The organism is Streptomyces sp. NPDC085937 (assembly GCF_044540535.1).
In the GTDB taxonomy this organism is placed as follows: domain Bacteria; phylum Actinomycetota; class Actinomycetes; order Streptomycetales; family Streptomycetaceae; genus Streptomyces.
In genome coordinates, this window is the sequence record NZ_JBITSH010000027.1 from 1 (window position 1) to 42,972 (window position 42,972).

Here is a 42,972-nt window from a genome sequence, read left to right on the forward strand (position 1 = left end):
CCGACTCTATCAGATCTTTCCGATCCGATTTCCTCGGTGCTTTCCAGGCCGGCGCTTTCGCGCTTTCCCTTTCCGGCGGTTCCGACTTTATCAGAGATTCTGAGTCGGTTTTTCCACCCCCACCGGGACTGGTTCCACCGCATGAAGCGGTCGGGTGCCCGATCGGGAGGAGCTGTAAACGTACTGGAGCGGGGCGCCCCGATGCAAATCGAGGTGCCCCGCTCCTGGTTCGCTCGTGCGTGGTGTCCGACGGACCGTCAGACCTCGACCACCACGGGCAGGATCATCGGCCGGCGCCGGTAGGTGTCGGAGACCCACTTGCCCAGCGTGCGGCGGACGAGCTGCTGCAGCTGGTGGGGTTCGACGACCCCGTCCTGGGCCGAGCGCTCCAGCGACTCCGTGATCCTCGGGAGCACGTCGCTGAAGGCCGAGTCCTCGATGCCGGAACCGCGCGCCTGGATGTGCGGCCCGCCCGTGATCTTGCCGGTGGACGAGTCCATGACGACGAAGACCGAGATGATGCCCTCGTCTCCGAGGATCCTGCGGTCCTTGAGCGCCGGTTCGCCGACGTCGCCGACGGAGAGGCCGTCGACGTAGACGTAGCCCGCCTGGACCTTGCCGGAAATTCTCGCCTTGCCCTCGACCAGGTCGACGACCACGCCGTCCTCGGCGATGACGATGCGGTCGTGCGGGACGCCGGTGAGGGCGCCCAGTTCGGCGTTGGCGCGCAGATGGCGCCATTCGCCGTGGACCGGCATGAGGTTCTTCGGGCGGCAGATGTTGTAGAAGTACAGCAGCTCACCGGCCGAGGCGTGTCCGGAGACGTGCACCTTGGCGTTGCCCTTGTGGACGACGTTGGCGCCCCACCGGGTCAGTCCGTTGATCACGCGGTAGACCGCGTTCTCGTTGCCGGGGATGAGCGACGACGCCAGGATCACGGTGTCGCCGTCGACGATCCGGATCTGGTGGTCGCGGTTGGCCATGCGGGACAGCGCGGCCATCGGCTCGCCCTGGGAGCCCGTGCAGACCAGGACCACCTCTCTGTCGGGGAGGTCGTCGAGCGTCTTGACGTCCACGACCAGGCCCGGCGGGACCTTGAGGTAGCCGAGGTCACGGGCGATGCCCATGTTGCGCACCATGGAGCGGCCGACGAAGGCGACCCTGCGGCCGTACTCGTGGGCGGCGTCCAGGATCTGCTGGATGCGGTGGACGTGGCTGGCGAAGCTGGCCACGATGATCCGCTTGCCGGCGCCCGCGAAGACCTGGCGCAGCACGCCCGAGATGTCGCGCTCGGGCGGGACGAAGCCGGGGACCTCGGCGTTCGTGGAGTCGGCGAGCAGGAGGTCGATGCCCTCCTCGCTGAGCCTGGCGAACGCGTGCAGGTCCGTGAGGCGGTTGTCCAGCGGGAGCTGGTCCATCTTGAAGTCGCCGGTGTGCACGGCCATGCCGGCGGGCGTGCGGATCGCCACGGCGAGCGCGTCGGGGATGGAGTGGTTGACCGCCACGAACTCGCAGTCGAAGGGACCGATGCGCTCGCGCTGCCCCTCCGCCACCTGGAGCGTGTACGGGCGGATGCGGTGCTCCTGGAGCTTGGCCTCGATGAGGGCGAGGGTGAGCTTGGAGCCGATCAGCGGGATGTCCGGCTTCTCCCGCAGGAGGAAGGGGACGCCGCCGATGTGGTCCTCGTGGCCGTGGGTGAGGACGATGCCCTCGATGTCGTCGAGGCGGTCCCTGATCGACGAGAAGTCGGGCAGGATCAGGTCGATTCCGGGCTGCTCCTCCTCGGGGAAGAGCACTCCGCAGTCGACGATCAGCAGGCGGCCTCCGTACTCGAAGACCGTCATGTTGCGGCCGATCTCGCCGAGGCCGCCGAGCGGGGTGACCCGTAGGCCGCCTTCGGGCAGCGGCGGGGGCGGGCCGAGTTCAGGATGCGGATGGCTCAAAAGACTCTCCTCAACCACACGCGCCACGTACCGGTGGGGCACGTGGCGCGCATGACGTTCGTGCAGAAGCAGTTGTCGTTCGGTGGTGCGGGCACCGGTGGCCCGCGTATTCAGTTGTGAGGTCTGGCTGCGCGCCCTGGGCGCGCGAAGTCTGATTACTGGAGTTGTACCCCGCCGGCGGCAAGATCGATCTTGAGCTGCTCGATCTCTTCGGGCGTGCACTCCACCATGGGGGCGCGCAGGGGGCCTGCGGGGAGGCCCTTGAGCGCGAGCGCCGCCTTAGTGGTCATCACGCCCTGGGTGCGGAACATGCCCGTGTAGACGGGGAGCAGCTGCTGGTGGATCTCGGTGGCCTTCTGCACGTCGCCGGAGGTGTACGCCTCGACCAGGGCGCGCAGCTCGGGGGTGACGACGTGGCCGACGACGGAGACGAAGCCGACCGCTCCGATGGACAGCAGGGGCAGGTTGAGCATGTCGTCGCCGGAGTACCAGGCGAGGCCGGTGCGGGCGATGGCCCAGCCGGCCCGGCCGAGGTCGCCCTTGGCATCCTTGTTGGCGACGATGCGCGGGTGCTCGGCGAGGCGGACGAGCGTCTCGGTGCTGATCGGGACGCCGCTGCGGCCGGGGATGTCGTAGAGCATGACGGGCAGCTCGGCGGCGTCGGCCACGGCCGTGAAGTGCCGGTACAGGCCCTCCTGCGGGGGCTTGTTGTAGTAGGGCGTGACGACCAGCAGGCCGTGGGCGCCGGCGCGCTCCGCGGCGCGGGCCAGTTCCATGCTGTGGTGGGTGTCGTTGGTGCCGACCCCGGCCACGACGTGGGCACGGTCGCCGACCGCCTCCACGATCGCCCGTACGAGATCCGCTTTCTCCGCGTCGCTGGTGGTGGGGGACTCGCCGGTGGTGCCGTTGATGATCAGGCCGTCGTTGCCTGCGTCCACCAGGTGGGTGGCGAGCCGCTGAGCGCCGTCGAGGTCGAGTGCGCCGTCCGCCGTGAAGGGCGTGACCATGGCGGTGAGGACCCGCCCGAAGGGGGTCTGCGGAGTGGAGGTCGGAGCCATGGGTTACACGCTACTCGTTGCTCAGGTCGGGGTCTTCCCTCGGGGGAGGCGACGGAGGGGGACGAGCGGGGAGCCCGGCACTGCCTGCTCGGGGGTTCAGGCAGTGCCGGGCCCGTTCGATCAGGCTAGATGAACTTCTCGAAATGCCGCAATACGGACACTTCGCGCGGCTGATCCGTACATCTGTACTTGACGGTCGTGCCGGGCCACGGCGGGGCGCCTACGGAGCGACGCGTCCGTTGGTGTTGAAGGCGGCGTAGGTCAGCGGCATCAGGCGGGCCCACTCGGCCTCCATCTTCTCGCCGACCATCTCGATCTCCCGCTGCGGGAAGGACGGGACCTTGGCCAGTTCGTGCTGCGTGCGCAGGCCGAGGAAGTGCATCAGCGAGCGGGCGTTGCAGGTGGCGTACATGGACGAGTACAGGCCGACAGGGAGCACCGAGCGGGCGACCTCACGGGCGACGCCGGCGGCCAGCATCTCCTGGTACGCCTCGTAGGCCTGACGGTAGGAGTCCTCCATCGCGCGGCCGGTCAGCTCCTGCTGGGCCGCGGTGCCCTCGACGAAGCGGTACTTGCCGGGGCGGCCCTCCTGGACCAGCTTGCGGGAGGCGTCCGGGACGTAGAAGACGGGCTGGAGCTCCCGGTAGCGGCCCGACTCCTCGTTGTACGACCAGCCCACCCGGTGCCGCATGAACTCGCGGAAGACGAAGATCGGGGCACTGATGAAGAAGGTCATCGAGTTGTGCTCGAAGGGGCTGCCGTGACGGTCCCGCATCAGGTAGTTGATCAGGCCCTTGGACCGCTCCGGGTCCTTGTTCAGCTCGTCCAGGGACTGCTCGCCGACCGTGGAGACGCGGGCGGCGAACAGCACGTCGGCGTCGGACGCGGTGTGCTTGACCAGCTCGACGGTCACGTCGCTGCGGAAGCTGGGCTTGAGGTCGTCGGCAGGGGTGTCGGTCACGGCGCAGGGGGTCCTTCCATCACTTCTCTCGGGCGGCGCCCACTCTACGGCGCGGCACCGACGAGAGGACCTTCGCTCCCGGGACGCGACATACGGAGGTGAACTGCGGCGTACTTCTGCGAATTCGGTGAAAGTGGGCACCTTTCCGGGCTGTCGCTCGTCTGTCCCGGTGACACTGATCCGTTCGATGCTTGGAGGGAGGGCCTCCCCGATGTCCGGTCCGCGTGAACCCGTACCGTTCGCCTTCGTCGCGGATGCCGAGAGGTTCCGCAGCAATGTCGCCCCGCCGCCCCGGGAGCGTGTCTCCGTCGGGCAGCTGGCCGGGCGCTGGCTGCTCGGGCTCACCCTGGTCGCCGGGCTGGTGGGCGCCCTGATCGTCGGGATGCCCTCCCTGTCCACCGGGCCCTCGGGAGCCGGGCAGCAGCAGTCGCAGGCCGGCCAGGGGCGCTGATCCACCGGCAGGGGGGCACCGGAGCCGTCCGGACCCCTGAGGGTGGTGACTGGTGACACAGATCGAATAGCCTCACCGGGCACTGCCCACGCATGGATCGAGTGAGGACCAGTCGTGCCCCTGCCCTTCCTGACGGCCGATCGCGCTTTCGACACGGCGGACGACGTCGCGTTGCCGTACGACGACCGGGACCGCTGGCGGCGTCCCTACCGTCCCGGTCCCTGGCGCGTGGGAGCCGCCGCGCTCCTGCTGCTGCTCGCCTCGTTCGTGCTGTTCGCCGCCGTGATCATCGCCGCGACAGCGACACCCGCGTCGGCCGCCACCGTGTTCGCCGTGGCGCTGGTCGGTGTGGCGGCGGCGCTGCGGCTGCTGCGCATGGGCGTGTGGGTCAGCGCCCGCGGGCTGCGTCACGTGGCCTTCGTCAGCACCCGGACGACGGCCTGGGACCAGGTCGTCGGGGTGCGAACGGTGCAGCAGCCGGTGCGCTGGCTGGGGCTGCCCCGGACCGTGCAGGGACAGGCGCTGGTGCTCGCCCGGCGCGGGCGCTCCGCGGAGGCCTTGCCGCCGCTGCTGACCTCGCACAACGCCGATTTCCTGGGGCGTGACCAGCTGGCCTTCGACCGGGCGGCCGACACCGTCGAGGCGTGGGCCGACGAGTACGGGCGCGCCTGACCCCTCCCGTCCCCCGCGCGCTCAGGAGGCGGTCTTGTGCAGGGCGATCGCCCGCTGCATCGCCTGGCGGGCGCGTGGGGTGTCCCGGGCGTCGTGGTAGGCCACGGCGAGCCGGAACCAGCTGCGCCAGTCGTCGGGGGCGTCCTCCGTCTCGGCCTTGCGGAGCGCGAAGACCTCGTCGGCCGACTCCCGGTCGATCCGGCCGCTGGGCAGCCGCCTCAGGTTGTCCACCGGAAGGCCGCCCTCGGCGTCCAGCTCGGCGGCGAGCCGGTTGGCGTCCCGGACGAACTGGGTGTTCTTCCAGAGGAACCACACCCCGATGACCGGCAGGATCAGCACGGCCACCCCGAAGGTGACCGTGAGGAGCGTGCCGGCCTTGATGAGCAGCACGCCGCGGCTGCCGACCAGGACGAAGTAGACGACCAGGACGGCGGCCGTGAGGGCGTAGGAGATCTTCGCGCGCATGGGGTGGGACCGGCTCAGTTCAGGTCGAGGAAGTGTTCCAGGCCGAAGGTCAGGCCGGGAGTGGTCACCACGCGGCGGACGCCGAGCAGGATGCCCGGCATGAAGCTGCTGTGGTGCAGGGAGTCGTGGCGGACGGTGAGGGTCTCGCCCTCGGCGCCGAGCAGGACCTCCTGGTGGGCGAGGAGGCCGCGCAGCCGGACGGCGTGCACCGGGACCCCGTCGACGTCGGCGCCGCGGGCGCCGTCGAGGGCGGTGGCCGTGGCGTCGGGGGCGGGGGCGCTGCCGGCCTGACGGCGGGCTTCGGCGATGAGCTGGGCGGTGCGCGTGGCGGTGCCGCTGGGGGCGTCCACCTTGTTGGGGTGGTGCAGCTCCACGACCTCGACGGACTCGAAGTACGGGGCGGCGATCTGGGCGAACTTCATGGTCAGCACGGCGCCGATGGAGAAGTTCGGGGCGATGAGCACGCCCGTCTCCGGGGACTGGCCGAGCCAGCCCCCCAGCTGCGCGAGGCGGTCGTCGGTCCAGCCGGTGGTGCCGACCACCGCGTGGATGCCGTGGCGCACGCAGAAGTCGAGGTTGCCCATGACCGAGGCGGGGGTGGTCAGCTCCACGGCGACCTGGGCGCCCGTCTCGGCGAGGGTCTCCAGCTTGTCGCCCCGGCCGAGGGCGGCGACCAGTTCCATGTCCTCGGCGGCCTCGACCGCCCGTACCGCCTCGGAGCCGATGCGGCCCTTGGCACCGAGGACCGCCACGCGCAGCTTGCTCATGTTCGTTGTTCCTTACCGGGTGTGTTCCGGGTGGGTCAGGCTACGGCGTCGTGCAGCCGGGCCGCCTGCTTGTCCTTCAGCGGGCCGATGACCGACAACGAGGGCCGCCGTCCCAGGATGTCCCGGGCGACCGAGCGGACGTCGTCCGGGGTGACCGAGGCTATCCGGGCCAGCATGTCGTCGACCGACATCTGCTCGCCCCAGCACAGCTCGCTCTTGCCGATACGGTTCATCAGCGCACCGGTGTCCTCGAGGCCGAGGACGGTCGAACCCCTGAGCTGGCCGATGGCGCGTTCGATCTCGTCGTCGGGCAGTCCGTGCTCGGCGACCTGGTCGAGCTCGTCGCGGCAGATCTTCAGCACGTCGTGCACCTGCGAGGGCCTGCAGCCCGCGTAGACGCCGAACAGGCCGCAGTCGGCGAAGCCGGAGGTGTACGAGTACACGCTGTAGGCCAGGCCACGCTTCTCGCGGACCTCCTGGAACAGCCGGGAGGACATGCCGCCGCCGAGGGCGGTGTTGAGCACGCCGAGCGCCCAGCGCCGCTCGTCGGTGCGGGCCAGGCCCGGCATGCCGAGGACGATGTGGGCCTGTTCCGTTTTGCGGCCGATGAGCTCGACGCGGCCGGCGGTGCGCAGCGCGCGCGAGCCGCCGCGCGGGGCGATCGGCTCGGCCGCGAGATCCTTGAAGGCACCGGCCTTCTCGAAGGCGGCGCGGACCTGGCGGACGACCTTGTCGTGGTCGACGTTCCCGGCGCAGGCGACCACGAGGTGCGTGGGGTCGTAGTGCTTGCGGTAGAAGCGGCGGATGCGGTCGGCGGTGAGGGCGTTGACGGTGTCGACCGTGCCGAGGACCGGGCGGCCGAGCGGGTTGTCGCCGAACATGGTGTGCGCGAACAGGTCGTGCACGCAGTCGCCCGGGTCGTCCTCGGTCATCGCGATCTCTTCGAGGATGGCGCCGCGTTCGACGTCGACGTCCTCCTCACGGATCACCGAGCCGGTCAGCATGTCGCACACCACGTCGATGGCGAGCGGCAGGTCGGTGTCGAGCACGCGCGCGTAGTAGCACGTGTACTCCTTGGCCGTGAACGCGTTCATCTCGCCGCCGACGGCGTCGACGGCGGAGGAGATGTCCAGCGCGGAGCGGGTGGCCGTGCCCTTGAAGAGCAGGTGCTCCAGGTAGTGGGTGGCGCCGTTGAGGGCGGGGGTCTCGTCGCGCGAGCCGACGTGCGCCCAGATGCCGAAGGTCGCCGAGCGGACCGAGGGCAGGGTCTCGGTGACGATGCGCAGGCCTCCGGGGAGGGTGGTCCTGCGGACCGTGCCGATGCCGTTCTCGCCCTTGATGAGGGTTTGGGTACGGGCGACGGCCCGCGCCTCCGAGGAGGTGCGGGCCGTCGCCTTGGAGCTCAGGGACGTCACTTGTCGGCGTCGTCCTTCTTGTCGTCGTCGGAGCCTTCTTCGCCCTCGATCACGGGGATCAGGGAGAGCTTGCCGCGGGAGTCGATCTCGGCGATCTCGACCTGGACCTTCTGGCCCACACCGAGGACGTCCTCGACGTTCTCCACGCGCTTGCCACCGGCCAGCTTGCGGATCTGCGAGATGTGCAGCAGACCGTCCTTGCCGGGCAGCAGGGAGACGAACGCGCCGAAGGTGGTCGTCTTGACGACCGTGCCCAGGTAGCGCTCGCCGACCTCGGGCATCGTCGGGTTGGCGATGCCGTTGATCGTGGCGCGGGCGGCCTCGGCGGCCGGGCCGTCGGCGGCACCGATGTAGATGGTGCCGTCGTCCTCGATCGTGATCTCGGCGCCGGTGTCCTCCTGGATCTGGTTGATCATCTTGCCCTTCGGGCCGATGACCTCACCGATCTTGTCGACCGGGATCTTCACGGTGATGATCCGCGGCGCGTTGGGGGACATCTCGTCCGGCGTGTCGATCGCTTCCATCATCACGTCGAGGATGTGGAGGCGGGCGTCACGGGCCTGCTTGAGGGCGGCGGCCAGGACGGAGGCCGGGATGCCGTCCAGCTTGGTGTCGAGCTGGAGGGCGGTCACGAAGTCCTTGGTGCCGGCGACCTTGAAGTCCATGTCGCCGAAGGCGTCCTCCGCACCGAGGATGTCGGTGAGGGCGACGTAGTGCGTCTCGCCGTTGATCTCCTGGGAGATCAGGCCCATGGCGATACCGGCGACGGGGGCCTTCAGCGGCACACCGGCGTTCAGCAGCGACATGGTGGAGGCGCAGACCGAGCCCATGGACGTCGAGCCGTTGGAGCCGAGGGCCTCGGACACCTGACGGATCGCGTAGGGGAACTCCTCGCGCGTCGGCAGCACCGGCACGATGGCGCGCTCGGCGAGGGCGCCGTGGCCGATCTCGCGGCGCTTGGGGGAGCCGACGCGGCCGGTCTCACCGACGGAGTAGGGCGGGAAGTTGTAGTTGTGCATGTAGCGCTTGCGGGTCACCGGGGAGAGGGTGTCCAGCTGCTGCTCCATGCGCAGCATGTTCAGCGTGGTGACGCCCAGGATCTGGGTCTCACCGCGCTCGAACAGCGCCGAGCCGTGCACGCGCGGGATGGCCTCGACCTCGGCGGCCAGGGTGCGGATGTCGGTGACACCGCGGCCGTCGATGCGCTTCTTCTCCTTGATGACGCGCTCGCGGACCAGGGACTTGGTCAGCGCGCGGTACGCGGCGGAGATCTCCTTCTCGCGGCCCTCGAACTCCGGCAGGAGCTTCTCGGCGGCGAGACCCTTGACGCGGTCCAGCTCGGCCTCGCGGTCCTGCTTGCCGGCGATGGTGAGCGCCTGGGCCAGCTCGGGCTTGACGGCGGCGGTCAGCGCCTCGAGGACGTCGTCCTGGTAGTCCAGGAAGATCGGGAACTCACCGGTCGGCTTGGCGGCCTTGGCGGCGAGGTCGGCCTGGGCCTTGCAGAGCACCTTGATGAAGGGCTTCGCGGCGTCCAGACCGGCGGCGACGACCTCCTCGGTGGGCGCCTCGGCGCCGCCCTCGACCAGCTTGATGGTCTTGTCGGTGGCCTCGGCCTCGACCATCATGATCGCGACGTCGCCGTCCTCCAGGACGCGGCCCGCGACGACCATGTCGAAGACGGCGTCCTCGAGCTCGGTGTGCGTCGGGAACGCGACCCACTGGCCGCGGATCAGCGCGACGCGGACGCCGCCGATCGGGCCGGAGAAGGGCAGGCCGGCCAGCTGCGTGGACGCGGAGGCGGCGTTGATCGCCACGACGTCGTACAGGTGGTCGGGGTTGAGCGCCATGATCGTGGCGACGACCTGGATCTCGTTGCGCAGGCCCTTCTTGAAGGACGGGCGCAGCGGGCGGTCGATCAGGCGGCAGGTGAGGATGGCGTCCTCGGAGGGACGGCCCTCACGGCGGAAGAAGGAGCCGGGGATCTTGCCGGCCGCGTACATCCGCTCCTCGACGTCCACCGTGAGGGGGAAGAAGTCGAGCTGGTCCTTGGGGTTCTTGGATGCGGTGGTGGCCGACAGCACCATGGTGTCGTCGTCCAGGTACGCCACGGCGGAGCCGGCGGCCTGCTTGGCCAGGCGGCCCGTCTCGAAGCGGATGGTGCGGGTGCCGAAGGAGCCGTTGTCGATGACGGCCTCGGCGTAGTGGGTCTCGTTCTCCACCAGCGTTTTCTCCGTTACTTGTCGTCTTTTGCCCCCTTCGCCCGTGTGGCGAGGGGACGGGGCGGAGAAGCGCTCCACTGGTGCGGGCCGGTCTTCGATCGAAGCACCCGGGGTTCACTCTCCCGGGGGCCACTACCGAGGACCGGCGGCGGCGAGGTGCGCTTCCCCTCGTACGGGGGACGTCGGGCGACGTCCCCGTGTGATGCCCGCTGATCGCCTACCCGATGCGACGCGGCTCATCACGCTGAGTCGTAGTTACTGCGTTGTGCTACCACACTACAAAGCCGTGGTGACAGTCCGCACGTACAGCAAAGGGAGCGGCCCCCTTGTCCCAGGGAACCGCTCCCTCCACGGCGTCTTACTTGGCGCCCGCCGCACCGCGGCGGATGCCGAGGCGCTCGACCAGCGCACGGAAGCGCTGGATGTCCTTCTTGGCGAGGTACTGCAGCAGCCGGCGGCGCTGACCGACGAGGATCAGCAGACCGCGGCGGGAGTGGTGGTCGTGCTTGTGGGTCTTCAGGTGCTCCGTCAGGTCGGAGATCCGACGGGACAGCAGAGCGACCTGGACCTCGGGGGAGCCGGTGTCACCCTCCTTGGTGCCGAACTCGGAGATGATCTGCTTCTTCACTGCGGCGTCGAGCGACACGCGTACTCCTCGTGATTCTGTGGTGGCCACCGAGTGCCCCCGGTCTGCGTCTCGGGGGGTCTTCCATGACTCGGAAGGCGGGGATCCGCTGGGCGCGGCCTCCAGAGCGCGAACGGCTCCGGGGGTGCGTACACAAACGGCCATCGCCCAGAGTAGCAGGTGGAGAGGGGCGTCTTTCCCCCGGTCCGGCGAACCCGCCAGGAGGGAAGAGGCAGGCCACTAGGGTGAGCGCTCGGATCGATCGTACGTCGGGAAGGGGTCGCTGGGGCATGGCGGAGACGGCTGAGGAGATCAAGGCACGCAAGGAGCGGGAGAAGGACGAGCTCTACGCCCTCGACATCTCCGGCGTCGAGTGGCACGGCGCTCCGGGCACGGAGGAGCACGAGGAGCGGGTGGAGATCGCGTACCTGCCCGGCGGCGCCGTGGCCATGCGGTCCTCCCTCGACCCCGGGACGGTGCTGCGGTACACGGAGGCAGAGTGGGAGGCGTTCGTGCTGGGCGCGCGGGACGGCGAGTTCGACCTGGAGCCCGCGGAGGGCGACGAGGGGACCGCTGCCGCCGCCGGGTAGTCGTGTCGGCCGGGTAGTCGTGTGGAGATATGGAAACGGGCGGTGCGCGTGCGTGCCGCCCGTTTGCCGTGTCTGCCGACGAGCTGAGTGAGTTTGCCCTGTACGTAGCGATTCCGTACGGCTGTTGACCGTGTCGCCGCGGGTGGGGCGCCCGCCGGGGCGGGGGGAACGGGGCTGACGGGGCGGGGTACCTGGTGATTAGGCTGGTGTCCGGTGCGACGTCAGAACCCGTTCAACGGGCCTGGGCGTCCTACGGGGAGGGCAGATGGTCGCCCCCAGCACGGCACGAGGGTGCTCGACCAATCAGGAGGAACTGTGAGCAGCGATCGGGACGGTACGCACGGGAGCTGGGCGACCCCCGGCGATGACCAGCCCGACGCGGAGTCCGCCGTCGAGACGACGGGCGAGTTCACCATCGACTACGCGCCGCCGGCCTGGTACACGCAGAACGCCTCGGAGGGCGGCGCCTCGGGGGCGTCGTCGTCCGGTTCGTCGTCCGGTTCGTCGGCGGAGGCTGGACGTTCGCCTTCCTCTGAGTCCTCCGGCGCGCCCGGTACGTCGTCGGCGCCGTCGGCTCCCTCCGGCAGGCCCGTTCCTCCGCTGCCGGGACTGACTCCGCCGCCGCACGCCGTGGGAGCCTCGGGGCCGTCCGCCCTGCCGACGCCTCCGGCACCGGCTCCGGGGGCACCTTTCACTCCGCCCGCGCCTGCGCCTGCTCCGGGCGCCCCCTTCACACCCCCCGCGCCCGCGCCCGGTGCGCCGTTCACGCCTCCCCCGCCGCCGACCGCCGGGCCGGTGGCCGTGCCGCGGCTGCCGGTGGGCAGCGGGTTCGAGCCGCAGCGGCCGGAGGCGGACAAGGACGAGGAGCGGGACTCCGCTCCGTCCGGTGCGTCCGCTTCCCCGACGGCCGTACCGAGCATGCCGGTCGGTCAGGTCCCGTCGCCGTCGCCCGAGCCGCAGGCCGCCCCGGCGTCCGCGGAACCCGCTGAGCAGGCGGAAGCGTCGGACGGCCTCGGCCTCGGCAACGGCGACTTGGAGAGCGGGGCCACGATTCGTTTCTCCTCCGCCGCGTTGAAGCGGGAGATCGCCGAGCGTGAGGCCGCGGAGACGGCAGCGGCCCGCTCCGAGACGGAGGACGTGGAGGCCGAGGGGCCGTCAGGAAGCGTCGTGTCGACGGATGTCGGCGAGGAGGAAGAGGCTTCGGACACCGGTGCCGAGGCCGGCCTCGACGCGGATTCCTTCGGTCCGGCGGATGCCGAGACCGTGAAGGACGACGCGGTGGCCGAGGAGGACGACGAGTCCCCGGTGGCCGACCTGCGGGACGACACCGCGGAGGAGCGGCCGGAGACCGCGCCCGAGGACACCGCGCCGTCCGACGACGTGCCGGTGGACAGCGACGGTCCCGTGGACGGCGACGGCCGCGCGGACGAGGACGTGCAGACGGCGGAGGAGGCGCTAACGGCGGACGACGAGCCCGCCGACGCCGCGCCGGTGAGCGCCGAGGCGGAGCAGGACGACGAGCCGCAGGTCGCCGCCGAGCCGGAGGACGAGGTTCCCGCTGGGGCGGACAACCGGGCCGACGAACCTGAAGACGCCGTTCCCGGTCCGGTCGACGCCGTTCCGCCGGCCGGAACCGCCGCCGTGCCGCAGGTACCCCCGCCCCCGCCCGCGTACCCCGCCGCCCCGCCGTCGGCCGGTGACTGGTCCGTGCAGCCGCCGCAGCAGCCGGCACCGCAGGGTGGCGTGCCCGCACAGCAGCCTCCGTTCCAGCCGCAGGCGCCGCAGCCCGCACCCGCCGCCTGGAATCCCCCGCCGGTTCCCCCTGCCCAGCCGGCTCCGCCCGCCCCGCCGGCCGGTTACGGTTTCCCCCAGCCGGGTGCCCCCGAGGCCCAGCCCCCCGCACAGCCGCAGCCGCAGCCGGGCGCGCCCGCACCCCAGGCCGGGTACGGGTTCCCGCCCGCCGCACCGGAACCGCAGCAGGCCCGACCCCCGGCCTCCACCCCGCCCGCACCGGAGCAGCCGCAGGGGCCGAACCCGCCCGCGCCGCCCGCCGGTTACGGCTTCCCGCACGCCCAGCAGCCCGCGCCTCAGGCCGGTTACGGTTTCCCCCAGCCGGGCGCCCCCGCAGCCCAGCCCCCCACGCAGCCGCAACCGCAGCCGGGTGCGCCCGCACCGCAGACCGGGTACGGGTTCCCGCCCGCAGGCCCTGGGCCGCACCAGCCGTCCGCTCCCTCCGCGCCCGCACCGGAGCAGCCGCAGGGGCCGAACCCGCCCGCGCCGCCCGCCGGTTACGGCTTCCCGCACGGTGAGCCGGCGGCCGCTCCCAGCACCCCCACTCCCCCGGCGCAGCCGAGCGGCTACGGCTTCCCCCAGCAGCCGCAGTACCAGCAGCCCGCCGCGTCCGGACAGCCCCAGCCGCCTCAGCAGCCGCACCCCGGTGTCCCGCCGCAGGCGCAGCCGCCCCAGGCGCAGCCCCCGCAGCAGCCCGTCGATCCGCGGACCGGTACGGCGTGGCCGCAGCCCGTTCAGCACGACCAGCGGCAGCCCACCAACCCCGGTGCCGCGCCGCTCGGTTACACGGCCGCCGTCGAGCTGTCGTCGGACCGGCTGCTCAACAGCAAGAAGCAGAAGGCGAAGAGCAGCCGTCCCGCGTCCGGCGGGTCGCGGTTCAAGCTGGGCGGGAAGAAGGAGGAGGCCGAGCGGCAGCGGAAGCTGGAGCTGATCCGCACGCCTGTGCTGTCCTGCTACCGCATCGCGGTCATCAGCCTCAAGGGCGGCGTCGGCAAGACGACCACCACCACGGCGCTCGGCTCCACGCTCGCGACCGAGCGGCAGGACAAGATCCTCGCGATCGACGCCAACCCGGACGCCGGCACGCTCGGCCGCCGCGTGCGGCGCGAGACCGGGGCCACCATCCGTGACCTGGTGCAGGCGATCCCGTACCTCAACTCGTACATGGACATCCGGCGGTTCACGTCGCAGGCGCCCTCCGGTCTGGAGATCATCGCCAACGACGTCGACCCGGCCGTGTCCACGACGTTCAACGACGAGGACTACCGGCGCGCCATCGACGTGCTCGGCAAGCAGTATCCGATCATCCTCACCGACTCCGGCACCGGTCTGCTGTACTCCGCCATGCGCGGGGTGCTGGACCTGGCCGACCAGCTGATCATCATCTCCACGCCGTCCGTGGACGGCGCGAGCAGCGCCAGCACCACGCTGGACTGGCTGTCGGCGCACGGGTATGCGGACCTCGTGTCCCGGTCCCTCACCGTCATCTCCGGAGTGCGCGAGACCGGCAAGATGATCAAGGTGGACGACATCGTGGCGCACTTCGAGACGCGCTGCCGGGGTGTGCTCGTCGTCCCGTTCGACGAGCACCTGGCCGCCGGTGCCGAGGTGGACCTCGACATGATGCGGCCGAAGGTGCGGGAGGCGTACTTCAACCTCGCGGCGCTGGTGGCGGAGGACTTCGTGCGGCACCAGCAGTCGCACGGCCTGTGGACGTCCGACGGCAACCCGCCGCCGGTCGCCGCGCCGCCCCTCCCCGGCCAGGCGGTCCCCGGGCAGCCGGTCCCCGGCCAGGGCGCCCCGGGTCCGTACGTGCCGGGTCAGGCCGTCCCCGGCCAGACCGCCCCGGGCCCGTACCCGCCGCAGCCGCAGCCGCAGCCGCAGCCGCACCAGCCGTACCAGGGCCAGCCGTACGCCCACCCCGGACAGCCGGGTCACCCGGGTCAGCCTCCCGCCCAGCCCGGACAGCCTCCCGCGCAGCCCCCCGCCCCACAGGGACACCCCCAGGCGCAGCCGGCGCAGCCCTACCCGCAGGCGCCGGGTCAGCCGTATCCCCCGCAGCCGGGGCACCCCGGGCATTCCGGCCCGCAGCAGTAGGACCGGCACCCCGGACGACCTCGCCCGCACGTGACAGCGGCCCCCTTCGCGGGGCCGCTTTCGCGTCCAGGGCCGAAAAGCGCCGTCAGCCGCTGGCCAGCAACGCGTCAGTGGTCTCGACCAATGGGTGCAAACGTTGCGTCAACTCGCTGTTTCCGCAGGCCACATGGGGTGTCCGGGCCGTTGACGCCCGCAGGTGCCGCTGATAGACACACTCATCACTCATCTGATCAACCCGTCCTTCCCGTGCGAGTGATGACGCGAGGTCTGCGACCCATGGACACGAACGATCAGTACGGCGGTCACCACCGCACAGCCGGCCGGGCCCGGCTCGTCGTGGCGGCCGGTGCCGCGGCGCTGGCGCTCAGCGCCGGGCTCGCCACTCCGCTCAATCCCGCCCCGCAGCAGGCCCGCGCGGCCGACGACGGCGGCAGCACGCTGACCGTGGCGGTGGCGCAGAGCGTCGACTCGCTCAGCCCCTTCCTCGCGGTGCGGCTGCTCAGCACGAGCATCCACCGGCTCACCTACGAGTACCTCACCAACTACGACCCGAAGGACAACCACGTCATCCCGGGTCTGGCCACCAAGTGGGAGTCGTCGCCCGACAAGCTGACCTGGACGTACACCATCCGCTCCAACTCCTCGTGGTCGGACGGGAAGAAGGCCACCGCCGAGGACGCGGCCTGGACGTTCAACACGATGATGACGGACTCCGGGGCGGCCACCGCGAACGGCAGCTTCGTCGCCAACTTCGAGAAGGTGACCGCGCCCAGCCCCACCCAGCTGGTCATCAAGCTGAAGAAGCCGCAGGCCACCATGACGGCGCTGGACGTGCCGATCGTGCCCAAGCACGTGTGGGAGAAGGTCGACGACTTCTCGAAGTTCAACAACGACAAGGACTTCCCGCTCATCGGCAACGGGCCGTTCGTGCTCACCGACTACAAGCCGGACAGCTACGTGCGCCTGAAGGCGAACAAGGACTTCTGGCGCGGGGCGCCCAAGTTCGACGAGCTGGTCTTCCGCTACTACAAGGACCAGGACGCGGCGGTGTCGGCGCTGCGCAAGGGCGAGGTGTCGTTCGTCGCGGGCTCGCCGTCCCTCACGCCCGCCCAGGCGGACTCACTCAAGGGTGAGAAGAACATCAAGGTCAACGACGCGCCGGGGCGCCGCTTCTACGCGCTGGCCACCAACCCGGGCGCGCGGACGAGGAGCGGCGAGAAGATGGGTGACGGTCACCCCTCGCTGCTCGACCAGCGGGTGCGCAACGCGCTGTTCCGGGCGGTGGACCGCGAGACCGTCATCGACAAGGTGTTCCAGGGGCACGCCGTGGAGGGCGCCGGCTACATCCCGCCGCGCTACGCGCAGTACTTCTGGGAGCCGGAGGCCGGTCAGGAGCTGGCGTACGACCCGAAGGAGGCGGCGCGGCTGCTCGACCAGGCCGGTCTGAAGCTCAACAGCGCGGGCAAGCGCGTCGGCAAGGACGGCAAGCCGATCGTGTACCGGGTGCTGTGCCACGCGACCGACCCGAACGACAAGGCGATCGGGCAGTACCTCCAGGAGTGGTGGGGCGACCTCGGCATCGGGGTCACGCTCAACTGCCTGGACAACGTGACCGATCCCTGGCTCGCCGGTGAGTACGACCTGGCCTTCGACGGGTGGTCGGTCAACCCCGACCCCGACTTCGTGCTCTCCATCCACACCTGCGCGGCGCTGCCCGCCACACCGGAGGAGACCGGCGCGACCGACAACTTCATCTGCGACAGGACCTACGACGAGCTGTACGACCGGCAGCTCGCCGAGTACGACCCGGACAAGCGGGCCGCCCTCGTCAAGCAGATGGAGTCGCGGCTCTACGACCTCGGGTACATGAACGTCATGGCGTACCCGAACGCCGTCGAGGCGTACCGCACGGACCAGATCGAGTCGATCACCACGATGCCGGCGGCGGCCGGCAACATCTACGGCCAGGACGGCTACTGGAGCTGGTGGTCGGCGGTGCCCGCGGACTCCGCCGACGGCGGCGGCGACTCGTCGTCGGCCGGAGTGGTGATCGGGATCGTCGCGGGGGTCGTCGTGCTCGCCGGGCTGGGCGCGTTCCTCGCGCTGCGGCGACGGGCCACGGCCGAGGACCGCGAGTAGGCGGCGAACGGCACCCATGACCTCCGACGCACCCTCCGCATCCGTCGGCGGGACCACGGGAGCGGCCGCCGGTCCGGTGAAGGACGGGCCGGCCGCCTCCCGCGGGCCCCGCCGGGGCGGTCTCACCGGCGCCTATCCGCGGTACCTCGCGGGCAAGCTGGCCGGCGCGGCCGTGTCCCTGTTCGCCGTCCTCGTCACCAGCTTCTTCCTCTTCCGGCTGATCCCCGGCGACCCGGTGAAGTTCATGACCGGCGGCCGTCAGGTATCGGCCGAGCAACTGGCCGTCTACCGTAAGCAGTTCGGTCTGGATCTGCCGTTGTGGCAGCAGTTCACCGACTACTGCGGCAAGGCGCTCACCGGTGACCTGGGCACCTCGTACCAGTTCAACGCGCCCGTGCTGGACAAGATCACGGAGGCGCTGCCGAACACCCTGCTGCTCACCGGCACCGCCTTCGTGATCTACACGGTGCTCGGGATCGTCCTCGGTACCCGCTCGGCGTGGCGGCACGGGCGGCTCGGCGACCGGGTGAACACCGGCCTGGCGCTGACCCTGTACTCGCTGCCCTCGTTCTGGCTGGGGCTGCTGCTGATCATCACGCTGTCGGTGGGGATCGGCCCGGTCCCGGGCCTGTTCCCGACCGGGGGCATGGAGTCGGGCGGCGAGGAGGGCTTCGCGTACGTGCTGGACGTGGCGCACCACCTGGTGCTGCCGGTGCTGACGCTGGTGGCCGTGGAGTACGGGCAGACGCTGCTGGTGACGCGGTCGGCGCTGCTGGACGAGATGGGCAGCGACTACCTGACCACGGCACGGGCCAAGGGCCTGCGCGACGACCTGGTACGGCGGCGCCACGCGGTGCCCAACGCGCTGCTGCCGACCGTCACGCTGATCTTCATCAACCTCGGACGGACGGTGGCCGGCGTCATCCTGGTGGAGACGGTGTTCTCCTGGCCGGGGCTGGGCGGGCTGTTCTACCAGGCGCTCAGCGTGCCCGATCTGCCGTTGGTGCAGGGGCTGTTCTTCGTGTTCGCCGCCGCGGTGATCGTGATGAACACGCTGGCCGACCTGATCTATCCGCTGTTCGATCCCCGGGTGGGCCGATGACGACGGAGAAGACCCCGCGGGTGCGGGGCGCGGGGCCGCGGGCCATGGCGTGGCAGCGGCGCCGGGCCTCGGCCGCGCGGTTCTGGCGGCAGTACCGCACGCACCGGGCCGGGCTGTTCGGCCTGGGCGTCCTCACCCTGTTCGTGCTGCTGGCGCTGACCGCGCCGCTGCTGGTCGGTGCGGACGTCGCCGACGTGACCGACGCGCCGGGCGACCCGCTGGAGGACCCGAGCGCCGAACTGCCCTTCGGCGCGGACCGGTTCGGGCGGGACCTGTTCGGCCTGGTGATCTGGGGCGCCCGGGTGTCGCTGCTGGTGGGGCTGCTCGCGGCGGTGCTGTCGGTGCTGATCGGCACGGTGATCGGGGTGACGTCGGGGCACTTCGGGGGATGGTTCGCCACGGTGATCATGCGGATCACCGACTGGTTCCTCGTCATGCCGACCCTGGTGCTGGCGATCGCCCTGGCCACCGTGATGTCCCGTTCGCTGCTGACGATCGTCGTGGCGATCGGGGTGACGACCTGGCCGACGACGGCCCGCCTGGTGCGGGCGCAGACGCTGGCCGTGGAGACACGGCCGTACATCGAGCGGGCGCGGGCGCTCGGCGGCGGGCACTGGCACGTCATGAGCCGGCACGTGCTGCCCAACGTGATGCCGCTGGTGCTCGCGCAGACGACGCTGATCATCTCCTCGGCCATCCTGGCGGAGGCGACCCTGGCGTTCCTCGGGCTCGGCGATCCGACGGTGGTGTCGTGGGGCGGGCTGCTCCAGGACGCCCGGGAGGCGGGGGCGATCAGTGCCGGGCACTGGTGGTACCTGGTGCCGCCGGGCATCGCCATCGCCGTGGTGGCGCTGGCGTTCACGCTCTGCGGGCGGGCCGTGGAGTCCGTCCTCAACCCCAGGCTGGGGGTGTCCCGTTGAGTCTGCTGGACGTCAGGGGGCTGACGGTCACCTACCCGGGCGGCGCGGCCGCGGTGCGCGGGGTGGACCTGCGCCTGGAGGCGGGCCGCAAGCTGGGCATCGCCGGGGAGTCGGGCTGCGGCAAGTCCACCCTCGCGCTGGCGCTGCTGCGCCTGCTGCCCGCGGGGACCCGGGTCGGCGGCGAGATCCTGCTGGACGGCGAGGACGTACTGGCCATGAAGTGGGGCCGGGTACGGGCGGTCCGCTGGGCGGGGGCGTCCATCGTGTTCCAGGGCGCGATGCACAGCCTGAACCCGGTGCGCCGCATCGGCGACCAGATCGCCGAGCCGATCCTGCTGCACCGCAGGGCCACCGCGGCCGGGGCCCGGAAGCGGACCGGGGAGCTCCTGGAACACGTCGGCCTGCCGGCCGCCCGCGCGTCGGCGTACCCGCACGAACTGTCCGGCGGGCAGCGGCAGCGCGTGATGATCGCGATGGCGCTGGCCTGCGACCCGCAGCTGATCATCGCGGACGAGCCGACGACCGCGCTGGACGTCATGATCCAGGCGCAGATCCTGCGGCTGATCGAGCAGCTGGTCGCGGATCAGGACGTCGGCCTGATCATGATCAGCCACGATCTGGCGGTCCTCGCCGGCACCTGCGACCGGCTGGCGGTGATGTACGCGGGCCGGGTGATCGAGGAGGGCCCGGCGGGCCAGGTGTACGAGGCCGCCCGCCACCCTTACGCCCAGGCGCTGTCGGCGGCGTTCCCGCGCATCGGTGACCCGGCGTCGCGCTTCGCGCCACGCGGTCTGCCGGGCGACCCGCCGGACCCCACGGCACTGCCGTCCGGCTGCGCCTTCCACCCGCGGTGCCCGGTGGCGCTGGACTCCTGCGCGACCGAGGACCAGCCGCTGCGGGACGCGGGTGCGGGCCGTCGGGCCGCGTGCGTGCGGGTGACCGACCGGGACGACGGCACGGCCGGCGGCCCGGACCCCCTGGAGGAAGCGAGGCGCAGCACCCCATGACCGGCTCCCCCCTGCTCAGCACCCGGGACGTGCACATCACCTTCTCGGGCCGGCACGGTGCCCCGGACGCCCGCGCCGTGGACGGTGTCGACCTGGACATCCGTCCCGGTGAGATCGTCGCCCTGGTCGGCGAGTCCGGCTGCGGCAAGACCACGCTGGCCCGCGCCCTGCTGGGGCTGGTCGCGCCCACGGCGGGCCGGGTGACCTTCGACGGGCGGCCGCTGGAGTACTCCGGCCGCTCCCTCAAGGCGTACCGGCGGCGCGTCCAGCTGGTGCTGCAGGACCCGAGCGGTTCGCTCAACCCGCGCCACACCGTGTACGACGCGGTGGCCGAGGGCCTGCGCATCCACGGCCACCGGGGGGACGAGCGGGCCGTGGTCGCGGACGCGCTGTCCCGGGCCGGGCTGCGGCCCCCGGAGCGGTTCTTCCTGCGCTATCCGCACGAACTGTCCGGTGGTCAGCGGCAGCGGGTGGTGATCGCGGGCGCGTTGGTGCTGGAGCCTGAACTCCTCGTCGCCGACGAGCCGGTGGCCTCGCTGGACGCGTCGGTGCGCGGGGAGATCCTGGCGCTGCTGCTGCGGCTGCGCGACGAACTGGGCCTGTCCGCCCTGGTGGTCACGCACGACCTGGGGCTGGCCTGGAACATCGCCGACCGGGTGGCGGTGATGTACCTGGGGCGGATCGTGGAGACCGGCGCGGTGGAGCAGGTGCTCACGGCGCCACGGCACCCGTACACGCGGGCGCTGCTCTCGGTGCTTCCCGAAGCCTCCGGGGAGCCGGTGGTTCTCACCGGCGAGCCGCCGGACCCGGCCCGGATCCCCTCCGGCTGCCGCTTCCACGCGCGCTGCCAGATACTGGCGAGCGGCGAGGCCGAACGGGCGGGCGTGGCCCAGGCCTGCCGCACCACGGACCCAGGCGTCCTCGACGGCACCGACACCCCCCAGGTGGCCTGCCACTGGGCCCACGCGACGGAGGGCGAAGCAGCGCCGAAGGGCTGACCGGACCCGGCCCCCTCCCCGACGGGGCGGTGCGGGTTACGCCTTCTCGGCCTCGGCCACCAGGGTTTTGCAGCGTTCGACGTCGTTGGCCATCTGCTCGAGGAGCGCGTCGAGGGTGTCGAACTTCGCCTGGCCGCGTACGAAGGCGAGGAAGTCGACCGCGACGTGCAGGCCGTACAGGTCGAGGCCGACGCGGTCGATGGCGTACGCCTCGACGGTCCGCTCGGTGCCGTCGAACTGGGGGTTGGTGCCCACGGAGATCGCGGCCGGCATGGCCTCGCCCTGCGCGTGCAGCCAGCCGGCGTAGACCCCGTCGGCGGGGATCGCGGTGTGCGGGAGCGTCTCGACGTTGGCCGTGGGGAAGCCCAGGTCACGGCCGCGCTGGGCGCCCCGGACGACAACGCCCTCGACCCGGTGCGGGCGGCCCAGGATCTCGGCGGCGCCCTCGACCTGGCCCTCGGTGACCAGCCGGCGGGTGAGGGTGGAGGAGAACGGCTCGCCGCCGCCCGCCTCGCCGCTCACGTACAGGTCGACGACCTCGACCTCGAAGTCGTACACCTTGCCCTGCTCGGCGAGGAACTGCACGGTGCCCGCGGCCTTGTGGCCGAAACGGAAGTTGGGGCCCTCGACGACGGCCTTGGCGTGCAGCTTGTCGACCAGCACCTTGACCACGAAGTCGGCCGGGGACAGCTTCGAGAACTCGGTGGTGAAGGGCAGGACCAGGACCGCGTCCACGCCGAGGTCGGCCATCAGCTCCGCGCGCCGGTGGTGCGGGGCGAGCAGCGGGGGGTGGCTGCCGGGGCGGACGACCTCGCTGGGGTGCGGGTCGAAGGTGACGACGACCGCGGGGACGCCCAGGGCGCGGGCCCGCTCCACGGCGTGCCGGATGATCAGCTGGTGACCGCGGTGCACTCCGTCGTAGGAGCCGATGGTGACGACGCTGCGCCCCCAGTCCTGGGGGATGTCCTCCAAGCCACGCCAGCGCTGCACTGTGACTGCTCCTTGTCGAAACCTTGTCGGACGAACCCGAGTCCGTGGACTTCTCTGCGCAGCTCTAAGGGTGCCATGCCGGGTGCCGTCGGCTCGCATCGGCATGGGTGCTGTGTGACGACGCGCACGCGCCGGGTGGCGTCACACGGGCACGACCACGCCGGTGAGCTCGTCGATCACCTCCCGGGTGCCGGCCCCGACCAGCGGTCCCCACACGTGGGGGGCGTCCGTCAGCCAGCCGGCCACGGCCGCCGCGAGTCCCGGCACGTGCCGGGCCAGGCCGGCGAGGGCCAGGTCGAAGCGGGCGGCGCCCTCGGGTGTGCGGACCAGGAGCAGTGCCGTGCGGTGGACGAGCACCCGCAGCTCGGGGCCGGTGTTGCGGGCGGCGGCGCGCAGGACCGCCTCCAGGACACCGGGGTCGGTCTCCTGGGCGAGCAGCGTGTCGAGCAGGGCGCGGCGCAGCGGGCGGGAGGCGGAGGTGCCGGGCGCGGCGAGGACGTCGGCGAGGGCCGGCCGCAGGGGCAGGGGACCGTCGTCGAGCAGCTCGGTGAGCAGCAGGCGGAGCACCGCGCGGGCGGCGGGCCCGAGATCGAGGCGCCGGTCGGCGTACCGGGCCACGCAGCCGGTCAGCTCGGGCCGCCGTACGACCGCCTCCCGGACGACGGCCGCGACCGGCCGGGCCAGGGCGGGGGTGACGGCGTCGGCGAGGGCGCGGACGGTCTCGTCAGCGTCCGCCCCCTGCGCCAGCCTGGTGCGGAACGCGTCGAGCACGGGCTCCGGGTGGGTCGTCAGGGCGTCGGTGAGGGCGCTCGGCGGGAAGTGCGGGTCGCCGGCCGCGAAGCGGTCCAGGGCGCGCGCGAGGTGCCGGTCCCTGCTGTTGGGGTCGCGGACCAGGAGGGCCAGGGCACCGCCGTGCAGCGCGCGGTCGGCGGTGCGGACGAGGACCGCGAGGGCGGCGTACCGCAGCAGGGTGCGGTCGCCCAGGTCGCGCACGTGCGGTGCGACCCGCAGGCCGTGGGTGACGGCCGCGGCCCGGCGGGCGGGGCGCGGGTCCTCCGCCCAGCGGTCCACGGCCCGGCACATCGCGCCGGGCTCCTCCTCGGCCAGCACGGTGAGCAGTTCGTCGGCCCGCCGGTGCGTGCTGTCGACGAGCGCCTCGGTCAGCGCGTCCGGGGCGGCGTGGCGGTGGGTGTGCAGCAGCGCCTGCGCGGCGGTCGCCACGGTGGCGTGCGGGGTGGCGGGCAGCGGCCGCTCGTCGTCGAACCAGCGGACCAGGTACGGCAGTACGGTCGCGGGGTCGGCGGTGAGCAGCGCGGCGGCGGCGTCCAGGAAACGGGGGCCGCTCTCGCACGGGGGGCCGTCGGCCAGGACCAGGCGGCGCAGCAGGGCGCACCGCGTCTCCACGGGCAGCCGCAGCCCGGTCCAGAAGGCGGGCCCCAGTTCGTCCGGCACCGTCCGCCGCTGCTCCCGCCAGGCCACGACGCGGTCGGCGAGCAGTCGCAGTACGTCCGTGTACGGGCCGGCGTCGGGCACGCGGGCGAGGGTGCCGGTGAGCAGGCGGACCGCCCACCAGGAGCCGGGGTCGGCGTCCAGGGCGTGCGTCAGGTCCGCCAGCCGGGAGGCGAGTCTGGCGGTGCCGTGCCGGCGGGCGAGGGACAGCAGGGCCTGGACGACGGGACCGATGCGGTGGCGGGGCACGGGGCCGGTGCCGGTGGCGGGGGCGTGGACGAGGGTGTGCAGGGCGCCGTCCAGGTCGAGGTGGCCGCCTTGGAGCCAGTCGGCGAGCTCCTGATGGGCGAACCGGTAGCCGTCCCCGGCGGGGACGAGGAGCCCCTCGCCGAGAACGGCCTCGGCCCATCCGCCCGGCTCGTCGTGCCGGTGCGGGCCGGTGGGCGGTCCAGCGGCGTCCCCGGCGTCCGGGAACAGTTCCGCGAACGTCTCCCGGTCCAGCGTGCCGTCCTCCGCGCCGAGGCAGTGGCGGGCCGCCTCGTGCGCCTTTCCGGCGGCCCGGGCGGCCAGGCGGCGCACCGCGGTGCCCCGGGCACCGGTGCCGCCGGCGAGGCGCCGGGCGATGCGCAGGCAGGTCAGGTCCAGGTGCGCGGTGAGGACGCCGTCGCGGTCGACGGGCCCTTCGGGAGCCGCTCCAGCGAGGTCGGACCGTACCTCGGCGAGCATGCGCAGGGTCAGCGGGTGGGCCGCGTCGGCGTCGGTCAGGGCACCCTCCGGGATGCCGAGCCGGGCGCGCGCCTCGCGCGCCTCGTCGGCCGTGAGGTCGCCGAGGTCCACGCACGGCGGGAGTCCGTCGGGACCCGCTCCGCCCTGGTGTGGCGGGACGGCCGGCAGGCCCGCCTCCTCCGCGTACTCGGCGCCGCAGGACACCAGCAGGCGGGCGCCCGTCTCCGCCAGCCAGCGCACGGTGCCCTCGGTCCACGCGGCGCGCCGCCGGAACAGTCCGGACGGCATGTGCTCGGGGTCGTCGAGGAGCAGCAGCAGGGGGCGCCCGGCGCTGTGCGCGAGCCGGGCGAGGCGCTCCGGCGCGAGGTCGCCGACGTCCTGCGGGGGGAACGGCATCCGGGCGACGGCCTCGGCGGCGGCCCGCTCCAGGGCGCGCCGGGCGGCGACGGCGACCGAGGTGTCGTCCGCGCGCAGGTCGGCTCCGCGCAGCCAGAGCGTCGGCAGCCCTTCGCGGTGGCGCCGGCCGGCGAGGGCGGCGAGTTCGGTGCTGCGGCCGCTGCCGGGCGGCCCGACGAGACCCAGGACGGCGGCCGTGCCCCGCTCAAGGGCGTGCAACCGCGCGCGTACGGCGTGCCGTTCGACCAAATCGACGGGCGTGGACGGCGCGTGGAGTGCCACCGAGGCGGCGGTCAGCCCGACCAGTCCGGCGAGGTTGAGGTCGGTGCCGTAGGCGGGGACGGTGGCCGCGTTCTCCACGAGCAGCGCGGCGAGGGCGGGGGCCGTCGGGCGCAGGGGGACGGCGAAGCCGACGTCGGAGGCGGTGGTGCGCAGCGCGGTGCCGAGGACGCCGACGACGGTGCCGGTGGCGGGGTCGAGCACCGGGCCGCCCGCGGCTCCCCCGCCGAGCCGCAGCGCGTCCCGTCCGGCGGTGCCGACCGCCAGCTCCAGGGCGCCGTGCACACGGTGGGTGCGGTCGGTGGCGGTGTACGTCACCGAGGCCGTGCCCAGCACCCGTGCCTCGCGCCAGCCGCCTGCGGGGATCCGTACGTAGGCGCCGGTGCGGACGGTGCCCCGGGAGGTGACCGGCAGGGGGGCGATGCCGAGGTTCCCGCCGCGCACCAGGGCCAGACCGAGGTCGGGCAGCGGCGTCACGGCGTCGGCGGTCACGATGCTGTGGCGGCCGTCCGCGCCGTGCAGCACGATCCGGGGCAGGCCGTCGACGGTCTCGTGGCTGGTGATCACCGTGCCGTGGCGGTCGGCCACGAAGCCGGTGCCGCGCGGGCGGCCGGCCAGGTCGTGGAGCGCGACAAGGCCGGGGTCCGCGTCCCGGACCCGCGCGAGGGCATGCCCGCCCTGGAGTGCCGGCTCCCCTCGGAAGCGGTCGAGCGACGGCATCCTGGAGCCTCCTGCCGTGCCGTACCTGGTGCCTTGTCCGCGACATTAGGCGCCAGATGATCAGCGGCACAGATCGGTCGGCGAACGCGCCCCCTTGCGCTCCCCCGCTTCACTCCGAGCGCCCGCACGTGCGGGTGAACGGAGGGGGGCCGGTGGATAGACCCTAGGGGTGGGGGAACCGAGGGGGACCGTGGAGCGGCGGCATGTCCATCCCCGTGACGCCGCTCCACGGGCGGGATCCGGCGCGCCTCCGAGAGCACGGGGTCGGGTCCTCGGCCCCTCGCGGCTGCGGCGGCCCTGTGGCGCGCCTCAGGGCAGGAGTCGCCCCCGGCGCCCCTTCCCGTCCCGACCCCGGGGCTGCGCCCCCAGACCCCCCTTGCCGGCCCTGGCGGGCCTCGTCCTCAGACGCCGGACGGGCGGGCTGGAATCAGCGGCGGAGCCCCGGGGAGGGGCTCACGTTGCGAAGATCGCCAGGCTCTTCGCCTTGCCCCGGTGTTCCTCCACCAGCGCCAGCAACCGCTCCCCCGGCCCGAAGACCGCCACCGTGCCCCGTCCCGCGTACTCCTCCGGCATCTCCAGGCGGACGCCGTTCGTCAGCAGCTTCGCCCGGCGCTCGTCCACGTCCCAGCGTGGGAACGCGGCCGCGGCGGCCTCGGCGATCGGCATGACCGTCAGCTTCTCCTGGAGCTCGTCCAGCGTCTTCGCCGTGTCCAGCCGGTACGGGCCGACGCGGGTCCGGCGCAGCGCGGTCAGGTGGCCGCCCACGCCCAGGCCGGCGCCCAGGTCACGGGCGAGGGCGCGGATGTAGGTGCCGGAGGAGCAGACGACGGAGACCACGAGGTCCAGCACCGGGGTGCCGTCCGCGGCGACGGCTTCGCGCACGTCGTACACGGAGAAGGACGACACGGTGACCGGCCGGGCGGGGATGTCGAACTCCTCGCCCTCCCGGGCGCGCTTGTAGGAGCGCACCCCGTCGATCTTGATGGCGCTGACCTTGGACGGCACCTGCATGATGTCGCCGGTCAGCTCGGTGATCCCGGCGTCGACGGCCTCGCGGGTGACCCCGGAGGCGTCGGTGGAGGCGGTGATCTCACCCTCGGCGTCGTCGGTGACCGTGGTCTGGCCGAGCCGGATCGTGCCGAGGTACTCCTTCTCCGTCAGCGCCAGGTGGCCGAGGAGCTTGGTCGCCCGCTCGACGCCGAGGACGAGGACGCCCGTCGCCATCGGGTCGAGGGTGCCGGCGTGGCCGACCCGCCGGGTGCGGGCGATGCCGCGCATCTTGGCGACCACGTCGTGCGAAGTGAAGCCCGACGGCTTGTCCACGATGACAAGGCCGTCGGGCGTGGTGGGCTTCTGGGTCATTCGGCGGTGTCGTCCGTCTCGTCGTCTTCCGGCTTGCGGTACGGGTCGGCCCCGCCGGCGTACGCGGCGCCCGCGGACGCCTCGCGCACCGCGGCGTCGGACTGGCGCGCCTTGTCGAGGAGGTCCTCGATGGTGCGGGCCGTGTCCGGCAGGGCGTCCATGACGAAGGTGAGGGTCGGCGTGAACTTCACGCCCGCCGCCCGGCCCACCTCGGAGCGCAGGACGCCCTTGGCGCTCTCCAGGCCGGCAGCGGCCGCCTGCCGCTCCTCGTCGTCCCCGTACACCGTGTAGAAGACGGTCGCCTCCCTGAGGTCACCGGTGACCCGGGTGTCCGTGATGGTGACGTGCGAGCCGAGCCGCGGGTCCTTGATCCCGCGCTGCAGCTTCTGGGCCACCACCTCTCGGATGAGGTCCGCCAGCCTCTTGGCGCGCGCGTTGTCGGCCACTGGTCCGTCTCCTTAAGTGCTTAACGTCTTGCTTCAGTCTTCGTCGCTGTGGAGCCTGCGTCGAACCGAGAGCAGTTCCACCTCGGGCCGCCCGGCGACCAGCCGCTCGCAGCGGTCGAGGACGTCGGTGAGGTGGTCCCATTCCCCGGAGACCACCGCCAGGCCGATCTCGGCCCTGCGGTGCAGGTTCTGGTTCCCGGTCTCCGCCACGCTGACCGCGTACTTCCGCTGCAGTTCGGCGACGATCGGACGGACGACGGAGCGCTTCTCCTTGAGCGAGTGGACGTCGCCGAGGAGCAGGTCGAAGGACAGAGTCCCCACATACATGTGTGCATCCGGATGTCCCGCCGGCTCGGGATAGGCATCTCCCCGGTCCGGGCGGAGCCGCCCCGTGGGGAAGGGTGCCGCAGCCGCGGCACCGATACGGGAACCGTACACGCAACGGCCGGGGCCGATCGACGGAAATTCGCTTCCGCCGACCGGCCCCGATCGCGTGCTGCTGCGGTCAGACGCGCGGCTTCTCGCGCATCTCGTACGTCGCGATGACGTCGTCGACCTTGATGTCGTTGAAGTTTCCGAGGTTGATACCGCCCTCGAAGCCTTCGCGGATCTCGGTGACGTCGTCCTTGAAGCGACGCAGACCCTCGATGTTGAGGTTCTCCGCGATGACCTTGCCGTCTCGGACGAGACGCGCCTTGGTGTTCCGCTTGACCTCGCCGGAGCGGATGAGAACACCCGCGATGTTGCCCAGCTTGGACGACTTGAAGACCTCGCGGATCTCCGCCGTACCGAGCTCGACCTCCTCGTACTCCGGCTTGAGCATGCCCTTGAGGGCCGCCTCGATCTCCTCGATCGCCTGGTAGATGACCGAGTAGTAGCGGACGTCCACACCCTCGCGCTCGGCCATCTGCTGCGCACGCCCGGCGGCGCGCACGTTGAAGCCGATCACGATGGCGTCGGAACCCATCGCCAGGTCGATGTCGGACTCCGTGACCGCACCGACACCGCGGTGCAGGACGCGGATGTCGACCTCTTCGCCGACGTCCAGCTGGAGCAGCGAGGACTCGAGGGCCTCGACCGAACCGGAGGCGTCACCCTTGATGATCAGGTTCAGCTGCTGGACCTCGCCGGCCTTGAGCACCTTGTCCAGGTCCTCCAGCGACACGCGGCGCGTGCGCTTGGCGAACGCGGCGTTGCGCTCACGGGCGGCGCGCTTCTCGGCGATCTGACGGGCCGTACGGTCCTCGTCCACGACGATGAAGTTGTCGCCCGCACCCGGGACGTTGGTCAGGCCCAGGACCTGGACCGGCGTCGAGGGACCGGCCTCGGCGACGTTGTTGCCGTTGTCGTCGAGCATGGCGCGCACGCGGCCGTAGGCGTCGCCCACCACCATCGTGTCGCCGACCCGCAGGGTGCCTCGCTGGACGAGGACGGTCGCCACGGCACCGCGGCCGCGGTCGAGCCGGGACTCGATCGAGATGCCCTGCGCGTCCTGCGTGGGGTTGGCACGCAGGTCGAGCGAGGCGTCCGCGGTGAGGATGACGGCCTCGAGGAGGCTGTCGATGTGCAGACCCTGCTTGGCGGAGATGTCGACGAACATGGTGTCGCCGCCGTACTCCTCGGCCACCAGGCCGTACTCGGTCAGCTGACCGCGCACCTTGGTCGGGTCCGCGCCCTCGACGTCGATCTTGTTGACCGCGACGACGATCGGGACCTCGGCCGCCTTGGCGTGGTTGAGCGCCTCGACCGTCTGCGGCATGACGCCGTCGTTGGCCGCGACGACCAGGATCGCGATGTCGGTCGACTTGGCACCGCGGGCACGCATGGCGGTGAACGCCTCGTGACCCGGGGTGTCGATGAAGGTGATCTTGCGATCCTCTTCGTTGACCTCGGTCGTGACCTGGTAGGCACCGATGTGCTGGGTGATGCCGCCGGCCTCGCCCGCGATGACGTTCGTCTTGCGGATGGCGTCGAGGAGGCGGGTCTTGCCGTGGTCGACGTGACCCATGACGGTGACGACCGGCGGACGGACCACCAGGTCCTCCTCGTCGCCCTCGTCCTCGCCGAACTCCAGGTCGAAGGACTCGAGCAGCTCGCGGTCCTCCTCCTCCGGGCTGACGACCTGAACCGTGTAGTTCATCTCGTCCGCGAGGAGCTGGAGCGTCTCGTCGGAGACGGACTGGGTCGCGGTGACCATCTCGCCGAGGTTCATCATGACCGCGACGAGCGACGCCGGGTTGGCGTTGATCTTCTCCGCGAAGTCGGTGAGCGACGCACCGCGCGACAGGCGAATGGTCTCGCCGTTGCCGCGAGGCAGCATCACGCCGCCGACCGACGGGGCCTGCATGGCCTCGTACTCCTGGCGCCTCTGCCGCTTCGACTTGCGACCGCGACGTGCGGGACCGCCGGGACGGCCGAAGGCGCCCTGCGTGCCGCCGCGGCCACCGGGACCGCCGGGACGGCCACCGAAGCCGGGACGGCCGGCGAAGCCGCCGCCGCCACCGGGACGGCCGGCACCGCCGCCGCCACCACCGGGACGACCGGCGAAGCCGCCGCCGCCACCACCCGGACGGCCGGCGAAGCCGCCGCCGCCACCGGGACGACCGCCGCCGCCACCGCCGGGACGACCCGCACCGCCCGGACCGCGGCCGGGGCCACCGCCGGGACGCGGGCCGGCAGCGGGACGCTGCGGCATCATGCCGGGGTTGGGACGCGGGCCGCCGGGGCCGCCGCCGGGACGGGGACCGCCCTGCGGACGCGGCATCGAGCCCGGAGTGGGACGCGAGCCGCCCGGAGCCTGCGGACGAGGACCGCCGCCCTGGCCGGGAGCCTGGGGACGGGGACCGGCGCCGGGGGCACCGGGACCGCCGGGACGCTGGCCCTGCGGGCGCGGGGCCTGCGGACGGGCCATGCCGGTGGAGCCACCGGACGTGAACGGGTTGTTGCCGGGACGCGGACCGGCCGGGCGGGCGCCCGGGCGCGGAGCGCCGCCACCGGGACGCTGACCCTGGCCTGCCGGACGGCCCTGGCCACCCTGCCCCTGACCGGGACCGGCGGGACGACCGCCGGGCTTGGGCGCACCGGGACGGGCGCCGCCGGGCTTCGGGCCGGACGGAGCCTGGGCCGCGGCGGGCGGGGCCTGGAACTCCGGAGTGGCCGGGGCCGGACGCGGCGCGGGGCGCGGGCCCGGCGTCGGACGCTGACCCGCGGGGGCCGGCGCGGGCGCCGACGGAGCCGCCGGCGGCTGGGCCGCGGCGGGCTTGGGTGCGGCCGGGCGGGCCGCCTGCGCCGGAGAGGGCGCCGCGGGCCTGGGGGCAGCCTTCTTGGGCGCACCGGGCTTCGCGGCGGACTTGCCGTTGCCCCCGCCCTGCTGGAAGGCGTCAGTCAGCTTGCGTACTACGGGCGCTTCGATCGTCGAAGACGCCGAACGGACGAACTCACCGAGTTCCTGGAGCTTGGCCATGACGACCTTGCTCTCTACACCGAACTCCTTGGCGAGTTCGTAGACCCGGACCTTAGCCACTTCGCTCCTTTGAGGTCCGGGTTGCGTCCGGACCGTCGCTAGTTCATGGGCGTACTCATCGCGTACTCATCGAGTGCTCATCGCAATCTCGACCTGCTTTCGACTCGCGAGGTACCAGGCCGTACGGGGGTTTCCGTACGGCAAGTTCTTACGTGTTGCCTGTCAGTCGGCACGGAGCCACTGCTCAGCAACCTTGTGCCTGCCCGACGTAGTGGCGCAACGCCTTTACGTCGAGCGGTCCCGGGACGCGGAACGCCCGCGGGAACGCCCTGCGGCGCACCGCCTGGTCGAGACAGACCGGTACGGGGTGTACGTACGCACCCCGGCCGGGCAGCGTACCGCGTGGATCCGGGACGCACGCGTCCTCGATCACCACGATCCGCAGCAGCTCGCCCTTGACCGCTCGCTCGCGGCACCCCACGCAAGTGCGCTCGGGGCACACGCCAGCCCGTGTCCGGCCAGACACTCCTCAGTCTACCTCCCCGGACCGACCTCACCCCTCCGGGGTAAGAATCGAACACCGCAACGAGCAAAGCTGTCGTGATCTCAGCCAACCGCGGCCTGGATCTATTCCCCGGTCTGTTCCGTGTCCGGCCGGATGTCGATCCTCCAGCCGGTCAGCCGGGCGGCCAGACGGGCGTTCTGCCCCTCCTTGCCGATGGCCAGCGACAGCTGGTAGTCCGGCACGGTGACCCGGGCGGACCGGGCGGCGAGGTCGACGACCTCCACCTTGGAAACCCGGGCCGGCGACAGGGCGTTCGCCACCATCTCGGCCGGGTCGTCGGACCAGTCGACGATGTCGATCTTCTCACCGTTGAGCTCGCCCATGACGTTGCGCACCCGGCCGCCCATGGGGCCGATGCAGGCGCCCTTGGCGTTCAGGCCCGAGCGGGTGGAGCGAACGGCGATCTTGGTGCGGTGTCCGGCCTCGCGGGCGATCGCGGCGATCTCCACCGAACCGTCGGCGATCTCCGGCACCTCGAGGGCGAACAGCTTCTTCACCAGGTGGGGGTGCGTACGCGAAAGGGTGACGGACGGACCGCGGACACCCTTGGCCACCCGGACGACGTACGACCGCAGACGCAGGCCGTGCGTGTAGCTCTCGCCGGGGACCTGCTCCTGCACGGGCAGGATCGCCTCCAGCTTGCCGATGTCGACCAGCACGTTCTTCGGGTCGCGGCCCTGCTGCACCACTCCGGTGACGATGTCGCCCTCACGCCCGGCGTACTCGCCGAGCGTCGCGTCGTCCTCGGCGTCGCGCAGGCGCTGCAGGATGACCTGCTTGGCCGTGGTCGCGGCGATGCGGCCGAAATCGGACGGGGTGTCGTCGAACTCGCGGGGCTCCTGGCCCTCCTCGAGGTCGTCGGGGTCCTCCTTCGCCCACACGGTCACATGTCCGGTCTCCCGGTTGAGCTCCACGCGCGCGTGCCGGCGGCTTCCCTCGGTGCGGTGGTAGGCGATGAGGAGGGCCGACTCGATCGCCTCGACCAGCAGGTCGAAGGAGATCTCCTTCTCCCGTACCAAGCCCCGCAGGGCGCTCATGTCGATGTCCACGGCTACGCCTCCTCTTCCTTCTTGTCGTTCTTGTCGGACGCGTCGTCCTTGCGGTTGAACTCGACCTGGACGCGCGCCCGGGTGATGTCGCCGAAGGCGAGCCGGCGCGCGGTGGGCTTGCGGCCCTTGACCCCGGGGACCTCGAGGTCGAGGCCCTCCTCGTCGGCCGCGAGGATCCTGGCGACCAGTTCGCCGCCCTCGGCGAGCTGGAACCGCACCAGGCGGCCGGTGGCGCGCACGTAGTGGCGGTGCTCGGTCAGCGGGCGCTCCGCGCCGGGGGTGCCGACCTCGAGGGTGTACTCCGCGTCGCCCATCGCGTCGCTCTCGTCGAGCTTCGCCGAGAGCGCGCGGCTCACATCGGCGATCCGGTCGAGGTCGGCGCCGGTGTCGGAGTCGACGACTACGCGCAGCACCCGCTTGCGGCCGACCGCGTCCACGGCGATCTCTTCGAGATCGAGGCCCTGGGAGCTGACGAGCGGTTCCAGAAGTTCTCGAAGCCTCTCGCTCTGGGTGGTGCTCATCCGGGTGACTCCTCGGCCGCGTGTGCTGTTGTGGGTCGGTGCGCGTGTCTGCACAAAGGGTATCCGGTCGCAGGGGGTGTTGCCGTCCACCCGGTCGACGAGGTGCCGCTGGGCGCCGCCGGGCGGGCTCCCGGGTACGGTGATCGCGGGCCCCGCCCGATCTTCCGTCCAGCCCCGTTCGTCACGAGCCCCCGAGGACGCCTGCCGTGTCGTTCCCCCTGTCTCCGCGCGCCCGTTCGGGGCCGCGCAGAAGGAGTCTGCTCGCCGCCGCCCCGGCGGCCCTGCTGGTGGCGGGCTGTTCCGCCGGGTCCGACGGCCCCGGCACCGCCGCCCCGCGCCCCTCGGCCGAGGACCGGGCACGCGCGCGTGCCGCCCGGGACAGCCGGGCGCTGGCCGAGCGGTACGACGCGGTCCTCGCCGCGCATCCGGGGCTCGCGGCCCAACTGCGTCCGCTGCGGGCGGACGTGGTGCGGCACGCGGAGGCGTTCGAGGCGCGCGCGACCCGCTCGCCCTCGCCGTCGGCCTCCCCCGGCCCGTCGGTCTCGGCGTCCGCGGTGACGGCGCCGTCGTCCTCGCCCTCGGCCGCGGTGCCCGTGAAGGAGAAGGACGCCGTCGCCCAACTGGTCGCCGAGGAGCGGCGGATCGCCGACCGGCGGGCGGAGGAGCTGCTGACCGCGCCGGCCGAGCTGGCCCGGCTGCTGGCCTCGGTGTCCGCGGCCGGCGCGGCCCACGTGTATCTGCTGACGGAGGCCGGACGGTGAGCGAGGCACGGGACGAGGAACTGCGGGCGTTGCAGGCGGCGCTGGCCGCCGAGCACGCGGCGGTGTACGGCTACGGGGTGGTCGGCGGGCGGATCGGCGAGAAGCGGCGCACCGAGGCACGCACCGCGTACGACGCGCACCGGGCGCGCAGGGACACGCTGGCGCGCGAGGTCAGGGACACCGGCGGCGCTCCCGTCGCCGCCGCGGCGGCCTACGCGCTGCCGTTCCCGGTGCCGAACGCGGCCGCCGCGGCGCGGCTGGCGGCCGAGCTGGAGAACCGGGTGGCCGGCGTCTACGCGGACGTGGTGCGCGCGACCACCGGCGAACGCCGCAGGTCGGCGGCCGAGGCGATGCGCGAGGCGGCGGTGCGGTCGGTCCGCTGGAGCGGTGAGAGCGTAGCCTTCCCTGGGCTCGCCGAGCGGGGCGGTACGGCGTCGGGGGACCCGGCGCCGACGCCGTGACATGACGGGGGCGGCCGGCACCGCGTACAGCAGGAAGGAACGACTCGCGCATGGTTTTCGCACCGCCGAAGCGTCTGGTGAGAGCGATCGGTGAGACGGCGCCCGAGGGCGACGACTGGCTGGAGAAGCTGCCCGACCTGGCACGCGGGGCCGTGGAGCGGCGCGAGTTGACGGTGGAGCGGGTGCAGTTGCCGGGCGGGCGCAGCAGTCTGGTGGTGCTCGTGCGCATGCCCGACGGCACGCCCTCGGTGCTGAAGCTGGCGCCGCGCCGGGCGCGTCCGGAGAGCGAGCGGGCCGCGCTGGCCCACTGGGGCGGCCTGGGCGCGGTCCAGCTGCTGGAGCCCCCGGCCGCCGGCACGGAGGGCGAGCTGCTGCTGGAGCGGCTGCACCCGGAGGTCTCGGTGCGCACGCTCCCTGAGGCGAAGGCGCTGCTGGAGGCGGCGGGGACCCTGCGCAGGCTGTGGGTCGACCCGCCGGAGGACCACGGTTTCGAGACGGTGGCCGAGCGCACCGGGCGGCAGGCACGGGCGATGCGGGCGACCGCGGACTCCGCCCCGGAGGTGGCCCCGCTGGTGGACGCGGCGCTCACGGCGCGCGAGGAGCTGCTGGCCGCACCGCCCGAACACCGGCTGCTGCACGGCACCTTCCGGCAGAGCAAGGTGCTCTCGGGGGACCGGATGCCGTGGCTCGCGGTGGGCCCCGACCCGGTGGTCGGGGAGCACGCCTTCGATCTGGCACGGCTGGTGCGCGACCGCGTGGAGGACCTGATCGCGCAGCCGTCGGGCGCGACGACGACGCGCCGGCGGGTACGGCGGCTCGCGGAGTCGCTGGAGGTCGACCGGGAGCGGCTGCGCGGCTGGACGCTGTTCCGCGCGGTGGAGTCGGGCGTACGGGCCCGGCGGGTGGGGCGCGAGCGGGACGCGGAGCTGCTGCTGGAGTTCGCGACCTGGCTGTAGGGCGCGTCCGCCCTTCTGCCAGGCACGAGGGTCCCGCGGGCTATGCAGGTTGCGCCACCCCTGTTTCCGGTCACCGGCCCGGCGCTTCTCCCATCGGGGGTTGCGTCCGCTGGCAGGGGCGCGCCCCCCTGCACGGGCAGGGGGGCGCTCGGGGTCCGGTCGGCGTAGCCTCCCGAGCTTGCTGACCGGAGTCTCTCGGGGCCGTCACCGGGCCGTGGTCAGGGACCGCCCGGCGGCGCCGGCGGTGATCCCCCTGCCCTCCCGGCGAGTCCGGCCTGCACGACCCCCTCCATCGCCAGCAGCCGGACGTGACGGCGGATCAGCGCACCCTGGTCGTGGAGGTCGGGCACGGGGTGCGCGGCGGCGGACTCCGCGCGGAAGGGGACGTGGGCGAAGAGGGCGAGGTCGCCGGGCGGTATGCGCCAGGACAGGTGCCAGCCGCCGGCCACCAGGCAGAGACGGTGGGCTCCCTCCTGGTCCGGTCCGGTGAGCGGGGTGAGGACGGCGCTGGCCGGGTGCAGGGCGGCGAGCCAGGCCAGCAGGTGGGCCCGTTCCCGCTCGGCGTCGCCGAGCCGGCGTTCGTAGGCGTCGGCGTACTGCTGCCAGCGCGCCAGCCGCAGCCGGCTCACCGCCAGTTCGTGTTCCAGCCGCAGCCGGTCGACGGGTTCGGGCGGCCGGCCGGCCGGTCCGGAGCGGCGGGGCCGGACCAGCCGGCGCAGCAGGCCCTCCCGGTCGCGCCCGGACGTGTGGGTGCCGGTCTGCGGTTCCATCGCGGTCATCGGTCCCCTTCGTCCGGGGCCGGCTCGGGCACGGACTCGGACACGGGGGTGAGCGGGCCCGCGTACTCGGCCACATGGGCGAGGGAGCAGCGCTCGGGGCGGCCGTCGAGGGACATCAGGGGCATCCCGTCGAAGGTGCGGTGACCCTGGAAGTACCAGGTCTCGCCGTGCACGTCGCGGTACGGCAGTGCCAGGTCGTACGCCGTGCCGCCGAGCAGGAAGGGCCGCATCACCCCGGCCGGCCGGGGTGATGCGGGGTCGTCGGGGCGTTCCTGTCCCTCCGGTCCCGCCCAGGGGCCGAGGTCCGGCCGGGTCAGGGCGCCGGTGTCGTCGGACTCGTCGTGGCCGGTTCCGGCCAGGTGCGCCAGCGGCAGGACACCGGATGCGGCCAGTTCCGTCCACAGGCCGGGTCCGGTCCCGCCCCGGTCCGGCCGGCCCCCGGCACTGGTTCCGTCCGGGTCGGTCTCGTCGGCGGGTGCGGTTCCGTCCGGGTGTTCCTGGTCCCTTGACTCCGGGTCGTCCGCGTCCGGGTGCTCCCGCTCCCGGAACTCCGGGTCGTGCGGATCGCCCTGTCCGCCCGGCCCGGTTCCGCTGTCGTCAGGGTCCTCGCTCCCGCCGAAGTCGCCCTGCGGGGCGGGATGCTCGCGCCCACCGAGGTCCTCCCGCCCGGCGGGGTGTTCGTGTCCGCCGAAGTCCTCCCGGCCAGTGGGGTGTTCGTGGTCGCCGAACGCTCCCGGGCCGGCCGCCTGTTCGTGTCCGCCGAACCCGGCCCGCCCGCTGCCGCGATCGTGGACATCGAGGCGTCCCAGCCCCGCGAAGGGGTGCTCGTACCCTCCGAAGCTTCCCGGCGCACCGGGGTCCGGCCGTCCCGGGTCCCCCGCCCCCACGGGGTGCGCGCCTCCCGGGGTCCCCTCCGCCCCGGGAGCCGCTCCCCGGGCGTCCGCCGGCTCGGACCCCGCGGCCGGGCAGGCGGGCTGGACGGCGGCGGTGACGCGTACGCCGTCCCGGCTGCCCTCACCGGCCAGGATGTGCGGCGCCGTGCACTCCGCGGACGCGGTGATGCCGAAGTACGCGCACCACCCGGGCCAGCGCGTGAACGGGGGCTCGAGACCCAGCAGCACGTGCACCGTGTCCCCGTCCGCCCACACGGTCCGCACGTCCGGGTGGCCGCCCACCTCCCGCTCGATGGTCCGGGCCACGGCCCCGGCGCGTTCCCGGGCGGCGTCCCAGGCGAGCGCCTGCTGTTCCAGCTCGGTCGGCGCGCGCGAGGCGGACGGGTGGCCGCCGTCCCCGGTGCCGTGCGGGGCCAGGGCGCCGGGGTGGGGCGCGGGGACGTACGGGACGGCGTACACCTCGGCCGGCGGGGTGGCGGTGAGGAAGAAGTCGTGACGGGGCACCGCCACGGTGACACGGACGACGGGGACGGCGTCCGACGGGTACTCGTTCACGCGGGCACCGCCCCCGCCGCCCAGCGCAGCCTGCACATGGCGCGGTGCGTCAGCGCCTTGACCGCGCCGACGGTGCGCCCCATGGTGTGCGCCGTCTGCTCGATCGACAGCCCGCCGATGAACCGCAGTTCCACACAGGCCCGTTGGGACGGGCCGAGGGTGCTCAGCGCGCGGTGCACCGTCTCCCGGGCGTCGACGGCGTCCAGGTCGCGCAGGACGAGGGACTCGGTTCCGGGTCCGGGCTGGCGCGGGTCGCCGAAGTCGGCGACCAGGGTCTCGCGCCGGTGGCGGCTGCGGCCCAGCTCGTCGAGGTGGATGTTCCGGGCGATCGTGGTGAGCCAGGCGGCCGGATCCGTGCCCCGCCAGGCGAAGCCGGAGATGTTCCGCAGCGCGCGGGCGAAGACCTCCTGGGTCAGGTCCTCGGCCAGGTGCCGGTCGCGGGTGCGGGCCAGCAGATAGCCGAACACCAGGCCGTGGTACTCGCGGTAGAGAAAGGCGAACGCCTCCCGGTCCCCGGTGCGGGCCCGGGTGAGCCACGCCGGCTCCGAGGCGTTCGGGGTGGTTCTCGCGGTGGACGGTAAGGACACGTTCGTACTCCTTGGAGGGGTGGGTGAGGAGGCCGGCCCGGCTGACCGGCCGGTGCTGCCGCCGGACGGGGCCCACGACGGAGCGACGTCTGCGATCTTCATGTAGATGTAGATTTTGCGTGGACGGCCGACAGGGGCCGGTGGCCAGGGATGTGCGCACGCCGGAGCGGGTGGGGCCGGCGCAGCCGACCGCCTTCGCCAGGGATTCCGGGCCCCGAAAGCGTCTACAGTCTTCATGTAGATGAAGATCGGGTCAAGGCGGACAAGGCATATTCCGGCCGAAGAGTGAAGGGGAAGCACGGACAGCGTGAAGAAGCAGGGAAGGCGCAAAGAGGCGGAGTTGGGGGCGGGGCAGGGTAGCGCGCATGCACCCGTACGCTCCGGCGCACACCCCTTGATCCGGCCCTGATCTGCAATCTACTTGCGCTTGTAGATGGCCATGTCCGATCCTCTGACGTGTGACGAGCCGACAGACACCGCCTTCTCCGCCCCGGACCGCCGACAGCGGCCCGCAGCCCCCGGGTGAGGATCTGGCGGCGCTTCTCGAGCGCCTCCTCGCACTGCCCCAGAGCGGTACCCAGAAGGACCTCGCCACGGAGGCCGGCATCTCCTACCCGACGCTCAACGCCTGGATGAACCGCACCCGGGGCACGTCCCGGATCGCCCCCGAGAAGCTGCGGGCGATGGTCGAGGTGTTCCGCCGGTGGGGCGTACGGACGACGCCCAAGGAGTTCTTCGAGGCGGTCGGGCGTCCCGTCCCGGGGCCCAGCCGCGACGAACGCGAGGCCAGGCTGCTGACGCTGTACCGGCAGCTGCCGGAGGCCAGGCAGCGCGCGCTGATCAAGGACGCGGAGGCGATGCTCCAGGTCAGCCGGATCACCTGATCCCTCCCCGGCCGGCCGGATCGTCCCGTCGGCCCACGAATACCCCGAAAGCCCCACAGGTGCCCATCGGCATCGCTACGATCGGAAGCCGCTGGCCTCCCGAAGCGGAACACCGTGCCCTTGTGCATCCCTGGGGAGGCAGTCATGTGCATTCGCGTTCACACGGCGGACGATCTGCCGGACATCGTGGTCTGGGATCCGGACGAGGTGAGCGTGCTGGTGGCACGCGGCGCCCACCTGTTCGACGTGGTCCGGGAGCTGCGGGCGCTTCTGACCGTCGACCTGGGCGCGCCGGAGGGGCCCGGCACCGTCCTCCTGTGCTTCTGCGGCGAGCGGCTGGACCTGCCCGCCGGTCTGCTCGGCCGCGCGCTCGCGGCGGAGGCCTGCTGACAGTACGGGGCCGCCCGGCCGCGAACGGTTTCCGTTCGCGGCCGGGCGGCCCCGGGACTGCCGTTACCGGCGGCCGGTGAGCCGGGCGACCGCCTCGTCGACGGTCAGCTCCTCGCGCTCGCCGGTCCGGCGGTCCTTCAGCTCCACGACGCCGTCGGCGGCGCGGCGGCCGGCCACCAGGATCTGCGGCACACCGATCAGCTCGGAGTCCGTGAACTTCACGCCCGGGGAGACACCGGCCCGGTCGTCGACCAGGACGCGGACGCCCGCGGCGGACAGCTTCTCGGAGACGTCGAGGGCCAGCTCGGTCTGGAGCGCCTTGCCGGCGGCGACCACGTGCACGTCGGCCGGAGCCACCTCGGCGGGCCAGCACAGACCCTTGTCGTCGGCGGTCTGCTCGGCGAGGGCCGCCACCGCGCGGGAGACGCCGACGCCGTAGGAGCCCATGGTGACGCGGACCGGCTTGCCGTTCTGGCCGAGGACGTCGAGCTTGAGGGCGTCGGCGTACTTGCGGCCCAGCTGGAAGATGTGGCCGATCTCGATGGCGCGGTCGAGCTTGAGGCCGGTGCCGCAGCGGGGGCAGGGGTCGCCCTCCTCCACGACCACGACGTCCACGTACGCGTCGACCTCGAAGTCACGGCCGGCGACGACGTTCTTCGCGTGGGTGTCGGCCTTGTTGGCGCCGGTGATCCAGGCGGTGCCGGGCGCGACGCGCGGGTCGGCGATGTACGTCACCTTGTCCAGGCCCTGCGGGCCGACGTAGCCGCGCACCAGGTCGGGGCGGGCGATGAAGTCGGCCTCGGTGACCATCTCGACCGCGGCCGGGGCGAAGTGCGCCTCGACCTTGTCCATGTCGACCTCGCGGTCACCGGGCACGCCCACGGCGACGATCTCGCCGTCCACCTTGACCAGCAGGTTCTTCAGCGTGGCCGAGGCCGGGACGCCGAGCTGGGCGGCGAGCGTCTCGATGGTGGGGGTGTCGGGGGTGGGGATCTCCTCGGCGGCCGGGACGGCGGAGCCGTCCACGGGCTTCAGCTCGTACGCGACGGCCTCGGTGTTGGCGGCGAAGTCGCAGTTGGGGCAGTCGGCGAAGGTGTCCTCGCCGGCCTCGGCGGGCGCGAGGAACTCCTCGGACTTCGAGCCGCCCATGGCGCCGGCGGTGGCCGCGCAGATGCGGTAGTCGAGGCCCAGACGCTCGAAGATCTTCTGGTAGGCGGCGCGGTGCAGGGCGTACGACCGGGCCAGGCCCTCGTCCTCCAGGTCGAAGGAGTAGGAGTCCTTCATCAGGAACTCGCGGCCGCGCAGGATGCCGGCGCGGGGGCGGGCCTCGTCCCGGAACTTGGTCTGGATCTGGTAGAGGATCACCGGCAGGTCCTTGTAGGAGGACGCCTGGTCCTTCACCATCAGCGTGAAGATCTCCTCGTGGGTGGGTCCGAGGAGGTAGTCGCCGCCCTTGCGGTCCTGGAGGCGGAAGAGCTCGGCACCGTACTCGTCCCAGCGGCCGGTGGCCTCGTAGGGCTCGCGCGGCAGCAGGGCGGGGAGCAGCACCTCCTGGGCGCCGATGGCGTCCATCTCCTCGCGGACGATCCGCTCCACGTTGGCGAGCACCTTCTTGCCGAGGGGCAGCCACGTCCAGATGCCGGCGGCGGTGCGGCGCACGTAGCCCGCGCGGACCAGCAGCTTGTGGCTGAGGACCTCGGCGTCCGCCGGGTCGTCGCGCAGCGTCTTCGCCATCAACTGGGACATGCGCTGGACCGGTGCGTTCGCCATGGTTCTCGTACTCCTGCTGCGTCTAGGTGATGAAGGCGAGGTTAGCCGGGTGGCACGGGGCGGCGGAAATCGGTTATCGGCGGCGGAGTGGCAGAGGGGCGCCCATCACGGCGTACGGCGTGGACGCGCTCGGGAAGTGGACCTGGCGGGCGAGGTCCTGGTAGCCCAGCGAGCGGTACAGGCGGCGGGCGGGGCTCTCGATGTCGAGGGCGGAGAGGATCGACCGGGGCTGGGTCGCGCCGTCGGTGATGGTGGTGATCAGGGCGCGGCCGATGCCGTGCTTCTGGTGGCGCGGGTGGACGTGCAGCTCGGTGATGACGAAGGAGTCGTCGAGCCAGTCCTCGTGGCCCTGGGCGCGCAGGTACGGCTCGACGACGGTGGACCACCAGTGCGTGCGGTCGTTCGGCATGCCGTAGACGAAGCCGGCCAGCCGGCCCCTGACGGTCGCGCCGAAGGCCCGGGCCCCGGGGAACGTCATGTGGCGCAGCACGATCTGCCGGCGGACGGCGACCTCGTCGGGGCCGAGTCCGAAGGCCACCGCCTGCACCGCCAGCGCCTCATCGACGTTGCCGGGCAGGTCGAGGGGGCCGATCACGATGTCGTCGGGCTCGGGGCGGCCGTGACCGGGAAAGCGCAGCATGCCGGCGAGACTACAGGGACGGGCCGGTCAGAACAGCACGCTCATGAAGGCACCGACCTCACGGAAGCCCACCCTGTCGTACGTCCGGCGGGCGGCGGTGTTGAAGTCGTTGACGTAGAGGCTGACCAGGGGGGCGACGTCGGCGAGGGCGTAGCGCAGGACGGCGGCCATGCCGGGGGCGGCGACGCCCCGGCCGCGGTGCTCGGGAGCCACCCAGACGCCCTGGATCTGGCAGGCACGGTCGGTGGCGGCGCCGATCTCGGCCTTGAAGACGACGTTGCCGTCGGCGTCGAAGCGGGCGAAGGAGCGGCCCGAGCCGACCAGTTCGGCGACCCGGGCCTGGTAGAGCAGTCCGCCGTCACCGGCCAGCGGGGAGATGCCGACCTCCTCGGTGAACATCGCCACGCACGCCGGCATGATCGTCTCCAGTTCGTCCTTGCGGACGCGGCGGACGTACGGGTCGGGGGCTATCGCCTCGGGCATGCGGTCGGTGACCAGCAGCGGCTGGTGGGCGCGGACCTCGCGGGCCGGGCCCCACTGGGGTTCGAGCAGCCGCCAGAGTTCCGCGGTGGCCTCGGCCGGGCCGACGATGGAGGAGCAGCGGCGGCCGGCGCGACGGGCACGGTCGGCGAAGGCCCGGACGGCACGGGGGGTGGCGCAGATGGGGACGAGGTTGGCACCGGCGTAGCACAGGGAGGTCAGGATGCCGTCCTCGTACCAGCCCCACATCTCGCCGCCGAGCCGCCACGGGTCGAGGCCCGCGATCCGCACGCGGGCGGTCACGAAGGCGTTCGCCACCGGGTCGCGGTCGAGTACGGCGAGTGCGGCGTCCAGGTCGCTCGGCTCGAGGACCCGGGAAGTGGTCTGCGTCAACACGTGCGGGGCCTCACACAAAGGGGTCTGCCTGATTTCCGCACTGTACCCGCGGATGCCGGGGGCCGCCGCCCCCGGATCCCGCGGTCCTGGACGGGTGGCGTCAGCCGGCCACCGCGATCTGCGGTTCGCCGGAGGCCACACCGTCCTTCTCCATCTGCTCGGCGATCTTCATCGCCTCCTCGATCAGCGTCTCCACGATCTTCGACTCCGGCACGGTCTTGATGACCTCGCCCT

Annotated in this window: 37 protein-coding genes and 1 pseudogene; 14 read left to right on the forward strand and 24 right to left on the reverse strand. The window is 72.6% G+C overall.

Translation table 11 applies throughout. The annotated features are described in order from the left end of the window. Positions 1 to 257 precede the first annotated feature (257 nt). The 3 genes from ACIF8S_RS32930 to thyX all read right to left on the reverse strand — a co-directional run bounded on the left by ACIF8S_RS32930 (position 258) and on the right by thyX (position 3,962). Positions 258 to 1,943, reverse strand: a complete 1,686-nt coding sequence (locus tag ACIF8S_RS32930) for a ribonuclease J (protein ID WP_400004166.1) — start codon at positions 1,941 to 1,943, stop codon at positions 258 to 260. A gap of 155 nt (positions 1,944 to 2,098) precedes the next feature. After that, positions 2,099 to 3,001 (reverse strand): 4-hydroxy-tetrahydrodipicolinate synthase, encoded by a 903-nt coding sequence (dapA, locus tag ACIF8S_RS32935; RefSeq protein ID WP_024888483.1) that lies wholly within the window; start codon positions 2,999 to 3,001, stop codon positions 2,099 to 2,101. 220 nt (positions 3,002 to 3,221) lie between these two features. Continuing rightward, positions 3,222 to 3,962, reverse strand: a complete 741-nt coding sequence (thyX, locus tag ACIF8S_RS32940) for an FAD-dependent thymidylate synthase (RefSeq protein WP_024888484.1) — start codon at positions 3,960 to 3,962, stop codon at positions 3,222 to 3,224. Between the two features lie 211 nt (positions 3,963 to 4,173). Here thyX and ACIF8S_RS32945 point away from each other — a divergent pair, with 211 nt between their 5' ends. Continuing rightward, the gene (locus tag ACIF8S_RS32945) at positions 4,174 to 4,413 is read left to right on the forward strand and encodes a hypothetical protein (RefSeq protein ID WP_349794070.1); all 240 of its coding nucleotides are present in this window, start codon (positions 4,174 to 4,176) and stop codon (positions 4,411 to 4,413) included. A gap of 114 nt (positions 4,414 to 4,527) precedes the next feature. Continuing rightward, positions 4,528 to 5,085, forward strand: a complete 558-nt coding sequence (locus tag ACIF8S_RS32950) for a hypothetical protein (RefSeq protein WP_400004169.1) — start codon at positions 4,528 to 4,530, stop codon at positions 5,083 to 5,085. Positions 5,086 to 5,106: 21 nt separating this feature from the next. Here ACIF8S_RS32950 and ACIF8S_RS32955 read toward each other — a convergent pair whose 3' ends face one another. The 5 genes from ACIF8S_RS32955 to rpsO form a co-directional block, all read right to left on the reverse strand. After that, a complete protein-coding gene (locus ACIF8S_RS32955; RefSeq protein ID WP_215213860.1) occupies positions 5,107 to 5,550 on the reverse strand; it encodes a hypothetical protein in 444 nt (147 codons plus the stop codon). 14 nt (positions 5,551 to 5,564) lie between these two features. Then, the gene (gene dapB / locus ACIF8S_RS32960; RefSeq protein WP_400004171.1) at positions 5,565 to 6,317 is read right to left on the reverse strand and encodes a 4-hydroxy-tetrahydrodipicolinate reductase; all 753 of its coding nucleotides are present in this window, start codon (positions 6,315 to 6,317) and stop codon (positions 5,565 to 5,567) included. A 35-nt stretch (positions 6,318 to 6,352) separates the two neighbouring features. Continuing rightward, entirely contained in the window at positions 6,353 to 7,732 is a 1,380-nt protein-coding gene (locus ACIF8S_RS32965; RefSeq protein WP_400004173.1) for a M16 family metallopeptidase, read from the reverse strand. Beyond that, positions 7,729 to 9,951, reverse strand: a complete 2,223-nt coding sequence (locus tag ACIF8S_RS32970; protein WP_349794077.1) for a polyribonucleotide nucleotidyltransferase — start codon at positions 9,949 to 9,951, stop codon at positions 7,729 to 7,731. The genes ACIF8S_RS32965 and ACIF8S_RS32970 overlap by 4 nt, the downstream gene beginning before the upstream one ends. 358 nt (positions 9,952 to 10,309) lie before the next feature. After that, entirely contained in the window at positions 10,310 to 10,597 is a 288-nt protein-coding gene (gene rpsO / locus ACIF8S_RS32975) for a 30S ribosomal protein S15 (RefSeq protein ID WP_006130415.1), read from the reverse strand. Between the two features lie 269 nt (positions 10,598 to 10,866). Here rpsO and ACIF8S_RS32980 point away from each other — a divergent pair, with 269 nt between their 5' ends. The 7 genes from ACIF8S_RS32980 (at position 10,867) to ACIF8S_RS33010 (ending at position 21,220) form a co-directional block, all read left to right on the forward strand. After that, the gene (locus tag ACIF8S_RS32980; RefSeq protein WP_400004176.1) at positions 10,867 to 11,166 is read left to right on the forward strand and encodes a DUF397 domain-containing protein; all 300 of its coding nucleotides are present in this window, start codon (positions 10,867 to 10,869) and stop codon (positions 11,164 to 11,166) included. Between the two features lie 315 nt (positions 11,167 to 11,481). After that, positions 11,482 to 15,054: an SCO5717 family growth-regulating ATPase gene (locus tag ACIF8S_RS32985; protein WP_400004178.1), complete on the forward strand. Its 3,573-nt coding sequence runs from the start codon at positions 11,482 to 11,484 to the stop codon at positions 15,052 to 15,054. Between the two features lie 276 nt (positions 15,055 to 15,330). Beyond that, positions 15,331 to 17,193: an ABC transporter substrate-binding protein gene (locus tag ACIF8S_RS32990; RefSeq protein ID WP_400004180.1), complete on the forward strand. Its 1,863-nt coding sequence runs from the start codon at positions 15,331 to 15,333 to the stop codon at positions 17,191 to 17,193. A gap of 16 nt (positions 17,194 to 17,209) precedes the next feature. Next, positions 17,210 to 18,295 carry an ABC transporter permease gene (locus ACIF8S_RS32995; RefSeq protein ID WP_400004181.1) on the forward strand — a complete coding sequence of 362 codons (1,086 nt, stop codon included), beginning with the start codon at positions 17,210 to 17,212 and terminating at the stop codon, positions 18,293 to 18,295. Further along, the gene (locus tag ACIF8S_RS33000; RefSeq protein WP_349794084.1) at positions 18,292 to 19,215 is read left to right on the forward strand and encodes an ABC transporter permease; all 924 of its coding nucleotides are present in this window, start codon (positions 18,292 to 18,294) and stop codon (positions 19,213 to 19,215) included. The genes ACIF8S_RS32995 and ACIF8S_RS33000 overlap by 4 nt, the downstream gene beginning before the upstream one ends. Further along, positions 19,212 to 20,222, forward strand: a complete 1,011-nt coding sequence (locus ACIF8S_RS33005) for an ABC transporter ATP-binding protein (protein ID WP_400004183.1) — start codon at positions 19,212 to 19,214, stop codon at positions 20,220 to 20,222. The genes ACIF8S_RS33000 and ACIF8S_RS33005 overlap by 4 nt, the downstream gene beginning before the upstream one ends. Further along, positions 20,219 to 21,220, forward strand: a complete 1,002-nt coding sequence (locus ACIF8S_RS33010; protein WP_400004185.1) for an ABC transporter ATP-binding protein — start codon at positions 20,219 to 20,221, stop codon at positions 21,218 to 21,220. Before ACIF8S_RS33005 ends, ACIF8S_RS33010 begins: the two co-directional genes overlap by 4 nt. A gap of 36 nt (positions 21,221 to 21,256) precedes the next feature. Here ACIF8S_RS33010 and ACIF8S_RS33015 read toward each other — a convergent pair whose 3' ends face one another. The 9 genes from ACIF8S_RS33015 to rimP form a co-directional block, all read right to left on the reverse strand. Continuing rightward, positions 21,257 to 22,210, reverse strand: a complete 954-nt coding sequence (locus ACIF8S_RS33015) for a bifunctional riboflavin kinase/FAD synthetase (protein ID WP_400004187.1) — start codon at positions 22,208 to 22,210, stop codon at positions 21,257 to 21,259. A 141-nt stretch (positions 22,211 to 22,351) separates the two neighbouring features. After that, positions 22,352 to 25,780: a trypsin-like peptidase domain-containing protein gene (locus ACIF8S_RS33020; RefSeq protein ID WP_400004188.1), complete on the reverse strand. Its 3,429-nt coding sequence runs from the start codon at positions 25,778 to 25,780 to the stop codon at positions 22,352 to 22,354. 453 nt (positions 25,781 to 26,233) lie between these two features. Beyond that, positions 26,234 to 27,142 carry a tRNA pseudouridine(55) synthase TruB gene (gene truB, locus ACIF8S_RS33025; protein WP_400004190.1) on the reverse strand — a complete coding sequence of 303 codons (909 nt, stop codon included), beginning with the start codon at positions 27,140 to 27,142 and terminating at the stop codon, positions 26,234 to 26,236. Continuing rightward, entirely contained in the window at positions 27,139 to 27,588 is a 450-nt protein-coding gene (gene rbfA, locus ACIF8S_RS33030) for a 30S ribosome-binding factor RbfA (RefSeq protein WP_349794096.1), read from the reverse strand. Before rbfA ends, truB begins: the two co-directional genes overlap by 4 nt. Before the next feature lie 33 nt (positions 27,589 to 27,621). Continuing rightward, on the reverse strand, positions 27,622 to 27,915 hold the full coding sequence (locus tag ACIF8S_RS33035; protein WP_024888503.1) for a DUF503 domain-containing protein: 294 nt from the start codon (positions 27,913 to 27,915) through the stop codon (positions 27,622 to 27,624). 178 nt (positions 27,916 to 28,093) lie between these two features. Then, a complete protein-coding gene (infB, locus tag ACIF8S_RS33040) occupies positions 28,094 to 31,111 on the reverse strand; it encodes a translation initiation factor IF-2 (RefSeq protein ID WP_400004192.1) in 3,018 nt (1,005 codons plus the stop codon). A 184-nt stretch (positions 31,112 to 31,295) separates the two neighbouring features. Beyond that, the gene (locus tag ACIF8S_RS33045) at positions 31,296 to 31,577 is read right to left on the reverse strand and encodes a YlxR family protein (RefSeq protein WP_400004194.1); all 282 of its coding nucleotides are present in this window, start codon (positions 31,575 to 31,577) and stop codon (positions 31,296 to 31,298) included. A gap of 101 nt (positions 31,578 to 31,678) precedes the next feature. Next, positions 31,679 to 32,665 (reverse strand): transcription termination factor NusA, encoded by a 987-nt coding sequence (gene nusA / locus ACIF8S_RS33050; RefSeq protein WP_400004196.1) that lies wholly within the window; start codon positions 32,663 to 32,665, stop codon positions 31,679 to 31,681. Positions 32,666 to 32,667: 2 nt separating this feature from the next. Next, entirely contained in the window at positions 32,668 to 33,186 is a 519-nt protein-coding gene (rimP, locus tag ACIF8S_RS33055) for a ribosome maturation factor RimP (RefSeq protein WP_400004198.1), read from the reverse strand. Positions 33,187 to 33,392: 206 nt separating this feature from the next. Between rimP and ACIF8S_RS33060 the strand changes: the two genes are divergently transcribed. The 3 genes from ACIF8S_RS33060 to ACIF8S_RS33070 are packed head-to-tail and all read left to right on the forward strand — an operon-like array spanning position 33,393 to position 35,364. After that, positions 33,393 to 33,947, forward strand: coding sequence for a hypothetical protein (locus ACIF8S_RS33060; RefSeq protein WP_400004199.1), 555 nt, complete (start codon positions 33,393 to 33,395; stop codon positions 33,945 to 33,947). After that, positions 33,944 to 34,408 carry a ferritin-like domain-containing protein gene (locus ACIF8S_RS33065; RefSeq protein ID WP_400004201.1) on the forward strand — a complete coding sequence of 155 codons (465 nt, stop codon included), beginning with the start codon at positions 33,944 to 33,946 and terminating at the stop codon, positions 34,406 to 34,408. Before ACIF8S_RS33060 ends, ACIF8S_RS33065 begins: the two co-directional genes overlap by 4 nt. A gap of 50 nt (positions 34,409 to 34,458) precedes the next feature. Beyond that, on the forward strand, positions 34,459 to 35,364 hold the full coding sequence (locus tag ACIF8S_RS33070) for an aminoglycoside phosphotransferase family protein (protein ID WP_400004202.1): 906 nt from the start codon (positions 34,459 to 34,461) through the stop codon (positions 35,362 to 35,364). A 218-nt stretch (positions 35,365 to 35,582) separates the two neighbouring features. Here ACIF8S_RS33070 and ACIF8S_RS33075 read toward each other — a convergent pair whose 3' ends face one another. From ACIF8S_RS33075 to ACIF8S_RS33085, 3 genes are read right to left on the reverse strand one after another with little or no spacing between them, the layout of a single operon-like run. After that, a complete protein-coding gene (locus tag ACIF8S_RS33075) occupies positions 35,583 to 36,143 on the reverse strand; it encodes a hypothetical protein (RefSeq protein ID WP_400004204.1) in 561 nt (186 codons plus the stop codon). Continuing rightward, a complete protein-coding gene (locus ACIF8S_RS33080; protein ID WP_400004205.1) occupies positions 36,140 to 37,591 on the reverse strand; it encodes a BN159_2729 family protein in 1,452 nt (483 codons plus the stop codon). Before ACIF8S_RS33080 ends, ACIF8S_RS33075 begins: the two co-directional genes overlap by 4 nt. Then, entirely contained in the window at positions 37,588 to 38,178 is a 591-nt protein-coding gene (locus tag ACIF8S_RS33085) for an RNA polymerase sigma factor (RefSeq protein WP_400004207.1), read from the reverse strand. The genes ACIF8S_RS33080 and ACIF8S_RS33085 overlap by 4 nt, the downstream gene beginning before the upstream one ends. A gap of 458 nt (positions 38,179 to 38,636) precedes the next feature. Here ACIF8S_RS33085 and ACIF8S_RS33090 point away from each other — a divergent pair, with 458 nt between their 5' ends. Together ACIF8S_RS33090 and ACIF8S_RS33095 are read left to right on the forward strand one after the other, a co-directional pair. After that, positions 38,637 to 39,062 (forward strand): helix-turn-helix domain-containing protein, encoded by a 426-nt coding sequence (locus tag ACIF8S_RS33090; protein WP_400004209.1) that lies wholly within the window; start codon positions 38,637 to 38,639, stop codon positions 39,060 to 39,062. Between the two features lie 144 nt (positions 39,063 to 39,206). Beyond that, positions 39,207 to 39,452 (forward strand): hypothetical protein, encoded by a 246-nt coding sequence (locus ACIF8S_RS33095; protein ID WP_400004210.1) that lies wholly within the window; start codon positions 39,207 to 39,209, stop codon positions 39,450 to 39,452. Positions 39,453 to 39,515: 63 nt separating this feature from the next. Here ACIF8S_RS33095 and ACIF8S_RS33100 read toward each other — a convergent pair whose 3' ends face one another. The 4 genes and pseudogenes from ACIF8S_RS33100 to ACIF8S_RS33115 all read right to left on the reverse strand — a co-directional run. Then, a complete protein-coding gene (locus ACIF8S_RS33100; RefSeq protein ID WP_349794121.1) occupies positions 39,516 to 41,222 on the reverse strand; it encodes a proline--tRNA ligase in 1,707 nt (568 codons plus the stop codon). Between the two features lie 73 nt (positions 41,223 to 41,295). Then, the gene (locus ACIF8S_RS33105; RefSeq protein ID WP_400004212.1) at positions 41,296 to 41,862 is read right to left on the reverse strand and encodes a GNAT family N-acetyltransferase; all 567 of its coding nucleotides are present in this window, start codon (positions 41,860 to 41,862) and stop codon (positions 41,296 to 41,298) included. A 27-nt stretch (positions 41,863 to 41,889) separates the two neighbouring features. After that, positions 41,890 to 42,738 carry a GNAT family N-acetyltransferase gene (locus ACIF8S_RS33110; protein ID WP_349794125.1) on the reverse strand — a complete coding sequence of 283 codons (849 nt, stop codon included), beginning with the start codon at positions 42,736 to 42,738 and terminating at the stop codon, positions 41,890 to 41,892. A 100-nt stretch (positions 42,739 to 42,838) separates the two neighbouring features. Next, positions 42,839 to 42,972 (reverse strand): annotated as a pseudogene (locus tag ACIF8S_RS33115) (4-hydroxy-3-methylbut-2-en-1-yl diphosphate synthase); the annotation flags it as partial.

What these genes read in the sequence shown, in the direction of transcription:
- dapA (WP_024888483.1), bottom strand. Translation starts at nt 3,001, where the DNA reads ATGGCTCCGACCTCCACTCCGCAGACCCCCTTCGGGCGGGTCCTCACC.
- ACIF8S_RS32945 (WP_349794070.1), top strand. Translation starts at nt 4,174, where the DNA reads ATGTCCGGTCCGCGTGAACCCGTACCGTTCGCCTTCGTCGCGGATGCC.
- ACIF8S_RS32955 (WP_215213860.1), bottom strand. Translation starts at nt 5,550, where the DNA reads ATGCGCGCGAAGATCTCCTACGCCCTCACGGCCGCCGTCCTGGTCGTC.
- dapB (WP_400004171.1), bottom strand. Translation starts at nt 6,317, where the DNA reads ATGAGCAAGCTGCGCGTGGCGGTCCTCGGTGCCAAGGGCCGCATCGGC.
- ACIF8S_RS32980 (WP_400004176.1), top strand. Translation starts at nt 10,867, where the DNA reads ATGGCGGAGACGGCTGAGGAGATCAAGGCACGCAAGGAGCGGGAGAAG.
- ACIF8S_RS32990 (WP_400004180.1), top strand. Translation starts at nt 15,331, where the DNA reads ATGGACACGAACGATCAGTACGGCGGTCACCACCGCACAGCCGGCCGG.
- ACIF8S_RS32995 (WP_400004181.1), top strand. Translation starts at nt 17,210, where the DNA reads ATGACCTCCGACGCACCCTCCGCATCCGTCGGCGGGACCACGGGAGCG.
- ACIF8S_RS33000 (WP_349794084.1), top strand. Translation starts at nt 18,292, where the DNA reads ATGACGACGGAGAAGACCCCGCGGGTGCGGGGCGCGGGGCCGCGGGCC.
- ACIF8S_RS33010 (WP_400004185.1), top strand. Translation starts at nt 20,219, where the DNA reads ATGACCGGCTCCCCCCTGCTCAGCACCCGGGACGTGCACATCACCTTC.
- ACIF8S_RS33020 (WP_400004188.1), bottom strand. Translation starts at nt 25,780, where the DNA reads ATGCCGTCGCTCGACCGCTTCCGAGGGGAGCCGGCACTCCAGGGCGGG.
- truB (WP_400004190.1), bottom strand. Translation starts at nt 27,142, where the DNA reads ATGACCCAGAAGCCCACCACGCCCGACGGCCTTGTCATCGTGGACAAG.
- ACIF8S_RS33035 (WP_024888503.1), bottom strand. Translation starts at nt 27,915, where the DNA reads ATGTATGTGGGGACTCTGTCCTTCGACCTGCTCCTCGGCGACGTCCAC.
- rimP (WP_400004198.1), bottom strand. Translation starts at nt 33,186, where the DNA reads ATGAGCACCACCCAGAGCGAGAGGCTTCGAGAACTTCTGGAACCGCTC.
- ACIF8S_RS33070 (WP_400004202.1), top strand. Translation starts at nt 34,459, where the DNA reads ATGGTTTTCGCACCGCCGAAGCGTCTGGTGAGAGCGATCGGTGAGACG.
- ACIF8S_RS33075 (WP_400004204.1), bottom strand. Translation starts at nt 36,143, where the DNA reads ATGACCGCGATGGAACCGCAGACCGGCACCCACACGTCCGGGCGCGAC.
- ACIF8S_RS33095 (WP_400004210.1), top strand. Translation starts at nt 39,207, where the DNA reads ATGTGCATTCGCGTTCACACGGCGGACGATCTGCCGGACATCGTGGTC.
- ACIF8S_RS33100 (WP_349794121.1), bottom strand. Translation starts at nt 41,222, where the DNA reads ATGGCGAACGCACCGGTCCAGCGCATGTCCCAGTTGATGGCGAAGACG.
- ACIF8S_RS33105 (WP_400004212.1), bottom strand. Translation starts at nt 41,862, where the DNA reads ATGCTGCGCTTTCCCGGTCACGGCCGCCCCGAGCCCGACGACATCGTG.